This is a genomic window from Saccharopolyspora shandongensis (assembly GCF_900106995.1).
GTDB classification, from domain to species: domain Bacteria; phylum Actinomycetota; class Actinomycetes; order Mycobacteriales; family Pseudonocardiaceae; genus Saccharopolyspora; species Saccharopolyspora shandongensis.
On record NZ_FNOK01000030.1, the window covers coordinates 57672 to 109351 of the forward strand.

24 protein-coding genes and 1 pseudogene (1 of these 25 only partly in view) are annotated in these 51680 nt (G+C 69.9%); 15 read left to right on the top strand and 10 right to left on the bottom strand.

All coding sequences use genetic code 11. The annotated features are described in order from the left end of the window. The 4 genes from BLW84_RS27360 to BLW84_RS27375 all read left to right on the top strand — a co-directional run. On the top strand, window positions 1–25448 hold the 3' portion of the coding sequence (locus BLW84_RS27360; RefSeq protein WP_143061119.1) for a WXG100-like domain-containing protein. 18640 nt of this gene lie to the left of the window's left edge; only the last 25448 of its 44088 coding nucleotides appear in the window; the start codon falls outside the window, past its left edge; its stop codon occupies window positions 25446–25448. A gap of 52 nt (window positions 25449–25500) precedes the next feature. After that, window positions 25501–26106, top strand: a complete 606-nt coding sequence (locus BLW84_RS27365) for a type VII secretion system-associated protein (protein ID WP_093270826.1) — start codon at window positions 25501–25503, stop codon at window positions 26104–26106. A 104-nt stretch (window positions 26107–26210) separates the two neighbouring features. Continuing rightward, a complete protein-coding gene (locus BLW84_RS27370; RefSeq protein WP_093270828.1) occupies window positions 26211–26642 on the top strand; it encodes a DUF6924 domain-containing protein in 432 nt (143 codons plus the stop codon). A gap of 42 nt (window positions 26643–26684) precedes the next feature. Next, window positions 26685–27140: a nuclear transport factor 2 family protein gene (locus BLW84_RS27375; RefSeq protein ID WP_093270831.1), complete on the top strand. Its 456-nt coding sequence runs from the start codon at window positions 26685–26687 to the stop codon at window positions 27138–27140. Between the two features lie 63 nt (window positions 27141–27203). Here BLW84_RS27375 and BLW84_RS27380 read toward each other — a convergent pair whose 3' ends face one another. Next, a complete protein-coding gene (locus tag BLW84_RS27380) occupies window positions 27204–28166 on the bottom strand; it encodes an alpha/beta hydrolase (protein WP_093270833.1) in 963 nt (320 codons plus the stop codon). Between the two features lie 476 nt (window positions 28167–28642). Between BLW84_RS27380 and abc-f the strand changes: the two genes are divergently transcribed. Together abc-f and BLW84_RS27390 are read left to right on the top strand one after the other, a co-directional pair. Beyond that, window positions 28643–30283: a ribosomal protection-like ABC-F family protein gene (gene abc-f / locus BLW84_RS27385; protein ID WP_093270836.1), complete on the top strand. Its 1641-nt coding sequence runs from the start codon at window positions 28643–28645 to the stop codon at window positions 30281–30283. A gap of 14 nt (window positions 30284–30297) precedes the next feature. Further along, on the top strand, window positions 30298–31923 hold the full coding sequence (locus BLW84_RS27390; RefSeq protein ID WP_093270838.1) for an ABC-F family ATP-binding cassette domain-containing protein: 1626 nt from the start codon (window positions 30298–30300) through the stop codon (window positions 31921–31923). Window positions 31924–31996: 73 nt separating this feature from the next. Here the strand turns inward: BLW84_RS27390 and BLW84_RS27395 are convergent, their stop codons facing one another. Both BLW84_RS27395 and rpmF read right to left on the bottom strand, forming a co-directional pair. Next, the gene (locus tag BLW84_RS27395) at window positions 31997–33040 is read right to left on the bottom strand and encodes a radical SAM protein (protein WP_218157489.1); all 1044 of its coding nucleotides are present in this window, start codon (window positions 33038–33040) and stop codon (window positions 31997–31999) included. Between the two features lie 29 nt (window positions 33041–33069). After that, window positions 33070–33255, bottom strand: a complete 186-nt coding sequence (gene rpmF / locus BLW84_RS27400; protein ID WP_093270844.1) for a 50S ribosomal protein L32 — start codon at window positions 33253–33255, stop codon at window positions 33070–33072. A 714-nt stretch (window positions 33256–33969) separates the two neighbouring features. Here rpmF and BLW84_RS27405 point away from each other — a divergent pair. The 5 genes and pseudogenes from BLW84_RS27405 to BLW84_RS49330 form a co-directional block, all read left to right on the top strand. Next, a complete protein-coding gene (locus BLW84_RS27405; RefSeq protein ID WP_177226716.1) occupies window positions 33970–34944 on the top strand; it encodes a TauD/TfdA family dioxygenase in 975 nt (324 codons plus the stop codon). An 86-nt stretch (window positions 34945–35030) separates the two neighbouring features. Then, window positions 35031–35873: a DMT family transporter gene (locus BLW84_RS27410; protein ID WP_245761414.1), complete on the top strand. Its 843-nt coding sequence runs from the start codon at window positions 35031–35033 to the stop codon at window positions 35871–35873. A gap of 443 nt (window positions 35874–36316) precedes the next feature. Further along, complete coding sequence (locus BLW84_RS27415) at window positions 36317–36784, top strand: DUF4232 domain-containing protein (protein ID WP_245761415.1); 468 nt, start codon at window positions 36317–36319, stop codon at window positions 36782–36784. Window positions 36785–37119: 335 nt separating this feature from the next. Next, window positions 37120–38145, top strand: coding sequence for a methyltransferase (locus tag BLW84_RS27420; protein WP_218157490.1), 1026 nt, complete (start codon window positions 37120–37122; stop codon window positions 38143–38145). A 97-nt stretch (window positions 38146–38242) separates the two neighbouring features. Next, window positions 38243–38506, top strand: a pseudogene (locus tag BLW84_RS49330) (IS30 family transposase); the annotation flags it as partial. A 125-nt stretch (window positions 38507–38631) separates the two neighbouring features. On the opposite strand, the gene BLW84_RS49335 reads toward BLW84_RS49330, so the two are convergent. Both BLW84_RS49335 and BLW84_RS27435 read right to left on the bottom strand, forming a co-directional pair. Next, the gene (locus tag BLW84_RS49335; RefSeq protein ID WP_245761416.1) at window positions 38632–39540 is read right to left on the bottom strand and encodes a C39 family peptidase; all 909 of its coding nucleotides are present in this window, start codon (window positions 39538–39540) and stop codon (window positions 38632–38634) included. Between the two features lie 498 nt (window positions 39541–40038). After that, window positions 40039–41433, bottom strand: a complete 1395-nt coding sequence (locus BLW84_RS27435) for an FAD-dependent monooxygenase (protein WP_093270858.1) — start codon at window positions 41431–41433, stop codon at window positions 40039–40041. Window positions 41434–41552: 119 nt separating this feature from the next. Between BLW84_RS27435 and BLW84_RS27440 the strand changes: the two genes are divergently transcribed. Further along, a complete protein-coding gene (locus tag BLW84_RS27440) occupies window positions 41553–42158 on the top strand; it encodes a TetR/AcrR family transcriptional regulator C-terminal domain-containing protein (RefSeq protein ID WP_093270861.1) in 606 nt (201 codons plus the stop codon). Between the two features lie 234 nt (window positions 42159–42392). Here BLW84_RS27440 and BLW84_RS27445 read toward each other — a convergent pair whose 3' ends face one another. Further along, on the bottom strand, window positions 42393–43889 hold the full coding sequence (locus tag BLW84_RS27445) for an MFS transporter (protein ID WP_093270863.1): 1497 nt from the start codon (window positions 43887–43889) through the stop codon (window positions 42393–42395). Between the two features lie 116 nt (window positions 43890–44005). On the opposite strand from BLW84_RS27445, the gene BLW84_RS27450 reads away from it, so the two are divergent. Next, a complete protein-coding gene (locus tag BLW84_RS27450) occupies window positions 44006–44938 on the top strand; it encodes a LysR family transcriptional regulator (RefSeq protein ID WP_177226717.1) in 933 nt (310 codons plus the stop codon). Between the two features lie 162 nt (window positions 44939–45100). Here BLW84_RS27450 and BLW84_RS27455 read toward each other — a convergent pair whose 3' ends face one another. After that, a complete protein-coding gene (locus tag BLW84_RS27455) occupies window positions 45101–46051 on the bottom strand; it encodes a phosphotransferase (RefSeq protein WP_093270866.1) in 951 nt (316 codons plus the stop codon). Window positions 46052–46190: 139 nt separating this feature from the next. Between BLW84_RS27455 and BLW84_RS27460 the strand changes: the two genes are divergently transcribed. Continuing rightward, window positions 46191–46907, top strand: coding sequence for a YoaK family protein (locus tag BLW84_RS27460; RefSeq protein WP_143061120.1), 717 nt, complete (start codon window positions 46191–46193; stop codon window positions 46905–46907). 139 nt (window positions 46908–47046) lie between these two features. Continuing rightward, window positions 47047–47634, top strand: a complete 588-nt coding sequence (locus BLW84_RS27465) for a hypothetical protein (protein ID WP_093270871.1) — start codon at window positions 47047–47049, stop codon at window positions 47632–47634. Between the two features lie 144 nt (window positions 47635–47778). Here BLW84_RS27465 and BLW84_RS27470 read toward each other — a convergent pair whose 3' ends face one another. The 3 genes from BLW84_RS27470 to BLW84_RS27475 all read right to left on the bottom strand — a co-directional run bounded on the left by BLW84_RS27470 (window position 47779) and on the right by BLW84_RS27475 (window position 51571). Then, window positions 47779–49788 carry a transglycosylase domain-containing protein gene (locus BLW84_RS27470; RefSeq protein WP_093270874.1) on the bottom strand — a complete coding sequence of 670 codons (2010 nt, stop codon included), beginning with the start codon at window positions 49786–49788 and terminating at the stop codon, window positions 47779–47781. Between the two features lie 389 nt (window positions 49789–50177). Next, on the bottom strand, window positions 50178–50339 hold the full coding sequence (locus BLW84_RS47730) for a hypothetical protein (RefSeq protein ID WP_177226718.1): 162 nt from the start codon (window positions 50337–50339) through the stop codon (window positions 50178–50180). Next, complete coding sequence (locus BLW84_RS27475; protein WP_245761417.1) at window positions 50336–51571, bottom strand: S1 family peptidase; 1236 nt, start codon at window positions 51569–51571, stop codon at window positions 50336–50338. The genes BLW84_RS47730 and BLW84_RS27475 overlap by 4 nt, the downstream gene beginning before the upstream one ends. Window positions 51572–51680 lie beyond the last annotated feature (109 nt).

Consider the following 51680-nt stretch of genomic DNA (forward strand, 5'->3'; position numbering starts at 1 on the left):
GGTTGACCCAGGCGCAGGTCGACGCGCTGGCGGATAGCCCGCACGAGGCGCAGAGCCCGGCGCCCGTCGAAGGCCGGGAGCTGCCTCCGCCGCCATCGCTGGTGGGCAACGGCGTTTCGCTCGGCATCGGTGCGGTCGACGGGAACCTCGACATCAGCGAAGTCCTGCCGCTGCTGCGGGAGCAGGTCGTCGCTGCGCTGGGCCCGGAAGCCGCGGACGAGCTGCTCCCGCGCTCGCCGCTGACCAGCGCCCACGACAACACCAGGGTCGCCGACGAGCAGTTGTCCAATGTGGACAGGATGTTCGCCGCGGTGATGAACGGCGGCTCGTCGACGCCGCTGCGCCTGGAGTTCCGCTTCCGCGGCCGCACCTACGTCCTCAGCATCGAAGGCGGCTGGGCCGAGCCGCCCGCCGGTGGCCGGGTCGAGATCGTCCGCAAGCTCGCGGCCCGCGACATCGTGTCGATCGAGGAGGCCGGGCAGGAGCAGTCCGGCCAGAACATCCTCGACGTCACCGGGGTGCTCCGCGGTCAGGGCGAGTTCAAGCAGGCGGACTCGTCGCCGAGTTCCGGCGTGCTGGCCCCGGGAGCATCGGTCGGATACGTCCACGTGTCGCAGGACCACTCCGAGACGTCGGTGCAGAACCACTCCGCCGGTTCCTACGGCGCGATCCGCGGCCCGGTCGGCGTCTTCGACGGAAATGTCCAGGTCACCGTCAAGATCGTCCGCAAGCTCGGCTTCGACGCCGAGCAGCTGACCGACGTCCACGGCGAGGAGATCGCGAAGGTCGTAGTCGCGCGGCCGGTCGCGGTCCGCAAGATCGCGGAGGAGACCTTCCTGCCGCCCGGCAGCACCGAATCCCTTGGCGCCGAGCACGGCATCCGGGCGCTGCCCGCCGCGGCCGGGAATCCCGACGACCTCGCGAAGTGGCGGCAGGACGCGGAACGCAGCCTCTCGCTGCCCGGCTCGGGCGACTTCTCGATCGAGCACTACTTCGGCATGGTCAAGACGCTCCGCGCGGCGGCGAAGCTAGCGCTGGTCGACTCCGGGGTGAGCATCGACACCCGGATCGCGCTCGCGGTGGACAACGCCATCACCCCGGCCACGGTGAAGGCGGGCCTGCCCACCATGCGGTCGGGGCGCTTCAGCTTCCCGGTCGCCGGTCTCGACCGGATCGTCGAGCTGCACGCCCGCCTCCGGCCCGACCCGAAGCTGGCGTCCGCCAGCGGCCGGGTCGAGATGGACGGCTTCCTCGGGGAAGGCGAGAGCGACGCGGTCGGCCTCAGCGCCGGCAGTGCCTACTCGTCCAGCGTGTTCGCCCGCGGCGGAGGCGCAAGCGAGCACCCGCAGGACGCGGCGCAGGAACCCTTCGGTTCGGTGCAGATGGTCGGCGTGGCGGAGCGGTCGGGCCCGTCGACCCGGCCGGATCTGGTGCTCAACGCCTCGGCGACCACCGAGAACACCGCCGGCCGCGACCCCAAGGCCACGCACCGCGTGACGCACCCCGAACTGACCAGCCGCGGCCTGCTGGCCGACGTCGAATTCCGCGCCGTGGCGAAGAAACCGGGTGGCGGATCGGAGACCGGCGTCGCCGAGCTGGCCGTCGACAACGCCTACCTGGTCCGCATGCGGGACGCGGCGGCCGAACAGCTGGCCGGGAAACTCCCGTCGGCGCTGGCGAAATCGGTCGCCGACCTCGCCCGCGCGAGCAAGGCGTGGGCGGACGCGGTCGGCGCCGTCGAATCGGCGCTCGCCACGGGCGCGGACGTCGCACAGCTGCGAGCTGCGGCGAGCGAGGCGGAAACCGCTTGGTGGGCGGCGAAGGCGAAGTACCACGAGGACCTCGTGGCCGCCCAGGAGCTGGAGCGGCACTCCGCACTCGACCTCGCGAGAGCCCAGCAGTCCGCGGAAGCGGAGGAGCGCTTCCAGGGCGTCACCGGCGCGATCCGCCCCATCGCCCCGCCGCCGTTCCTGGCCGGCTTGGACCACCGCGACCTCGCGCCGGACCGGCAGGTGGCCTTCTTCGAGGCCCTCGACCTCGGTCGGCCCGCGCCAGACACCGTCGAGCCTGCTTCGCGGCCGGACACCGTCGTCACCACTGTGGATCGCGAGCTGGTGAAGGCCGTCCACGTGCCGATGCTGGGCGGGCCGGTCGTCGACGAGACGACGTGGGAGAACCTGGAGATCACCGCGCGCACCGCGCGCGAGCAGGGCTGGACGCCGGTGCTGCTGACCGACGTTCCCCGCGAGTTGTTCGCGGCGGCCAGGACGGTCTCCACCGGGCTGGACGCGGTCCGCGCCATGGACCGGCGCGCGCACGAGCTGGGTTTCGTCGTGGTGAACGTCGACGAGATCTTCAGCAGCGAGTCGCCGATGACGGCCCAGGACGCGTTCTCGGCGGCGCTGGACAACGAGATCGACGCCGGCCGCGATCTGGCGCGCTCGATCCTCATCACCGAGGTGCTGAGGCGCTTCGGCGGCGTGGTGGCGCCCGGCGAATACGCGATCCGGGACCTGTCGTCGCTGGCCACGGCGGTGGACGCGGCCAGGGGCTTTAAGATCGCCGCACCTGCGGCGGACACGGCGCCGGTGGTGATCGCCGCGTCGCAGGGCAACCCGATCGCCGACTTCCTGGAGCGGGAACTCGTCCGTGCCGCCCGCACCGGTCGTGCGCAGACGGCGATGGAATCGGCCGTTGCCGCCGCGACGCGACTCGGCGACCTCGCGGTGGCCGACGGCGCCGAACACCGCGCGGCACCGCAGGAACCCGACCGCGTACCTACCGGGGAAGACCTGGACACCCTCGTCGGCGAGGTCGTGGAGACCTTCGCGCGTGGCTTGCGGGCACGCGGCGATCTGGACTTCGCGGGTGTGAGTCGGTTGTTGGGCGACCACCCGCGCGGTGCGGTCGTCCTGGAGGCCGCGGTGGCCACCGTGGCGCGCAAGGCGGCGTGGCGGGACGCCATCCGCACGGTCACCTTGCCCGTTCCCGCCGACGGCGATGGCGCGGCGAAGGTGTCGGCCGAGGCGGAGAAGTGGCTAGCGATCCTCCCGGAGGCGCGGCTGACCGACCGGGGCCTGGTCGCGGGGGCGCGCTTCCACCCGGATCCCTCGCACGGCGACCTTGACTCCAGCGCGCTCGATGCCGGGCCGACGCTGCGCGACCGGGCGGCGGAGCTGGCCGTGTTGGTCCAGCACGCGCCCGAGGACCGGACCACGAGCCCGCGTTCCACCGGCCCGATCCCGGAGTCCGACGCCGAGGGCACGCTTGATCTGGCGTTGCACATCCGCGCCGCGCTGCGCGAGGACATCGACCGAGCAGGCGAACTCCGGCTGGACAAGGTCGTGTCGCTGGCGAACCGTCATGCCGAGCCCGGCCTCGTGCTGCGTGCCGCGGTCGCGGCCATCGCCGCTGACACCGACTTGGCCGAACGCGTCCGGGCCGTGGCGATCCTGCCGGTGGCGAACAGCCCTGTCATCGAACTGCTGGACATGCTGGTCTTCGCCGGGGGCAGGCCGGGCGACGTCTGGTTCGATGCCACGCTTGTGCCCGCCCCGGAACAGCACGCGCAGTTCCCCGGTTCGCGTCGCTCCGTGGCGCACGACTTCGAGCCGGGCACGACCGCCCCGGCGGATCTGGATCGGCTGAACACGCAGGCCGAGCAGATCGCGGACGCGATCCTCGCCCGGCACCGGGCCGGGCTGGCCATGCCGGTGGTCGTGGTCGAGGGCGGCGGTCCGGAGTTGGGGCACGCCCGACGTGAGTCCGCGGCGGCGGTGCTCGCCCTCGCGATCGACCACAACTTGGCGGCGGCGCAGGCGAATCTCGACCCGAGCGCGCGCATCGGCCGCGGCCAGGTCGGGTTCGGCATCGAGATCTCGGCAGTCGCGGACCCGGGCGAGCAGGTGATCGTCACCGTCGACGGTTCCCGGGCGCCTGAACCGGCGCCCCCGCCGGCCGTCGAGCGGCCTCGTCGGGTCAGGTTCGCCGACGAGGCCGAGCAGCACCCGGCGCCCGTCCCGGAACCGCCGGAGACGCCTTCGATCGGCGCGGAGCTGGTCGTCGAGTTCACCGACGACGGTGATCTCGTCGATTCGCCCGCAGTGGACGAGTTCTTCGCGCACCTGGTGACCTCCGGCGCCACGGACCTGGTGGTCCGCGGCGGCGGTGACCAGGGTGCGGCGCGCCGCCAAGCCGTGGCCACCGCACTGACGGCGGTGCTGGACCAGCGCCCGGGCTCGTCGCCCGGCAGGCCGAGCGTGACGATCGATCCGGCGGTGGTCGAAGGCCCGGTCACCGTGCTGGCCATGCCGCCGACCGGCCGCGAGATCATCCTCCGGCGAGACGCGGCGCCGCCGAGCACGGATGGTTCACCCGACGTGGTTCTGTCCGAGTACCTGGCCGCGCACGCCCGGCTCCGGACGGCTCGCGGCCTCGGGCGCGACCTGGTGTCTCTGGTCGTCGCGGCCCCCGAACCCGGCGCCCGGCCCGGCACGGCACTGTCCATTGAGGACGACTCTGAGGACGTCGACATCCGCGCCGCATTGGCGGACTTCGAGCGTGCCGAACGCGATCTCCACGAGTCGGGCTACAGCTCCGCAAGCAGCAGCGGAGCGTTCTCCTCCAATGGGGTCGTGCCGGACATCTCCGGCGGCAGCGGCATCGCGAGCGATGGCAGGCCGGGGCACTGGCCCGAGGACATCGGCGACACCCAGGCGTGGCTGGCGATCGCGGAGCGCCTGCACGACGTGCCGGCGCCCGAGCAGGCGGCGGAGCGGGCCGGGCGGATCGTCGCGACCTACCACGGCGAGCGCGAGATCGACTACGACAATCCCACCGAACACGACCTGGTGTACGCCCACATCGTCAACCTCGTCGCGCACCAGCTCACCCTCGACGCGGATTCGGCAAGCCCGGAGCGCCACGCCATTCAGCTGGCGATCTACCTGCGCGGGGCGTTCGGCCCGCTGAATGTCAACCGCGACGAGTCGGGCCCGGCCCAGTACGCCGCACCGGAGCAGGAGGTCCTCCCGGCACTCGACGCGGAAGGACGGCTCAGCTATTTCGCCACCGGCCAGCTCCGGAGGCGGCCGCTGCTGGACCGCAGCGGGCGCCCTCTCGGCGTCGGGTTCTCGGGTGACGCCGACACCTCGGTCGCCAGCCTCCAGCACTACCTGGAGGGCCCCCACCGGCCGTTCTACTGGATGAACGTCTTCGGTATCGGTGCCTCCGATACGTTGCCCGGGCCCGAGGACACCCTGTCCGTGCCGGCGCCGCAGCTGAAGCTGCACGGGTGGGGCGAGTCCTTCACCGTCGCCACCCATGGCAACAGGCCGGAAGTCCGGTTCGGTCTCGCGGAGGTCGTGGTCGGCGAGGGGAACGAGTCGGTCGACCAGCGGCATGTCGGTGTTCGAGGTGCCGTACTGGCCAACGCGGTTCTGTCGACGCCCGAGTTCCGGGCGGTCGCCGGGCTCAGCAGGCTGAGCACGATCAACCTGCTCGTCTGCAACGCGGCTCGCGACCGCGATTCGGGTGTGGCGGCCGACTTCTACAAGGTGATGCGTTCGCACTTCCCCAAGATCGTCGTCAACGCGGCAACGCATCCGATCGGCGCGTGGGAGTACAGCGACGGCACCCGCACGGTGGTCGTGTCGGAGGGCGGCACGGTGATCACGTTCGGCGGCTCCTCGCCGGGGCAGCAGCCGACCTTGCAGGACGTCCTGCAGAAGATGGGGACCTGGCGGTCCAAGAACGAGGACGTGCGCAAGCATTACGCTGCCGAGCTCCCGCTGTTCAACGTGGTGGATCGCGCCGTGAAGATGTACGACGCGCTGCTGGTGGACCTGCGCGACAACGGCGTGCTCAACCTGCTTCGCGTGCAAGAGCAGGCGACAACGGAGGCCGCGGCGTCGGGGAACAACAGCCTGGTGTGGGTCGCCGCGATGGTGTCCCTGCGGCGCACGGCCGCTCTGCGACCCCCGCACACCCTGGTGTTCGGCCGGGTGGATCCGGAGACCGGCCGAGCCGTGTCGGTCGCGATTCCCAAGAGCGCGGCGCGCTTCCTGAAAGTCGGGTCTTCGAGCCGCCGCCCGGACGGGCACCTCGTCGCCGACGTCCAGTGGGAGCTCAAGGGCATCGCCACCGAGCGCGACCGCACCCCGACACTCGACGCCGTCCTGAGTGACCTGCAGGGTTGGGGCGCTCTGCACGAGGACATGCGGAAGCTCTACGCGGCCGAGCTTCCGCTGCACAGCGTGGTGGACCGCGCGTTCACGACCTACCACGCCTTGCTCCCCGGCCTGCGTGAAAACGGCGTGCTGAACCTGGTCGACATGCGTGACCTGGCGGCAGGTGGGGCTGCTGCGGGGCACACGGACTTGGTTTGGGCCGCCGTGCTCACGGCTTTGCGAGGCACGTCTGGCGTGCAGCCGTTGAGCGCCGTGGTCGCCGGCCGGGTGGAACCGGATACCGGGCTCTACGCCCAGGTGGAGGTGCCGGGCGGGGCGGCGGAGCTGCTGGAGATCGGCACCGCCGAACTGGGTGCGAACGGCTACGGCCTCGCTGCCGCAAGTTGGGCGAGCAGGACGGAATCCGCCGTCGCATCGGGACAGGCGGTCCCGGTCCGGGCGGAATCGCTTGCTGCGCCGGGGACTGGCGGACGGAACTCGTCCAAGTTGGCGGAGAGTTCCGCCGCATTCGATTCGGTCCGTCGGCCATCCTCGGGACTCCTGGACGAAGCGCTGGTCCTGCTGCGTGACGAGGAGGTGGTGCCGAACCTAGCCAAGCAGCGCGACGGATTCCCCGTGACGGCCGACGAAGCGTGGGCGAACTACAAGAACGCCTACGCCGCGCTGCGCGATTCGTACGGCTTGTCCGTCGACAACGCGGATCCGGGATTCGACGGTGCCGCATCGGGCTGGACGGGGCAGTCGGTGGTTCTCGACTTCCGCCGGTCGGACGCCGAGGCCCGCAGGTGGGGCTTCGATCCGGCGAACCCGGCCGACGTGGCGGAGCACCTGGCCGCCGTGGCGCGCGAAGCAGGCATCGAGCCCGAACCGGTCCATGAGGAAGTGCTGAGCGCTGCTCAGGCCGCGCTCGACGCGAACGAGGTCCGGCGCGAGCGGGAGAGCGAGGCCGAGCGGGCCTTGGAAGCTCTGGAGGCGGACCGAGCTCCTCTCGACGAGGTGCTTCGGAGTGCGGAAGCGGACCTGGAACGGGCACGCGCTGCCAGGGCGACCGCCGCAGATTCGCTGACCGACGCGGAGAACGACCACCAGGACCGGATGGCGGCGCTGGCGGACGCCGAGGCGGACATCGACCGCCGCTTCAAGGAAACGGCCGACCTCGATCCGGCCACGCTGGACGACCTGGCCCGCGAGCTGGACCGGGTCCGGGCCGAGCGGAGCGAATCGGCCACCCGGCTCGCCGCGGCGCGTGCGGAGGTGGCCGAAGCCGACGCGCACGTCGACCGCTTGCGCGCCCAGGCGGACCAGGCGGCCCGGGATCTCGTTCCGTTCCAGGAGCGGATCGCCGACCTGGCGGCGGAAGCCGAGGACGCCCGCGCCGCGTGGCGGAGTGCGGAGCTGGATCTGCAGCGGCAGGCCTCCAACCGCACCAATCAATCCGATGTGGACTTCGATGTGCCGCCGAATGTCACCGAGGTGCGGTCGCCGTCCGGGGTCGTCGTGTCGCCCGAGCAGGTCGAGGCGCTGCGCGAGGCCTACAAGTGGGAGCGGGCCGCCTTCGACGATCTGCCGTCCGAGCAGCGTGCCGCCCTGATCACCGAAGCCGCGGACGAGGTCGCGCACGTCGTGCAGCTGCCGAAGTTCGACGAGACGGCGTACACGCCCGCGGACCGGAACTACCAGGCGCTGTACGGGCTGGTCGTGCGGTCGGTCGCGGCGAAGTCGCTGGCCCTGCGGGAGGGCGAGCCGGAATCCGCGACGCCGATGGCCGAGATCGCCGGGGAAATCGCGCGTCCGCTGGGCATTCGCCGGACCCGAGGGGGTCTGCCGCCCGGCCGGGGCAGGCGGCCCGACGCCGCGCCGCCGCCGGGCATCGCTCCCGTAGAGGTCGTCTTCGCCTCAGGTGTGATGAAGCTGCGCGAGCAGCCGGCGGACCTCCAGCGGGTACAGGAGCTCGCGCGCGAGGTTGCCCAGGCGGCCATCCGCGCGGCAGGTGCCGGTCGGCCCCTTCCCCGGATCACCATCACCGGGCATTTCGCACCCACTCCCGGCAACTCCGCCGCCGAAGCTATGCTCTCCCGCTTCAAGGACGTGGAGAAGGCGTTCCGCAAGGAACTCGAACGGGCGATCGGAGACCGGTCGCGGCACGGCGTTTCGGCCAAGGACATCGCCATCCGGGACCACGCGAGCCAGTCCGGGACCGGCGCAGCCGACCCCCGCCGGACGGTGCGCATAGACGTCGACGAACTCCCGGACGCGGTTCCGTCGACGAGCGCCTACCGGCCCTGGAGCGGCGAAGCCTGGACCCGGGCCCAGATCGTCTACTCGGAGCGCGCCGCGGAGTTCGAGCGCAGGCTGGCCCGCTTCCTCGCCGGCCTCGACAGCGTGAACCGGGAAGTGGGCAGGCTCGTGCAGCTGGTGTGGGACGACATGCCACCCCGGCGGCGACACCTCCTGGCCCGAGGCCGAAAGCACTACGCCGGTGCGGTCCCACTCACGGTCGAGCACGTCGAAGCCGTGGTCCGCAACGGCAACATCCGGGAACGGATGTGGTTGCTGATGAGGCGCACCCGGCTGGTCAACGAGCTCGGTGACTCGGCGCCCAGTGTTCCGAACCATCGGCAGGAGCACGAGCAGCTCCACCGAAACGACCGGTACGCCGAGCTCGTCAGGATCCTGGACGACCGAACCCTGAGTCCCCGGGTGCGCGACACCGCACTCCGGGAGCTCGACGGGATCACCGGCGAAAGGCCCCGGGCGAACGAGGTCTTCCCACCGCTGAGCGAGGCCGAACGGTCCGTCGGGGTGCACTCCGACGGCACGGTCAACTGGCATTCGGCGCGCCTGGCGGAGCCGGTCATGGTGGGCAACGTCGACGACGACATCAGCCTGCACCGCCTCGGCCAGCGCTCTGGCGCACTGGTGTGGACCGGGACCTCGGGCACCGCGCACCGGATGGCGCGGATCGTCGAGCAGGTGGCGGCGCGCGCGAACGTCTCCGTCGACTTCGGCCTGCTCCGCCTGGCGGCGTTGGCCACGTTCATCCCTGCGGGAGCGCACTCGTTCCACGAGGTCATGCGCGGATTCGGCTTCGCGAGGCCGGAACTGGAATACCACGACAACTGGGGCCGGTATCGCACCCTGCACCCGCTGACCGAGGACTTCCTGCGCCGCAACGTCGCGGTGGGCGGCAAGTTCCCCGACGAGTACGCGGTGGAGGTGCTCGACTGGGCCCAGATGCGGGACACCACCTCGCGGCCCGCGGTCACCTGGCTCTCCGGGACCGACGACCTCGGTGGCGAGCACCGCTTCACCGCGGAACAGGTCCGCTCGATGGAGTTCCAAGCCGCAGACGGATCGACCCTGGGAGTGTCCTTCGGCGGCCGGAGATCGGCGGGTACCGCGGTGGACTGGGCCGCCTCCGAAGGGCTGCACCGCACCCTGCGGCTCGCCCCCGGCGCCACCCCCACCCGCCCGGGCCGGTGGGCCGACATCGCGTCGCCCTGGACGTACGGGTCGCTGGCGGACACGCGTCCGTTCGTCGTCGACCTCCGAGGCTACGACGGGCACGTGTCGATCCCCGGGCGGCACGAGGACATCCGAATCGCGATTTCGCCGGGCACGCTCGCCTCGGCCGTCCTCGGTTCCGGCACGTTCCGGCGGGCGCTCGCGGACACCGGTGCGCCGCTGGGGTCGCTCGTCCTGCTCGTCGACGAAGGCATGGGCGGAACGGATTCGTCGAGTCCCGCGGCTGCATTCGCGAGAGCCGGGCGTCGAGCGGGCTACGAGCTGTCGGTGTGGGTGCCGACCACCGGTGTGGCATTGTCGAGCCAGCGGTCGCCGTTGGGATTCCTGCCGCCGGCCGCGGTTATCCGCGCCGGTGGCGAGTGGATGCACACCGGCCGCCGCGCCGACATCTACCAGGTGTTGGCGGAACTGGCCGACCCCGGCACCGTGGAGCTGCCCGAACACCTCCGCCCGGTGGTGCGAAGCGTCCGCGACGCGGTCGACGTCCTGTGGACGTCGGTGCGGGATACCGGGAACCTCGACCTGACGTCCATCTCCTGGGGGCCAGGGGAGTCCGCGCGGGCCGCGAGCTTCCGCTGGATCGCGCTGATCGAACACCTGAGCGCCGACCCCGAGTTCCGCCGCGCCGTCCGGTGGATGACCGACATGGGCCGCGACGAAGACGGGAACTGGCGGGTGGTGCGGTTGCCCGATGCGGCTCGCGTCCGCATCGTCGTCGAGGGCAAGGGGTTCTGGCGGCGAGGCGACCGCGACGAGGTCATGTCGGTGACGCGCCCGGTGCGGCTGCTCGAACCGAAGGAACCCGAGACGACGCAGGTGAACTTCGCCGGGTTCATCGCGCAGCCGGTCAACGCGACCTTCCAGCACGAGCAGGCAACCGGGTACGCAGTCCGCCCCTCGCAGGAGCTGAGCGCCCTCGCCGGATGGCTGCTCGAAGCGACGATCGAACTCGGCGTGGACGGATACCACCCACCCGCGGCCTCGATCACGGCTTACGGCTACGCGGCGACGCCCGCGGAGCGCACCGGTGAGTGGTGGGCCGGTCTGGTCCAGGACCGCCTGCGCGAACTCATCGCGGCGAACGCCGGGCGGTTCGAGATGGACGGCAACCTCCCGACCATCAACATCTGGCAGATGGTGCCCACCTCCGGAATCACCGGCGAGCAGGTCACCTCGACGCAGGCATGGGCCACCGTCACGGCGTCAGTCGCCCCGCAACCCCCGCGCGAACAGCTGTCGGAGGGCTCGTACCCCGCCGTCGATCCGAGGCTGACGAGGCAGTGGGAGCGCACGTTCCAGCGCGCCAGGCGAGCCGTCGACGCGCTGCCGCAGCACATGCGCGACCACGTCCTGCGCTCGGCGGCGGAAATCATGGCGCCCCGCCACCAGGCCCCGCCCGTGGCGCGGACGGAGTTGTCGCCCAACGAGGCGGCCTACCGCTGGCTCTACGACCAGATGCTCTACGTGGTGGCCGATCAGGTGTGGCTCTCGGTCGCGCACGGGCAGCACCCCCGGCAGGGACGGGCAGGCGCGGTCTCCGAGGAGTTGCGCGGGATCTTCCGCACGCAGCGGACGCGCGGGGCCCCCGGCGCCGGGCGCAGGTCCGAAGCGGTCCCGGGGTCGCCGGACGCGGGGCCGTCGACCGCGCACCGATCGACCGCCGCGGCCGACTGGGACCTGGCCCGGATCCGGTACTCGGAGGCGGCGCAGGTCTACGAGCAGCGGCTCGCCGCCCACTTGGCGACGTTGCCCGCGGTCAACGCCGAACTGGGCAAGATCGCCGACCTGATCTGGACGACTACGCCCAAGCGTGACCGCGCTTGGCTGCTGGGCGGCTCACCGGTGCTGCCCGGCAGCGTTCCCCAGACGATCGAGCACCTGCGTGCCGTGGTCGAGGGCGGAAACGTCCGGGAGCGCGTGCTCCTGCTGTTCAACCGGGCGCAGGCGAGCGGCTACTTCGGCGAGTCGGCAGTGCGGCTTCCCGGCCGTGCCATCGAAGACGCACAGCGCCCCGTCGACATCGGCTACCACGAGTACCTGAACGTCCTGGAAGATCCGGAGCTCGACCCCGAGGCCAGGGCGCAGCGGCTGGCGCGCGTGGACCGCGCCTTCCTCGACAGCCGGATCCACCCCGACGAAATCGAGCCGCCGCTCAGCGCCGCCGAAAGGTCCCTCGCGCTGGGGCCCGACGGATATCTGAACTGGCGGATCGGCTTCCTGCTGAAACCGATCCGCATGGAGGAGGCCCTGCAGCAGACCGGTCAGCGCACCGGCGCGCTGGTGTGGACGGGCACGTCGGGAACCGCGGACTTCATCGTGCAGGTCGTCGCGCAGATCGCGGCCAAGGCGGGCGTGCCGGTCGACTTCGGGTTGCTGCGGCTGGCCCTGCTGGCTGTGCTCATCCAGACCGGCAGCCACACGTTCCACGAGGTCATGCGCGGCGCCATGTTCGCCCGGCCGGAGCTGGAGTACCACGACGACTGGCGCAGGTACCGCTCGCTGGCCCCGCTCACCGAGCAGGAACTGCGCGAGCGCGTGGCGGTGGACGGCAAGTTCCCGGACGAGCACCTGCTGGAATCCCTGGACCTCCCCGACGCGCCCGACGCCGGCCCGAGCGAGCCGCCGGTCGGCGACATGGGCAGGCACCTGTCCGGCACGGACGAGAACGGCGCAGTGGTCGGCTTCCCGGCGCACGACGTCGTCTCCGCCGAGCTGGCGGGCGTGGACGGCTCGACCCGCGGCATGACCTTCGGCGGCGCGCCCGAGATCCGGCAGGCCACCGACTGGATCTCCTCGACAGGTGCGGACCGCACGATCGTCCTCCCCGCGGACTCGGTCCCCGACCGAGGTTCCGGCTCGCGGAGCGAACCGTCACCCTGGACCTACGCCGGATTCGATCCGATCAGGACGTTCGTGGTCGACCTGCGCGGCGTGAACGGCAGCGTCGAGGTCCACACCGGCGCGGGCGCGCGGCGCATCCGGCTCGGCCTCGAATCGATGCCCTTGGCGGTCCTCGGTTCCGCGGTCTTCCAGCGCGCGCGGACCGAGTCGGCCGACGCGATCAAGGCGGTCGTCCTGCTCCTCGAACCAGGTGGCCCGGACTCTGCGACCGTGGCTGCGGTGTTCGCCGAGGGATTCCGGCGGGCCGGCACGCCCCTGACGGTGTACGTCCCGTCGACCGGTGTGGCATTGTCCGGGCCCAACCTGCCGTTCGGGAACCTGCCGCCCGCCGCGGTCGTCGTGGACGGTGGTTCCTGGGTGTCTGCGGGAGAACCGACCGATCTGGACGCCGTGCTGTCCGCATTGGCATCGCAGGAGGCCGCCGGCGACCTCGGCAACGTCATCCGAAGCACCAGGGAGATGGTCAACGGACTGACCTCGCGACTGGGCCGCAACGGAGGCGCGCTCGACATCGCGGCGGTGGACCACTTCAACGCGCCGGCGGAGGACCGCTCCGCCAGGCTGGCCTGGACCGCGACGCTGACGCACTTGGCGGCGAGGCCGGACGTGGTCGCCGCCGTCGGCGCGGTGATCGACCGCTCGCAGCAGGACGGCCGCTGGATTCCCGTCCGCCTGCCGGAGGCCGCCGAGGCCCGGCTGGAGTTCACCGGCAAGGGCAACTGGAAGGCGTCCTCCAACGGTTCCCAACCGGGCGCGTCTCGGCCGGCGCGGTTGTTGCCGCCGGGCGAGCACCGGCCCGCCGGGATTCCGGTCGGTTACGCCAAATCCCCGACGACCGTCCGCTTCCTGGGAACCGATGTGCGCGAGTCGCGGGAGCTGCTCAACCTGGCTACCTGGATAGCGCAGGCCGCGCTGGAACTCGCCGCCGACGGCCACGCACGGCTGCGGGTCGAGATAGAGGGAACCGGGCACGGCTCGGTGGGCCGTCGGCAGAAGTCGGGCGTGGAGACCGGGATGAAGCGCGCCACCGCCGTTCGCGACTACCTGCGGGAGCAGATCGCGGACGAACTCGTGACGTTCGGGCCTCCGGCCGGGACGGTGCATCACCCTGTCGACCTGCGCCTGCTGCTGCCGGCCGACGCGCTTTCCGGGCGGTACGTGGCGGATGCCGACGAACCGGTGGGGGCGACGGTCTCCGTCCGGGTGGTCGGCGCGGACGATCCCACCGTGCTTCCCAGCCGATCCACAGTGGACTACCCGGCCGTCGATCCGGCGGTGGAAGAGCGCTGGGCGTACTCCTTCGCGCTGGCCAGGGCCGCGGTGGACGCCGAGCCCGACAGGCAGGACCTGATCGGGCTGGCGGGCCGGATCGTGGCGGAGCGGCACCAGGCGCCGCCGCACTTCGTGGCGACGGCCCCCGCGTACCACCGCGTGCTCACGGGGATCACCTACCTCGTGGCGAACCGGCTGCGCCTCGACGCGCAACGCCCGGCCGCCGAACGGCTGGGCAACGCCCGCGCGGTATCCGAGGAACTGCGCGCCGCCTTCGGCTCGCGCCGAGTCAGCGGCGCGACCGGCGGCGCCCGCATCGACGACGTCGCGGAGTCGGGTACCGCCTTGTCGGCTCCGAACCAGGTTCACCCGGGCGGCCTCCCGCCCGCCGGGGAGCACTCGCTGTCGGCGGCCGTGGCCTCGCGGCCCGCCGCCCACGCCTTCGTCGGAGACATCGACAGGTTCCGGATGGCCGCGCCGCTCAACGAGATCCGCGCGGATGGCCCGCGAGGCCCGGTGCGCGTCGACGTGCGCCGGATGGAGGTCCAGCCCGGCTCATGGGTCCGGGAGTTCGGTCTCAGGCTGTCGGTGGAGTTCGAGCGCGGCATCGAACGAGCCGACCAGGTTGCGTTCTGGCGTGATCTCACATCGGGCATCGAGGACCTGTTCAACCGCCGGACCCGGTTGCCGGTCAGCGGAGACCAGGTGCGGGTGCAACTGATCCGCATGGGCGCGCCATCCGGTGCGCACGCGCACGTGACCGTCGGCCCGGCGGGCTCTGCCGAGCTCACGGGCCGCACCACCTGGCGGCTCGGCGAGAGCAAGTACGTGCTCGCCCAGCACATCGCGGATCTGCTGGGCGCCTTCGACGGCACCGGGACCGAACCGTGGTCGGGCACGGTGCTGACGTCGCAGCAGGCCGCCGCGTTGGAGGACCTCGAAGTCGCGGGCGGGCTGGCGAGCCTGCCGCTGACCGAGGTGCCAGCCGACGACCGGGAGTGGGTTTCGGGGCAGGATCTCGCTCGAAACTACCGCTGGTTCACCGACGCCCACGTGGCTCGCATGCTCCTCTCACGTCGTGGCAAGCTCGCCGGAGCGCTGTTCACCCCGGTGCCCGCGGCCGCCGAGTGGATCACACTGCGCCAGCGTTCGACCGCGTTCTTCCTGCAGGAGTCCGCATCCCGGCGGGAAATGCCCGCCCGGCTCGCGGGCCTCGACGATGACTCCACGTTGGTCTTCGTGCTCCACGGCAGCCACAACACGGGCAGCCTGGAGGTCGATGGCATCGGTGCCGTCGACGTCCGGGCGCCGGCCTTCGTCGACACGCTCATCGCCAGCGGGATGCTGGGAGGTCTCGCGGACGGCGGCCTGGTGGTGCTGGCCTCCTGCTCCACCGCCGGGGACCGGATGGGCGGATTCGCCCACGACGTCGCGATGCTCCTCCACGACAGGAATCTCAAGGTCCGGGTGGCGGGCGGTACCCAGATCATGGTTTCCCGGTCGGCACGGCCGGGGCTGCTCGACGGCAAGACGCCGTCGCTCGTCGTCGCCGAGGGCGGGCATCTGAACGTCTACGGGGCCACGACCGCCGCAGACGACCGGCCGGTCGTGACCGAGTTGGTGGCGGCGCTGAACCTGGGCTGGGCATACGCGGCGTCGGATCCGGCCCCGGCGGGCCAAGTCGTCCAGCTCGCCAGCCGGAACGCGACCCTGGATCTACTGCGCTCTACTGTGGACGGACTGTCTCGTCGGCTGCACGAGGGTAGGGGAAATCTCGACGTCGAGTCCCTTGCCGAGGACTTGGTGGGTCGGCACGAGCGGCCGGATGTGCTGGTCGCGGCGGCGCTGGTGTACCTGGTGACGCACCGGTTGGACTTCCCCCCGTTCCGGTCGGTGACGGGCCAGGCGTCGCGGGGGCAACGCAGCCTGTGGCAGCAGGTGCCGCTGTCCGAGCTCGCTCCGCCGCCTTCCCCGGCCGGTGGCGAGGACGAGTTCGTGCACGACGGCTCCACCGTGCCCACGCACGTCGATCTCGACGAATCCGGTCAGCTCACCCCGGAATTCGAGAGTGTGCTGGACCTCCGCGCCGGCACGCTGGCGGAGCTGGTGGTGCGTCTGGTGGGTGCGGGCCGTCCGCTGCCCGCCGTGGGTGTCACCGGATTCTCCTGGACCGCGTCGAAGGTGCTCGCGGACGTCGAGGCGGCGAAGCTCGATGGCGAGGTGCGCGCGCATCAGGTGCGGGGTCTGCTCATGCAGAAGATCGCGGACCACCTGGAACGGCTGTCGCCGCGAGGAATCCGCCTGGTGGACGTGAACAAGCTCGTGCCCGGCACCCGGGTTTCCGGGCGGATGCCGACCGCTTCGAACCGGTCCATCTGGTCGATGCCCGGCGACCGCGGGGGCAGCGACTCGTTCAAACGACGGGTCACTATCACCATCGAGTTCCCACCTACTGTGGACGGACTGCGTCGTCGGCTGAACGAAAGCCGCGGGAATCTCGACCTCGCGTCGCTCAACCCGGAGTCGGGGACCGCCTTGTCTGCTCCGGACCAGGCTCATCCGGACGAGCGGGACGGCCTTGCGTCCGCCGCAGTTGCTGCGCGACCTGCCGTTCGTGCCAAGGTCGACGTCATCGACATGTTCCGGACGGCCGCCCCGCTCAACCGGGTGCGCACGGACGGTCCCCGGGGCCCGGTGCGCCTGGACGTGCGACGGATGGAGGTGCGGCCCGCAGCCTGGGTCCGGGAGTTCACCCTCCGGTTGTCCGCGGAATTCGACGCGGAGATCTCCCGAGAGAAGCAGGGAGGGTTCTGGAGCAGACTCGCTTCAGGCGTCGAGGACATGTTCAACAAGCGGACCCGGTTGCCCGAGAGCGGGGATCAGGTTCGGGTGCAACTGATTCCCGTCGAGAAGCGCGATGATGCGCACGCCCACGTGTCCATCCGGCCGGATGGCGCCGCCGGGCCCGCAGGCCGCACCACTTGGCGGCTCGACGAGAGAAGGCACGTGCTCGCGCAACACGTCGCCGATCTGCTGGGCGCGTTCGACGACACCGCTGCCGAGCCGTGGTCGGGTGATTCGCTGACGTCGCAGCAGGTTGCGGCGTTGGAGGACCTCGAAGTCGCGGGTGGGCTGAAGGGCCTGCGGCTGGACGACGTGCAGATCGACGACGACCAGACCTGGGTTTCGGGGCGGGACTCCGTTCGCTCTCTCCGCCAGTTCGCAGTCGACCAGGTGGCTCGCACGACCGTGCTGCGTGACGGCAAGCTCGTCGGGGCGCTTTTCACGCAGGTGCCGTGGACGCGCGAGTGGATCTCGCTGCGGCAGCGTTCGACCGCGTTGTTCCTGCGGGAATCGGCATCCCGGCGGGAAATGCAGGCCCGGCTCGCCGGCCTGGACGACGATTCCACCTTGGTCTTCGCGTTCCACGGCACCCCCGACGCCGGCAGCATCGAGGTCGACGGCATCGGGAAGGTCCACGTCGAGGCCCAGGCGTTCGCCGACACGCTCGTGGCCAGCGGGATGCTGCGAGACCTCGCGGACGGCGCACTGGTGGTACTGGTCTCCTGCTCGACCGCCGGGCACCGGATGGGCGGCTTCGCCCACGACGTCGCGATGCTCCTCCACGCCAGGAATCTCAAGGCCCGGGTGGTGGGCAGCACCCGGGTTATGGAGCTCTGGCCGCCACGGCCGGGGCTGCTCGACGGCAGCACGCCGTCGCTCGTCGTAGCCGATGGCGGGCATCTGAACGTCTACGGCGACACGACCGCCGCGGATGACCGGCTGGTCGTGACCGAGCTGGTAGCGGCGCTGAACATGGGGTGGGAGTACGCGGCGTCGGATCCGGCTCCGGCGGGTCAAGTTGTCCGGCTCACCAACCGGCACGCGACCCTGGACCTACTACGCTCCACTGTGGACGGGCTGCGTCGTCGACTGCACGAGAGTCGCGGGAATCTCGACCTCGCGTCGCTCAACGAGGAGCTGTCGGGGCGGCACGAACGGCCCGATGTGCTGGTTGCGGCGGCGCTGGTGTACCTGGTGACCCACCGGTTGGACTTCCCCCCGTTCCGGTCGGTGACGGGCCAGGTGCCCTCGCGTGGTCTGTGGCAGCGGCTGCCGCTGTCCGAGCTCGCGCCCCCGCCCTCACCGGCCAACGACGAGGACGAGTTCGTGCACGACGGCTCCACCGTGCCCGCGCACGTCTACTTCGACGAGTCCGGTCAGCTCACCCCGGACTCCGAGAGCGTGCTGGACCTCCGCGCCAGCACGCTGGCCGACCTGGTGATGCGCTTGGTGGGCGCCGGCCGCCCGCTGCCCGCCGCGGGAGTCACCGGATTCTCCTGGACTGCTTCGAAGGTGCCTGCGGACGTCGAGATGGCGAAGCTCGACGGCGAGGTGCGCGCGCACCAGGTCCGGGGTCTGCTCATGCAGAAGATCGCGGACCACCTGGAGGCCCTGCCGCCGCGAGGAATCCGCCTGGTCGACGTGAACAAGCTCGTGCCGGGCACCCTGGTTTCCGGGGAGCTGGAGGCCGCGCCCGGCCGCCCCGGGCGGGAACGACGGGTCACGATCACCATCGAGTTCCCACCCGCAGGACCGGAAACGCTGTCCGCGGATAGCGCCGGTCCCACGACCTTCGCCGATGTTCCAGCGGATGAGCTGCTCGTGGCCGACGAGGCGACTGAGTCCGTGGCGGAGACCGGCGCCACCACGATCCCGGAGGTGGCGGTCACGCTCGTCGGCACCGCCGACGGCCGGCACCACGAGTTCCGGGTGAGTGACGTGCGGCTCCGGCAGGTCACCGGCGATGACCGGCGCATCGGCGGAGTCACCTTCGGCGACGAGACGTCCGCCGCGCAGCTGGCGGCGTGGCTCGACTCGGGCGGCCTGGACCGGACGATCGTGGTCGGCCGGGTCGAGGGCGGGCTGGCGCCGAAGCTCGACGTGCCATCGCCCTGGACCTACTCGATGGCGACCGGTTCGCGCGCGTTCGTGGTGGACCTGCGCGGGTGGGACGGCGAGCTCCCGGTGGAGATCGACGGCCGGATCGAATCCGTCGAGGTCGACGTGCAGACGCTCGCACGGGCGGTCGTCAAATCGTCCGCGCTCGCCCGGGCGAGCGCGGAGCCCGGCGCCCCGCTCAGGGCGATCGTCCTCCTGCTCGACGGAGGTTCGTCCGAGGCGGCGGCGCTGTTCGCGGATGCCGCCGCGGATGAGAGCCTGCGGGCAACGATCTACGCGGCATCCGCCAAGTTTGAGCCGTCCACGGGGGCACCGGGCTCTGCGCTTCCACCCGCGGCCGTCATCACGGACAACAACTGGCAGTTCTTCGGCGCGGTGTCCGATCTGGAAGCGGTGGCGATGGCGCTCGCCCGCCCGCAGACCGGCGACACCCGGCCCGACCTGGCCCGGGTGATCGGCATCGCCCGCACCATCGCCACGCGGTCGCGGAAGCTGGTGGTCGGTTCCGGCGTGCTGGACCTCGCGAAGATCGACCAGGAACTCGATCGCACAGAGCCGCGACCGAGCGAGGCCGAAACGGAACTGGCCTACTCGGCGGCCCTCCTGTACCTGTCGGCGCAAACCGGCTTCCGCTCGGTCGTGCGGGCCGTTACCGACCGGTGGCGGCACGCCGACTCCGGCTGGATCGAGGTGCCGCTGTCCGGCATGGCGAGATCGCTGCTGAAGATCACCGGCAAGGGCGAGTGGACGGACCGGCTGACCCGCACGGCCCGCCTGCTCCCCTGGGGAGCGCAGGGTGTGACCAGGATCGACCTAGCGGCCTTCGCCCATCCCACTGTGACGCTCTCGCTCGACGCCGGGCAGACCGCCGTCGAAGAACTGGTCCGCTGGGTGGCCGAGACCGCCCACGAGCTGGGCGGGACGGCGCACCCGGTGGTGACGGTCGTCGGCTACAACTCGGACGCGGACAGCGGCAAGCGCAGCGCCGAGGAGACCGCCGAGCGCCTGCGCACCCTGCTGAACGCGAACCTGTCGGCTCTCGGGGATACCGCGCCGGTCTCGGCGCAGCGGATCGTGCCTGAGGCTGACATCTCCGGCCAGGTCGCGGGAGACGGCGAGCGCGGAGTCGTGGTCACCGTGCGCGTCGAGGACCGGAGCCTAGCCGCCCTCGAAAGAGGTTTCGGTGCGGTGGTGCGCCCCCGGGCGGGCGTCGAGGTGGTGACCGACGCCGAGATCGACGTGGTCCGGGCGCACGCACCGGTCAACGAGATCCGCGAGCCCTCGCCCAGCACCGGGAACCCGAGCCACCACCGGGTGCGCCGGATCGAGGTCCGACCGGGGGTCTGGGTGCGGGAATTCTCCCTCCGGCTCTTCATGGACGTCGCACCGGGCGCCACGTGGAACGACGTGCGGCGGTTCTGGTCCACTCTGCTGGCGACCGTCGCCGAGCACTTCAACCAGGGCCTCGAACTACCCGCCAGCGGTGATCAGTTGCGGTTGAAGGTCGTGCGGGCGGATGACGCCGGTGCCGCGGACTTCCGCGTGCCGCTGGAAGCACCCGGATCGACCGCGCCGCCGAAGCGCGATCGCTGGCGTGCCAACGACAGCCCACCCGTGCTGACCCAGCGCCTCCTGGACCTGCTCGGCGTCTCCAGGGCACCGGCCGGTAGCCCGACCACCGTCGATCCGACCTGGTCGAACCTGCTTGAACTGGACCTCCAGCATCGCCGGGGTGCGCTGCGGAGCCTGGCGAACCGGGACATCCCGGCCGACTCGGGCGCGCACTTCTTGAACGCCAGAGACTACGCCGAACGTGATCGGAAGGTCACCGCTGAGCAGCTCGTGGTGAAGCCGCTGGAGTACCGCGGGCAGGTCGCGGGCGCGAGTTTCACCGGGCAGGTCAGGAGTAGTCCGAAGGGGATCGCTTGGGTGGGCAGCAGGGAGCGTGCCAATGCCGTGTTCCTGATGGAATTCGGCCAGACCGGGCGATATCTGCCGGTCCGGCTGCCCGGGCTGGACTCCACCGACGCGCGAATCCTGATGTGGCACTCCACTTCTCGCGAAGGAGCCTTCTACGCCGACGGCATCGGAGACGTCGTGATCGATGGCGCGACCAGCGCGCAGGTCGCGAGGTCCGTCGACGCCGTCCGAAGCCAACCGGCGGGCGGGCTGGTCCTGCTGATCGCATGTTCGGCGGGGGCGCTTCCAGGCGTGGGCGGGTTCGCCCACGACTTCGAGGCGGCATTCGACCCGGGCAGCGGGCGCCGGGTGGTGGCGGGCTCCGATCTGGTGGCCGTCGCCTGGGGCATGGGCCTGATCCGCGACGAGGCCCCGCTGGTGTTCGTCGCAGACGGTGGCCACTTCACCACGTTCGGCACGACCACCGCCGAGGACGACGACGCGGTGGTCGTCGAGCTCGTCTCGGCGTTGCTGTCGGACTGGCAGTACGCACCGAGCGGTAACCGCGAGGTGGGCGCGAAGATCACGCTGCACGACCGAGCGGCCACAGTGGACCTGATGCGCGGCATCGTCGGCGGCCTGCGCGATTCGGTGCCGGAACGAGGCGGCGACCTGGACCTGGTCGCCCTGCACGCCGAGGCGGCGGGTCACGACCGGCCCGACCTGGTGGCCGCCGCGGTGCTGGCATACGTGGCCTCGAATCCCACGGCCTTGCCGGAAGTGCACTCGGTCACGGATCGCAAGCTCGGGCCCGACAACACGTGGTCGCGATTGCGCCTGAGCGAACTCGCTCGATCCCGCTACACCGTGACCGGACCCTCGACGTGGGACTACGGCACGGGAGAACACCGGCGACCGGTCGAACTGGTGCCGCTGGACACGTCGATGCCCCTGCGCTCGCCGGGCATCGACCAGATGGACCAGATCGAACCGGTCGGCATCCGTTTCGAGACATCGACCGAGCGGATCAAGAACCCGTCCGACCTGCAACGACTCGCACGCGAACTGGCGGAGACCGCCGTAGACGACGACGCGGACGGCGTCACACCACCGATAGTCCGGGTCACCGGGCTCGTGCACGCGTCGCAGGCCGAAGCGTCACCGGAGTCCGCGAGCCGCACGGGCCTGCGGTTGGCGCAGCTGGTGGCGAGCGACCTGCGTCGGCTGCTGGCGTCCGGGCTCGAAGAACTGACCCCGGAAGGAACACGGCCGATCGAGGCGAACCGCATCGTGGACGAGGAGCACATGACCGGGCAGGTGCTGCCGGGATCGACCGGCCGCGGGGAGGCCGTCCAGGTCGTCGTCAGCATCGTGCCGCAGCCGATGCCGCCCACGCCGGGCCGGGCTCACGAGCTGCCCCGAGTGGTCACCTCGGCCCATGTGAACGCCCAGCAGCTCTCCGACGCGCCCGGCGACGACCGAGGTGACCTGCCGCGCGAGGGCGCGGGAGAGCGGCGTCCGAGGGAAGAAGAACCCGGCGATGAGCAGGGGCAGCCGGCCCGCAAGAAGACCCGCAACAGGTGGAGTTCGGCGGAGTACGCCGCAGCGGTCCGCAGCCTGGGCGAGTGGACGCCGGCGTTCCCCGGCGAGAACCGGCCGCTGCCGACGAAGAGGCGCAAGATCGACGTGGGAGGCCGGTTGGTGCCGATCGGCCAGCACCTGCACAACCTCCGGAAGGACCCGGAGCACAACCCGGACCTGCAGGTGCGGCCTGAGCTGTGGGAAGCGTTGCAGGAGCGCGGTTTCGGCTGGTTGCTGGTCAACAAGCAGCCGGTCGAAACCCCTCCTCCCCGGATCGGCCGGAGCGCGAAGGATTACACCGCGGCGCTTCGGGCACTGGGCCCGTGGGCTCCGGCTTTCCCAGGGGAGAATCGTCCGTTGCCGGACTCGGACCTGCACGTCGAGGTGGAGGACAGGCTGGTTCCGCTCGGTGAGTACCTGTACGACCTCGCGGGCGATCCGGACATCAAGGTGCCGCCCGGACTGCGACGCGTCTTGCAGGAGAGCGGTTTCGGCTGGTTGCTGCCTGAGCGGCGTCCCGCCCCGCCGCCGGTTGCGCACAACAGGTGGAGTTCGGCGGAGTACGCCGCGGCGGTCCGCGGCCTGGGCGAGTGGACACCGTCGTCGCCCGGCGAAATGCGACCACTTCCCAAGGAAAGCACCGAGATCGAGGTGGCGGGCAGGCTCGTGCCGATCGGTCGCCACCTGTTCCGCCTGCGCGCGGACCCCGCCGCGCGGGTGGGCCCCGAGTTGTGGGCGGCGTTGCTGGAAAGTGGTTTCGGGTGGCTGTTGTACAATCGGCGCCCCGCGGATGCGCCCGCGGTACGAAGCATCTGGAGTTGGAAGGATTACGCTGCGGCGCTTCGCGCGCTCGGTGAGTGGACTCCGGCGTTCCCCGGGGAGAATCGTTCACTACCGGAATGGGGCCTGGCCGTTGAGGTGGGGGACAGGCTGGTTCCGCTCGGTGAGCGCCTGTACGACATCGTGGGCGATCCGCGGTTGACGGTGCCCAGGGAGTTCCGAAACCTGTTGCGGGAAAGCGGGTATGGCTGGATCCTGGACATCAGGTCTCGAACCGCGGGGCCGACCGCTCACAACAGGTGGAGTTCGGCGGAGTACGCCGCGGCGGTCCGCGGGCTGGGCGAGTGGACTCCGGCGTTCCCCGGCGAGAATCGCAAGCTGCCCGAGCGGGATGCCGAGGTCGAGCTGGAGGGCGGGCTGCTACCCATCGGGGAGCACATGAACTCGCTCCGCAAGAACCCGCGCCTGCGGGTCGGCCCCGAAGAGCGGGAAGCGCTGCAAGAGCGGGGATACGGCTGGTTGCTGGCCGGTCGGCTCCCGTCCGGCGCCCGCGGCGAAGCGCCGCTGGAGATCGTGCCACCAGCCATCCGCGATGGGGAGAGCCCCGGAGAAAGTGTCGCCGCTGCGGCCCTCCTCCAACTGGGCACACGCTCCCTCCAGGGAGCGGCGGACAAACGTCGCCTCCCCAAGAAGGACGCCACGATCGAGGTGGGTGACACGGTCGTACCAGTGGGGCAGATCCTGCACGATCTCCGCGATGATCCGAGCCTGCGGGTGGGGCCTGTGCTCCGCGAAGCGCTGCGGCGGACCGGTTTCGGCGCGCTGCTCAACGGTCGCGAATCGGCCGAACTCCCGTTGCCGCAGGCGGAAAGCCTGGTGCGGAACGGACTGCTGGCCGTCGACGTCCCCGCCGACGGGAACTGCCTACCGCACGCACTGGCCATCGCGGCGGGCTTGACCGACGAAGCGGGCTGGCCCCGCCCGGCGTCATCGATCCGCCGACAGGTCGCGCAGGCGTTGCGGGACGACCTGCAAGCGCCGCCGCAAAGCCGCCTGCTCTGGACCGAGGGGCTCGACGCCGACGTGCAGAACCTGCCCATCGGCAACACGAGTTCCCAGCCCGGACTCCCGGGTCCGACGGACGAGCAGCGCGAACGGTTCATCCAGCTGATCGCCGCCGAAGGCTCGTACCGCAACATCGCGGGCGACCACTTCCCGGCGCTCGCGGCCCGGCTGTTCGGGATCGACCTCCGCGTCCACAACCACGACGGCAGCATCACCAGGCTGGCGTTCTCCGACGACGCGCGGCCGGTCCACCTCGTCCGGCTGGACGAACAGCACCACGGCGTCGACCACTGGATGGGCACCTTGTCCGTGGCAGAGGCGGACGACCAGGCGCCGGTGCAGCAGGAGGTCCAGATCGGGGAACGCCAGGACCTGAAGCGGGGAGTGCGAATGCGGGCCTGGCAGGTGCTCCTGCCCGACGATCCGCGCGGCGTTCGACCCGCGCTCACCCGGTGGCGATCCCGATTCGCGCCCATCATCGACGCCCTCGCCGCCTTGCCCGCACCGCTGCCAATGATGAAGACGCGGGAAAGGGGGCGCGTGGAGGTGACCGGGTACGGTCCGCTGGGTGCCGTGCACGCCGACGCCGTGGCCAACTCGCTCAGGGTCTGGGCAACTGGCTCTACCCGTCCGCAATTCACGTCCCGAAGCGAGCAGTGGCTGCAGGACGGGCCGACCGGGGTCAGCCCGCGCAGGTGGAACCTGCACCGCGTCCAGGTCGTGCTCCGGATTCCCGCCCCGATGTTCCAACCCAGCGGGGATGCTCCGAGCGGAGCCGTTCAGGCGGAACAGACTGCGGCGTCCCCGGCGTCCCCGGCGTCCCCGGCGTCCCCGGCGTCCCCGGCGTTGCCGGACGGGCAGCACTTGCCATCCTCCGGCCCCGTGACAGCGGCGCAGGACAATTGGTTGGACCGGCTTCTTCAGGGCGATCATGCACCCGGTGAGGACGATCTGTTCGGGGACGATCTGGCTGATGAAGACGATCTGTTCGGCGACAACCTGCTTGACGACGATCTGGCTGCGGAGACGGCAGGGGAGAGGCAAGAGCAACAGGACGACGACGTGGTGGCGAGCTGGTTGGCGGAGCTGTCGCGGGCTGCGGACGTCTGGGACGCCGCAGGGTGGGATCCAGAGGCATGGGCGGCCGAGATCCAGCACGATCTCGAACGACTGCAAGCCCAGGGCGACACCCAGTCGCTCGAGGCGATGGATTTGTTGCTGCAGGACCTGTTCCGCGATCCTGACGAGCCACCGCCCTGGCAGGCACCGCAATAGAAGGCGTGCGGGACGTCAATCCCGCAATGGACTACGACGAGAAGAGCTCGACATGACGACACCGGAAAACGACGGCCGGCCCGCCGAGGACCAGTGGGTGTTCCTGATCGACCCCGCATGGCAGGCGCAGTTCGCCGAGAACGCCCGGGAGGGCGACGCGACGGAGGAGGTGTCCGACGGCCCAGCGGAGCAGGAGGTGGAAGTTCAGGGACCGCCGCTCGAAGCGGTCGTCGGGGGGTGGCTGGTGACCGCGGACGGCACTGTCGGGAGGTTCCGCGCGAACCCCGACTACGTGCCGTCCCAGCCGGGATCGCCGACCGACCCGGTGGACGCGACGCTCCAGCTCCTGGTGCGCGGCGAGATCGACTCGGATGCGTTGTTCGCCGTGCTGAAGGAAAGCGTGTTCGACGTGGCGCTCGACGCGGCCGGGCGGCCCATCATCGCGCCGTCGCCGGACGACGTGCCGTCGCTGCTGGTGTCCACCGCTCCCGCGCAGCGGCACCGGGTGCACGCCGACGACTGGCGCGCCGAGGTCACCGCGGTGGAGCTCAGCGACCTGCTCCAGGAGTATCAGGTGGACGTGCTGTTCAACCCCGGCGGGCCCGCATCGGTCCGGCTGGTCGGTGACATGTTCACCGAGTACGTCACGGCGGAATGACGCACCGTATATGCGTCGTATGCGGATCGCCGCCCGCCGTCGACGAATCGTCCATCCGCCCTGGATAGCGTGGGTCCGAGAGAGCCGAATCCCGAAGGAAACCGATGAAGCCCTTCCCGACCTGGGACGAGAACTCCGACATGCTGCTGGTCCGCACCGACTTCAGCGACGACGCCGTGTGGCGGTCCGTGCTGAGCCGGATGCAGGGGCCGACGCCGGAGGACGAGGACGAGTTCACCGCCGAGTACCTGATCGTCGACGACCCCGCCTACGCCGGGCTCGCGAAGGAGCAGATCTACGAGCTGACCGACCCCGAGCGCGGGGCGCTCTTCGTGGTCGACAAGACCACCATCACCGATCCCGAGCATCCGGTGTGGATCGTCAGCGTCAGCGACGAGAACGAGCGCATCGACTTCCGGTGCCTGCCCGAGGAGGCCATCGGCATCGAGAACAACCTGTCGATGGCGAACATGGATCTGGAGGAGTTCCATGAGGCCGCCGATTCCGACGGGGTCTTCCGCGGTTTCGAGGACTGAACCCAGCCAGCTGCTCGAACTCGTCCCACGTGGAGGCAGACCATGTCCACATCCACCCGCATGCCCGCCGATCCGGCGTCTAGCTACCGCGCCATCGAGAACCTGATCGCGCGCTACGCGGAGCTCGTGGACGACGGCGATTTCGCCGGGCTCGGCCGCCTGCTGGCCGACGCCACCTTCATGGGCGGCCGCGCGGAGGTGCGCGGCCGCGAAGCGATCGAGAAGATGCTCCAGGACACCGTGATCGTCTACGACGACGGCACGCCGAGGACACAGCACGTCGTGTCCAACATCGCGATCGAGCTCGACGAGCAGGCGGACACGGCGGTCGCGCGCTCGTACGTGACCGTGTTGCAGGCACTTCCCGATCTGCCGCTGCAACCCATCGCGGCCGGCCGGTACCACGATCGGTTCGAGCGCCGTGACGGGCGATGGCGGTTCGCGGAGCGGCGGGTCCGCATCCGCTTCGTCGGCGATGTGAGCCGTCATCTGCGCTAGGCCGCCGCGCGGCGGTAGTTCCTCCCCGCGCGGCGGTCCGGCCGGGCTGCTCGCCACGATCCGCTAATGGCGGAGCAGGCGCTCCAGCCAGGATTCGCGGGCCGCGATGCAGGCCCGGGCCAGCGCGGATTCCGGTGCTATGTCGTGGAATCCGTGAAAGGCTCCGCCCCAGACGTGGAGTTCCGCATCGCCTCCGGCTGCCCAGATCGCGCTCGCGAAGGCGACGTCCTCGTCCCGGAACACCTCGGCCGAGCCGGCATCGATGAACGTCGGCGGAAGCCCGCTGAGATCGGTGGCCCTGGCCGCCGCCGCGTACGGCGAGACGTCGGCGGTTCCCCGCCGCTCGCCCAGGACCGCGGTCCACGCCGTCAGGTTGCTCGTCCGGTCCCAGACGCCGATCCCGTCGTACTGGTGCGACGACGCGGTCTCGTTCCGGTCGTCGATCATCGGGCACTGCAACAGCTGCCCGAGGAGCTTCGGCCCGCCGCGGTCGCGAGCCAGCAGCGTGGTGCCGGCAGCGAGGCCGCCTCCGGCGCTGCCGCCGAAGATCACCAGGCGATCACGGTCGAAGAGAAGATCATCCGAATTGTCCGCCATCCACTGCAGGCCCGCGTAGCAGTCCTCGACGGGAATCGGGTCGGGGTGCTCCGGAGCCAGCCGGTACTCGACCGTGACGGCCACGGCGTCGTACTTCAGCGCCCAATCGATGAGCGGGTGCACGGAGGAGAACCGGTCTCCCATGACCATGCCGCCGCCGTGGATGTGGTAGATCCCGGGCCCGCGGCTGCAGTGGTCCTCGCGGGAGATGACGGAGACCTCGATCTCCGCCCCGCCGTAGCCGGGGATCGTGCGGCTGACGCATTTGACGGGGCGGTCGCCGATCTGCTCGTCGATGCTGGGGAAGTGGAGCGTGCGGAAGTGCTCCAACCGGTCCGGCGTCATGCCGACCGGAACGTGGCCTTCGAGGGCGGGTAACAGTGCGGCCAGTTCTGGATCGAACGGCTGCCGAGGTTCTTCGGGCGTCATGGATTGCTCCTGGAAGTCAGCGCATCCTTCACCGCACGCCGAGACCGGTGCGCGCGGCGGTGAACCCGCGCAGCATGCGACCGCGCCGAATAGGCGCAGCGGAACGCTCGGGGGCGAAGGTGCGTTCGGTGGTAGGGGCGTCGCTGGCCGTCAGCGGCTCGGCGACCGGAGTCTGTCCACCTCGATGAGCATGCGCGGAAAGCTAACACGGCTCCCCGGCGAAGCCGCGGCCGCTGCCCAAAAGTGTCGCCTGGCTTATCGCCGCACGACCCGCGCGGGACGCTGCTGCTAATCTCGGGGCGAAGTCATCGTGAAGGAGACTCGACGTGGTGGGTGAAGACGACATCTCCGGGTGATCCCCGGACTCGCAGGCTCTCGGCACGCTGCTGACAGCGACGCCGCAGGGCCATGCCGTCGTCCATTCCTCTTCTGCGGGGCCAAGTTCTGCCCGCACTCACCCAACTGAGGTCTCACCCATGTCCGACAATCGCATCGTCGTGTCCGGCCTGTCCTTCTCCTGGCCCGACGACTCCCCCGTCTTCGCCGGGCTTTCCTTCACCGTTCCCGGCGGCCGCACCGGTTTCGTCGCCCCGAACGGGGCTGGGAAGTCGACCCTGCTCAAGCTCATCGCCGGGCGGCTGCGGCCCGAAGCCGGCAGCACCACCGTCGACGGCGTGCTCGGCTACCTCCCGCAAGACCTGCCGCTGACCGGCGAGCGGACCGTGGCCGACGTCCTGGAGATCACCGCGGTCCTGCGGGCCCTGACGGCGGTCGAGTCGGGCGATGTCGACGAGCAGCACTTCACCACCATCGGCAACGACTGGGACGTCGAAGAGCGCACCCGCGCCCAGCTGGATCGCCTCGGCCTCGGCGAGATCGGGCTCGACCGCCGCCTGGCCACCCTCAGCGGTGGGCAGATCGTCTCCCTGGGGCTCGCGGCGCAGCTGCTCAAGCGCCCGGACGTGCTGCTGCTCGACGAACCGACCAACAACCTCGACCTCGACGCGCGCCGCAAGCTCTACGACGTGCTCGACGACTGGCACGGCTGCCTCCTCGTGGTCAGCCACGACCGCGCGCTGCTCGACCGGATGGACCGCATCGCCGAGCTGGAGAGCGGGGAAGTCAACTTCTACGGCGGGAACTTCACCGACTACGAGCAGGCCGTCCAGGCCGCGCGCGACGTCGCGGAGAAGAACATCCGCAACGCCGAGCAGGAGGTCAAGCGCGAGAAGCGCGAGATGCAGCAGGCGCGCGAGCGCGCCGCCCGCCGGGCGAGCAATGCCCAGCGAAACCTCGGAAACGCGGGGCTGCCGAAGATCTTCGCCGGCACGATGAAGCGCAACGCGCAGGAGTCGGCGGCCAAGGCCGACGGCACGCACGCCGCGCGCCTGAGCGCGGCCAAGGACCGGCTGGACCAGGCCGAGCGAACGCTGCGGGAAGAGCAGAAGATCAGCCTGGAGCTCCCGCAGACCGCGGTTCCCGCGGGCCGGACCCTGTTCCTGGGCGAACGGCTGCGGGTGGGGCACGACGACCGGGCGCTGTTCGCCGGGGACGGGATCGACCTGGCGATTCGCGGCCCGGAGCGGATCGCCCTGACCGGCCCCAACGGCGCCGGGAAGTCCACCCTGTTGCGGATCATCAACGGTGATCTGGAACCCGGCAGCGGCGACGTCAGGCGGGCCGACGGCCGGATCGCCTACCTGTCGCAGCGCCTGGACCTGCTCGACGACGATCGCACCATCGCCGAGAACCTGACGGCGTTCGCGCCGGCGATGCCGCCCTCGCAGCGGATGAACCTGTTGGCCCGCTTCCTCTTCCGCGACTCGCGCGTGCACCTGCCGGTCGGGGTCCTCTCCGGCGGGGAGCGCCTGCGCGCCACGCTGGCCTGCATCCTGTTCGCCGAGCCCGCGCCCCAGCTGCTGTTGCTGGACGAGCCCACGAACAACCTCGATCTGGTCAGCGCCGGTCAGCTGGAGAGCGCGCTCAACGCCTTCCGCGGCGCGTTCGTCGTCGTCAGCCACGACGAGCGCTTCCTGGGCGAGATCCGGGTGGACCGGTGGCTCCGGCTCGAATCCGGTCGGCTGCTGGAAACGGCCGCGCCCGCCGCGACCCGGTGAGCCGGGCCACGGCAATGGTCGAAGCAGCTCTGATCGCGCACGACGTCGTGCGCGTGCTCGGTGACCGGCGGGTGCTCGACGGCGTCTCGCTCACGGCGGCTCCGGGCCGCCGCATCGGGTTGATCGGTGAGAACGGCGTCGGGAAGTCCACGTTGTTGCGCGTGCTCGCCGGGGTCGACCGGCCCGACCGCGGCAGCGTGCAGCGTCCGCCGGATCTCGGTTACCTCCGCCAGGAGATGCCGTTCGCTCGAGAGTCCACAGTGGCCGGTGTGCTCGACGACGCGCTGGCCGACGCCCGCGAAGATCTCGCCGAGATCGACCGGCTTTCCGGGCTTCTCGCGGCCGCGCCGGATGACGACGATCTGCTCGCCGAGTACGCGGAGAGCCTGGAACGGGCGCAGCGCCACGAGGCGTGGGATGCCGACCGAAGGGCGGAGATGGTGCTCACCGGGCTGGGCCTCGGCTCCGTCGCGCACGACCGCACCCTCGCCTCCCTCTCCGGCGGCCAGCGCGGGCGGCTGGCGCTGGCCGCGCTGGTGGTCCGCAGGCCGTCCGCGCTGTTGCTCGACGAACCGACGAACCACCTCGACGATGACGCGGCCGCATTCCTGGAGGAGCAACTGCGCAGCCTGCCGGGAACGGTTGTGCTGGCCAGTCACGACAGGGCGTTCCTCGATGCGGTCTGCACGGATCTGATCGACCTCGACCCGGCGGTGGACGGCCCGGTCCGCTACGGCGGCGGCTACAGCGATTACCTGGCGCAGCGGCGGGCCGATCGGGAACGCTGGCAGCGGCGCTACGTCGAGGAGCAGGAGGAGATCGCCGCCCTGCGCGACTCGCTCGGCGTGACCACCCACCAGGTCGCGCCGAACCGCGCCAAGCGCGACAACGAGAAGATGGGCTACGGGCACCGAGCCGGACGGGTGCAGAACCAGATAGCGCGCCGCGTGCGCAACGCGGCACGCAGGCTCGAAGAGCTGGAACGTCAACAGGTTCCTGCGCCGCCGCAGCCTCTGCGGTTCTGCCCGGACTCCCTCGCGGAGCACACCGAAGGAGAATTCCTGGTGTCGTTGCGCAACGTTCACGTGCTCGGAAGGCTTTCGGTCGGACGCCTGGACGTTTCGGCCACCGAACGGCTGCTCGTGACCGGGCCTAACGGTGCGGGGAAGTCGACCCTGCTGCTCGTGCTGGGCGGCCGGCTCGATCCGGACGGCGTGCGGCGGCAGCCCGGTCTTCGCGTCGGCTTGCTGGGCCAGGACACCGAGTTCGACCGGCCGGGGCGCACCGCGCGGGTCACGTACGAATCGGCGGTCGGCGCTGCCCGTGCGGAAACCGTCCCGCTCGGCTCGCTGGGCTTGCTGCCGGAACGGGACCTGGACAAACCCGTCGGGGAGCTGTCGGTGGGGCAGCGTCGGCGGCTCGCCCTGGCCCTGCTGGTGGCGCGCCCTCCACACCTGCTCCTGCTCGACGAGCCCACCAACCACCTGTCTCCCAGCCTGTGCGACGAGCTGGAGGACGCTTTGGGCCCCGGGCCGGGCGCGATCGTGCTCGCCAGCCACGATCGCTGGATGCGCTCACGATGGCGTGGCGCCGAGGTCAGTGTCGATAGTGGACGAATCGTGAATGCCGCGACGAGATAGACGAAATTAGTGCCGAGACGGCCCGCTGCCTTCACCGGCAGCGGGCCGTCTCGGTGATGCCGTCATCTTCCTCTCAGGTGCCCGCAGTCGGAGCGAGTGCGAGGTACTTGGCGTGGAGCTGGCCGCAGGCGGCGTCGATGTCGGCGCCGAGCTGGCGGCGCCTGGTGGCGTTCACCCCGCGGGCGATGAGCCCGTTCACGAACTCGTCGACGCGCCTGGGCGAAGGCGCGCGATAGCCCGGAACCGCGCCCGCCGCCGCGTTGTAGCGGATGACGCTGACGTGGAACAGCTCCGGCCGAGATCGCCGACGCACCAGCTCGGCAACCGCCGCGAGGTGGTCGTCGCCGTCGTTGACACCGGCGATCAGCAGGTAGGCGAGGTAGACCTTCCGCCTGCTCGCAGCGGCGTGCCGATCGAGGATGTCGAGGTTCCGCGCGAGCGGGAACCGCTCCTCCAGCGGGATGATCCGTGCGCGCTGCTGGGGGAACGGCGAGTGCACGGACAACGTGATCGTCACCTGGGGGTGCTGCTCGACCAGCCGGGCGAGGTTCGGCGCCACACCGACGGTCGACACGGTCAGCCGCCGCGGGGACATCCCGGCGTAGCCGGGGTCGGTGAGGAGGGTGAGCGCGTCGAACAGGTGCGGGTTCGCGAGTGCTTCGCCCATTCCCATGAACGCGACGCTCGTCGGCCGGGGAAGACCGGTGCGCGTCCAGTGCGGGTGCATGACCTGGGAGGCGATCTCGTCCGCGCTCAGGTTGCGGACGAGACCCACGGCGCCGGTCGCGCAGAACGTGCAGCCCAGACCACAACCGGCCTGGGAGGAGACGCACATGGAATCCCACCCGGCCCGGTAGTGCGAGACGACGGTCTCGATCCGCGCCCCGGTGTCAGAGGCGAACAGAACCTTCTCGACCTGCTCGCCGTGCTGCACTTCCAGCGGTGTGAGCGTGTGAATCCGAGGGCCGAACCGTTCGGCCAGCTCGGCGCGCAGCGCCGCCGGGAGAACGTGCACGTCCGCGAACGTCTCGGCTGTCGTGTTCTGCCAGGCGTCGATCAGCTGCCGGAACCGGAACGTCGGGGCTCCCGTCTCGGCGAGGTGGTCGCGGATCCGCATCCAGCGGCTCCTCGGGGCGAGGACGGCGCTCATCGGTCACCGTCCAATGCGGACAATGCCTCACGGCCGCGGTAGAAGCCGCAGTGCGCGCACATCCGATGCGGTGGCGTGGGCTTTCCGCAGGCGGGATTCGTGCAGGGGGCGAGTGCCGGGGCGCTGGTCTTCCACTGCGCGCGGCGATGACGGGTGCGGGAACGGGACGTGCGGTGCTGCATGTGCCGGCCTTTCGGGAGGATGCGGATCAGCGGAGCTGACGGCGCAACCGACCAGCGGCCAGGCGGCGATGCGGTGGCGGTGTCGATACCGGCGCGAGGAACCCGGCAATACCGGGCGGAATCGGCGAGATCGACATTGCGCGTTCGCAAGCACGGACACGTGACCGAGGTCGGTGCGGCGCGAACGTGCCGGTGAAGGTTCGCGCAGGGAGGTCAAAGCCTCGAACAGGCGGATCTACAGCCCTGCGCTGGGAAAGGTCATCCACGAACCCGGGAGCCATGCTTCCGCGGGCGGGTGAAGGCCACCGGCAGTTCGGTGGCTAGATTCTGTCGACCTCGATCACGCCGGACATGCTAGCACCGCGGAACTTCGTGCTGTGCAGCGACGTCCGGGTCGACGGCCGGAAGAAGCACTGATACGGCCGGGGAAGGCAGTGTCAGGCTTACACGCCGCGGTAGCTGACCGGGCTGTCCTCGGTGGGGACGGCGTAGCGGCCGAGCCGTTCGCGGGGGCCCGGCGGTGCGGCACTGACCTCCGGCAGAAGGTCCAGAACCAGACCAACTCTGCATGCCTTGCCCAAATGTGCAAGGGCCAATCAAAAAATGACTCTAGTAGAGCAACCGATGCTAGCCTCAACGAGCTGTAGTTCTGCAACTTCACGTCAAAAACAAGGAAGTAGTGTGCTAGACGCACAAGACTTGGCTGAGGTTCGTGTGGTCGACGAACAACAAAAGAAACTTCTGCGTCGGACAGTCTCCCTGCTGGTCGATGAAGGTGTAACTGCCGACACATTGCACTTGTACAGTCACCGGATTCCGCGCGCACTCGTTGCCGCGTTAGGGCGCCTAACCTGTGTTCCGCAGTCGGATTCCGGTTACTGCATCCTCAAGGGGATCTTATCGGAATTCACCGACGCCCCCGGGCTGACGCCGCAATCATGGGACACCATTGATCCTGATCAGACGCGGGGCCTGGACGTTGCATTCGCAATCGTCGCTAGCGTGGCGGGTCGCATATTCGGCTGGAAATCGCAACAGGACGGGCGGCTCGTCCACAACATCGTCCCCAGCGAAGCGTTTGCGGACATGCAGGTCGGTGCGAGCAGTACCGTCAGGCTGGAATGGCACACCGAGGATTCCTACCACCCCGATCGGCCAGAACTGCTGATGCTGGCCTGCGTGCGCAACCCCGATGAGGTCGGGACCGATGTGGCCAGTGTCCGGCGGGCGGACCTGTCGGAGGACGACATCGCACTGCTCAGCACGAGGCCGGTCCTCCTCTACCCCGATGACAGCTACGCCGGGAGTTGGTCGAACGACAGTCAGGACGCGGCGCGGATGCTGACCCTGTGGGAGACCCGGCACGGTCTGTGCATGCGGTACGACCCGCCCTACACGAAGCTGCCCGGCGGACAACCGGAGCTTCGAGCCGCCTGGGAACGGCTGGGCGAGGCGCTGGACCGCTGCGCCACGACGGTCATGGCCGAACCAGGCGACGTCATCGTGGTGAACAACGACGTCGCCGCGCACGCCCGACGACCGTTCAAGGCACGGTACGACGGCACGGACCGCTGGCTGAAGCGAATCCTCGTGCGTGGCACGTGGCAACGTCCGGAGGCCGAGCGCAGCGAGCCGGGATACGCCCAGGTCCAGGTGGGACCGTACCCGTCGTTGCACGCCGGCCGATGAGTGTGAGCACTGCAGGGGCTGAGCGCGAGCGGTCGGTCACAGTCGCTCGTTCCGCTACCCGCCGAGGCAGGCTGAACCTGCTTGCGTTGGTTTCGCTGATCGCGGTCACCGTTGTCTGGGGTGGGACATTCGTCGTCGTCAAGGACGTCACGCGGCAAGCATCGCCAATGGACTTCCTGGCCGTGCGGTTCCTGATCGCGACCGCGGTGCTGGCGGCGTTGCGTCCCCGCCGGGGGCTGAAGCTGAGCCGGAGACAGCTGGGACATGGTGTTCTGCTGGGGTTGGCGCTCGGTGTCGCCTACATCGGGCAGACGTATGGCCAGCAGCACACATCGGCGTCCATGTCGGGGTTCATCACCGGGCTGTCCGTGGTGTTCACCCCCGTGATCGCCGGGTTGTTCCTGCGCTACCGGATCGGGCCGGCGACCTGGTGTGCGGTGGTGATTGCCACGGCAGGTCTGGGGGTCATGTCGCTGCGGGGATTTGCGATCGGTCCGGGTGAAAGTCTCACGTTGCTTTGCGCGCTTTTCTTTGCCCTACATATTGTTGCGCTCAGCGAATGGTCCACAGCACGTGACGCACACGCGCTCACCGTGGTGCAGTTAGGCGTGGTCGGCGTACTCTGTCTGGCACTGGGCGCCCCGGACGGCATCACCGTCCCGATGGACTGGGGCTTCTGGATCCCCGTCATTGGGCTGGCCGTGGTGGCGACGGCAGCCGCATATCTGATGCAAACCTGGGCACAGGCTCGATTGCCGGCCTCGGTCGCCGCCATCATCCTGACTCTGGAACCGGTCTTCGCAGGCGTATTTGGCGTCCTGGTGGATCACGATGAACTGACGGGACGCATCATCATCGGCGGGGCGCTGGTCGTCGGCGCCATGTACCTGGCCGAATTCCGTTCCGGCGCAACGAGTTCAAAGGCTTGAAATCGTAAAGCGAGGCAAAGGAAGGAAGTACATTTCCAGACTGGTCCGCGCTGTCCGAGCGCCTACGATCGCCAACGACGATCGGCGACGCCTTCCCGGTCCGGTATCCCCATCCTGTGTGAGTGTTTTGGGGCTATGGCGACCAAAAGTGCTCACGCGGGTCGTTGCACCATTGGGCACGGATTGAGCAACGTCGCAACCCCACCGGTCGCCGCTCGTCTTACGCATGACACTGAATGCAAGGGAAGGATGGAACGATGATTCGAGCCAGGTTCTTGGCGGTTACGGCGGCGGCGTTGACCGTCGGGTTGGCTGCGTGCAGTCCTGGGGGCTCGAATGCGCAGGCTCCAGTAGGCGGCAGCCAGGTTCCGCCCGCGAACGGGGCTTCCGCTGGAACGACGGGTTCCACGGCGACCACGGCTTCGGGCGGGGGCTCGGCGGCCGTGCGGCCAGCACTGGAGCCCGACGGCGGGCTCTGCAAGGCCGCGGACCTCCAGTTGTCGTTCGGCAAGGGCGACGGCGCGGCGGGAACCGTCTACCGGCCGCTGATCTTCACCAACACCAGCGACCGCCGGTGCGTGATTCAGGGCTTTCCCGGCGTGTCCTACGTCGGTGGCAACGACGGGCACCAGATTGGTGCGCCCGCCTTCCGGGACGGCTCGAAGGGGCGGGCGATCACGCTCCAACCCGGCGACCAGGCCTCCGCGGTGATCGGCTACGTGAACATCGATAACTACGATGCCGAGGTCTGCCGCCCGGAACCGGCCAAGGGCCTGCGGATCTACCCACCGCAGGAGACAGCATCGATGTACATCCCGTTCGACAACCCCGAAACCGCCTGCTCGAACGACAAGCTGCCCGGAAACCAGCTCACCGTGCAGACCATCAAGGCGGGCACCGGACAGCAGTGACCCCTTGGTACTGCAACGGCACTTGTGTGATCCATAGTGGATGATGGTGGGCGGGGTTGTTGATCTTGTGCGACACCCCCATCCGCCCCGCCACGTCTGGTCCTGGTCACGGTGGCGCCGACGACGCCAACACCAAGCCCGCCGCAGCCACTACCAGCGACGTGGCTACTCCCCATAAGTGCCGTTGCAGTATTAGGTCGCTCTCACAGATTGAACTTGAACGCTCTGGCGGTGTTCTCGGACGCACCGTCAGCGTTCGGAATAACTCGTCTTGAGAAGGCGGCCGTGTACCAACGCGTGCCGTTTGGTCCACTACATGCAATTGGAGCTCAAACTTGCAAATTCTACCGACACCGGCTCAGGCGCAGGACTACGAGCGAATGATGGCCATGGTGACGGGGTACTGGGTCACGCAGACGGTCCGTGCCGCAGCCCTGTACCAGCTGGCAGATCACCTCGCGGCGGGGACTGACACACCTGATGCGATCGCTCAGGCGGAAGGCACTGACCTTGGCGCGACTCGGCGTCTCATGCGGGCCTGTGCCTCGCTCGGCCTGATGACGAGTCCAGATGGTGGCACACACTACAGCGGCACTTCTCTGCTCAGTACCTTGAGCAAGGATGACCCGAACTCGTTGCGCGGGTTCGCCATTTCCCAGGCATCCCCGGGTCATTGGCTGCCGTGGGGAAGGTTCCCGGACGCTGTACGCACTGGCCGGCATCAGACCAAAGCGGCTCATGGGGATGAGATCTTCGACTACTTTGCCAAGCACCTCGACGAGGCGGCGCTCTTCACCGAGTCCATGGGCAACCTCTCGCGAGCTGCGGCCGAGGACATCGCGGCGGTGCTCGACACGAAGGGCGTCACGCTCGCTCTTGACCTCGGGGGCGCAAACGGTCAGCTCGTCCGGGCGATGCTGAAGGTGAACCCCGACCTTCACGGAGGGGTCTTCGATCTACCCCATATCGTTCCCGACGCTGCGGCGGCCGCTGAGGCCGATGGACTCAAAGAACGGTTCACAACGGTCAGTGGCGACTTCTTCGAGGAGGTCCCACCGGCTGACCTGTACGTCCTGAAATACATCATGCACGACTGGGACGACGACGCTTGCGTGCGCATTCTGAAGAACTGCCGAGCCTCGCTCGAGGAGGGAGGCAGGGTTGTTGTCGTGGACCTCCTCATTCCTGAGGTTGGCATCCCCGCGATCGCGCCAATGATGGACATGAACATGCTTTCCATGACCGGCGGTAAGGAACGTGAGACCGCCGAATTCGACGCGTTGTTTGCCGCTGCCGGGCTGCGGCGCACCAAAATCACCCCAGCGGGCGCCTTTGCCGTGATCGAAACAGTGGCGGTCTGATCGGTCCCAGGGGCCCGAGGGAAGTTGCTTTTCCCCGCGACGATGATGTATGCGTGGTGGAGTGGAGCGCCTAAAATGCGCGATCGGCAACAAGGGCGAGTTGGTCACGAACGAGGAACTGAGACGGTACGTGCAGGACCTACTCGCTGGCACTGCCACCACCTCGGATGGCACACCGGTACCCGGACCTGCCGTGAAGTGGAAAGGCCGCCGTCACGGGCGTCGAAAGGATCGGCGCTGGAGCACAGCATCGAGCCCACAACAGATCGCCAACCGGCTCCCGCTCGACTTCCCTGACGACGAGTCGATGCGGATCTCACACGAGGCGATCTACCAAGCCGCAGTTGTCCATCGCGGCGCGTCGGGGACCGCGACCGGCTGAGCCGGTCGCCGCGGGACCCGCGGTGAACGCCTGGCCCAGCACATGATGAAGGCCCGCCGGGGAGCGGCGGGCCTTCATCGACTTTCGGTGATGGGTGCTGTCCGTCAGGCGGCGTAGCCCTTGGGCTGGATCAGCGAAGCGATCTGGTCGAGGCTCAGCCAGTAGTCCTCGATCCCGCTGAACCGCGCCGGGTCGGAGATGTGCACCGTCTTGTCCGCCGCGTTGTAGCCGACGATCGCCACGTAGTGGTAGATCGTCTGGCTCGACGGGTAGCCGGGCGGCTGGTTGCCGGGCGCCGCGACGATGTTGGCCACCATCGCCTTGCCACCGGCGACGTTGCGGACGGTGTCCGACCACAGCTGCTCGGTCATCTCCGGCGTCAGCGGGCGGTCGCTCCAGTCCCTGGCGACGTACTGGGTGCCGGTTCCAGCGAGGTGCTTGTTGAGCCCGTCGACGACCTGGCCGATGGTGTCCGTGCCGTTCTCGGTGGTGCCGAGTTCGGCGGCCATCTCGCCTTGGTCCGGCAGCGCGTCGGTCTTGCTGGACAGCGCGATGCGGGCCGCCGTGGGGCCGCACCAGTAGCTGGTCTGCTGCGCCTGGTAGTCGACGTCGACGGACTTGGTGACCGGCAGCGGGGCGGGCGCCGGAGCACCCTGGTCCGCCGGGGCGGCCGGAGCCGGGGGAGCGGCGGGGGCCTCCGGGGCCGGAGGGGCCGCCGGGGCGGGGGAAACGGTCGGGGCGGCGGGGGCCGGGGCGACGGCCGGGGCCAGCGGGGCTTCGTTGTCGACGGCCCGGATCTGCACGGGGTGCGGGGCGGCCTGCTCTGGGCCCGCGCCGGCCAGCAGCGGCTGACCGACCATCACGAGCGCGCCACCGGCGACGACCACCGGGAGCACCTTGCCGGACACCTTGCCGATGCGGGCGCCATCGCCCGCCTTCGGGCCGAACTTGTCAACGAGTGCGCGGACTGCGGCCTTCGGGGTGCGGCCGCCCGCGTTGCCATGCTTCTGCACGTGCGCCTTTCCGGGTCGGGGAAGATCCGGGCACCACCGCCGGGGTGCGGTGGCCTCTCGGGGCGAGGCGTCGTGACCGGACCGTGATGTACAGCCACGAGCAACGTAACTAAGGGTCACCGATACTTCAACGTGTCCCCTGATCGGGTTGGTGTTTGACTCGAGATCGACTCCGCTCCGTAATGGTTGGCGCTGATCGGTCGATAACTTCCCGATGCGGCCTGGCAATTCCCGGAAGCGGCCGCCCCGGGATTCCGCTCGATCAACGCCGCAGGCGGCATTTGCACTGGTGAGGAGCGCGGGAATCCGCCGCGTGGAGAGGATCAACGCGCCGGTCCCCGGCTCGTCCGGGGCCGAGATCGACTTCTCGCGGGCCGACCCGCGAAGGCCGGCCCAAAATGCGGTCGTGAGCCTGGGCACAGGGACCGCGATCGCCGGTCGGGTCCGCAAGCGGCGGCATGCGGTCGCCAAGAAGCGATCTCGCCGGCCGCGCCGGGCTCACCACGGGCTGGGCCTGGGTGCGGCCGGGTCCTCGGTGGCCCAGGCCACGTGGCCGTCCGGCCGGATCAGCGCCGCGCGGACCGACGCCCAGTCTGGGCGGCTCCCGGCGAGTTCGTCGCGGCCGTCGGCGAAGTCGAGCTCGACGTGACGCCCGGACCGCAGTCGTTCGAGCAGGCAAGGTCCGTCGCGGAACCGCAGGTTCGGCGCGCGCAGTCCGGTCAGCGGATGTGCGGCCGGATCCGCGGGTGGATAGCGCACCGACAGGCCCGAGAGTCGTTCCGCCAGGCCGCGAGCGAACCCCGGCTGCTCGGCGATCATCTTCGACAGCAGTGCGCGCAGCTGCTGGCCGTCCGGCGAGAACGCGGCGAACAGCGCGGTCTGCGCCTGGGTACTCTCCAGCAGGTCGACGCCGACCGGGTGCCGCTCGTCGTGGTAGGTGTCGAGCAGATCGGCGGGGGCCTTCCCGGCCATCACGGCGGCGAGTTTCCAGCCGAGGTTCATCGCGTCCTGCACGCCGACGTTGAGCCCGACGCCCCCGGCGGGCATGTGCTGGTGCGCGGCATCGCCGGCCAGCAGCACCCGGCCCGCGCGGTAGCGTTCCGCCTGCCGGCTGGCGTTGGTGTAGCGGGACAGCCAGACCGGTGCGCGCAGGCCGAAGTCGGTGCCCGCGATCGCGACGGCCCTGGCCCGCACCTCGTCGAGGGTCGGTTCGCCCGGCCAGTCGGACCGCACGTCTTCCGGGGCGCAGCCGATCATCCGGTGCAGCCCGCCGGGCAGCGGCAGGATCATCAGTCCGCCGTGGTCGGTCGCCCGGCTGTAGCCCCCTTCCGGGGGCGCGTCGAGCACCACGTCGGCTAGCCAGCCGACCAGGCTGTAAGTGGTGCCGGGGAAGGCGATGCCCGCCGACTGCCGCACGGTGCTGCGGGTGCCGTCGCAGCCCACCACGTGCTCGGCGCGGAGCGCGTACGCGCCGTCCGGGCCCTCGGCCGCCACCTCGACCGCGTCGCCGGTGTCGGTGACTCCGGTGACGCGGTGCCCGCGCAGGATCCTCGCGCCGGCCGCCAGCGCGTGCTCCTCGAACAACTCCTCGGTCCGAGCCTGCGGGATCGCGAGCGTGTACTGGAAATCCGTGTCGAGCAGCCGGAAGTCGAGCCGGTCGTCGAGCATTCCGAAGTGCCCGGTGGGAATCGGGATGCCCTCGCTCAGGAACCGTTCGTGCAGGCCGCGCGAGGCGAGCAGCTCGATGGTGCGGGGATGGATCGTGAGCGCCTTCGAGCGCGGGTCAGGGGCCGGCCGCGGTTCGAGCACGGTGACGCCGATCCCGGCCAGTCGCAGTTCCGCTGCGAGCCGGAGACCGACCGGGCCGGCCCCGGCTATGACGACCTCTTCCATGGAACCTCCTCTTGGTCGGTGACCAAGATTACCCCGCAGTTGATCAATGACCAAGGGAATGTTGTTCGCTGAACAAGACGGGGGCGGTGGTCGTCGCGCTGTCCAGTTAGGATCGCGAGATGAGTTCCCAGCGGCAGCACGAGATCACCCAGGCGGCACTGGAACTGCTGGACGAGAAGGGTGCGGACGCGGTGAGCCTGCGCGCGGTCGCCGACCGGCTCGGCGTGCGGCTCAACACCGTGTCCTGGCACGTCGGGTCGAAGGCCGGGCTGCGGGCCCTGATGGCGGATGCGATCGCGGGTGAGGTGTCGTTGACGCGGCTGCCCAAGGCGTGGGAGCCGCGAGTGCGCGAGCTGGCGCGCCGGTACCGCGTAGCGCTGCTGCGGCACCGCGACGGGGCCGCGGTCGTCGCGGGCACGTTCGTGGCCAAGCCGAACACCCTGGGCGTGGCCGATGCGCTGGTCGCGGCCCTGCTCGACGCGGGGTGCGGCGAGGCCGACGCCGCGTGGACCGCATGGGCGATCGTGTACCTCACGCTGGGCCTGGTGGCGGAGGAGCAGAACGCGCCGGACGCCGGTGGCGAGCTCGCCGGCGCCGTCACCGCCGGCGCCTACCCGGCGCTCGCGCGCACCCTCGCGCATGTCGACGGCGGCAACTTCGTCGAACGACACCGGTTCGGCCTGGACCTGATCCTCGACGGACTGCGTGCACGCGCGAATCCATGACACAGCAAGGAGTTTGCTGGTGCTGCCTATGAATCACAGCAGCTCCACGGCGGTCATGAACTTCAGGACGTCGTCGTTCAACGGCCGCAGGCCGTTGCGTTGCGTGCCGCGGTTGCAGGCGGCTTCGAAGACCGCCGCGCGCGCGGAACGCTGACGCGAAGCCGACTTGTGTTGCCGTGCAGGGGAATCGGCCGGATGGGAGGAAGTGGCGGTGACGTGGTGGGGTTTCTGGTTTCAGTGCACGGCGGTGGTGTCGGAGGTGCTCTCCGGCTCTGGGACGTGTCCGGTGGCTTCGCCCCGGCTGGTCAGCAGCGGGACGAGCGCCAACGCCAGCAGCGCCAGGACCGGCTGCGCGACCAGGGCGGCGATGAACGCCTGGCTGTAGGCCGCCGGCGCGGTGTCGGGGCCGAGGACGGTGAAGAACACCAGCCCGATCACGGTGACCCCGAACGCCATGCCGACTTGCATGATCGTCTGGATGATGCCGGAGGCCGCGCCCGCGTCCTCCTCCGGGACGTCCACCAGCACCGCCGCCACCAGTGGGCTCATGCCCAGGCCCTGGCCGAGGCCGATCACCGCCATCGACGGTGCCAGCATCCAGCCGGTCATGTCGGCGCCCGCGCTGATCGCCGTGAACAGGATGGCGACGTTGCCGAGGACGTTGATGGCGTAGCCGAGGCTCAGCACGTGGTTGCCCAGCCTGGGCTGCAACTTCGGGGCGAGCAGCGAACCGATCACGAACGTCGCCGCCAGCGGGGTGAAGGTGAGGCCCGCGTACAGGGCGGTGTGGCCGAGGCCGGCCTGGAGTTGTAGCGGTAGCAGGAAGAACAGGCCGCTGTTGCCCGCGAAGAACAGGAGCGCGATCGCGTTTCCCGCGCTGAAGCTGCGGATCTTGTACAGCTGCGGCGGCACCAGCGGTGAGTTGTCGCGGCTGGCGACCCGCCGCTCCCACAGCAGGAAGACGACCAGCGCCGGGACGGCCAGGACCAGCAGTGTGGTGATCCACGACGGCCAGCCCAGTTCGCGGCCCTGGATCAGCGGGAAGATCAGCAGCACCAGCGTGACCGTCAGCAGGCCGACGCCCAGCGGATCCAGCCGCGCCTCGGCGGTGTCGGCGAGCTTCGGCAGGGTGGCGGCGGCGATCGCGATGGCGATCAGGCCGACCGGCACGTTGATCAGGAAGATCGGCCGCCAGGTCAGGCCGAACAGGTTCGCGCCGATCAGCACGCCGCCGATGAGCTGGCCCGCGATGGAGGCGAGCCCGATCGTCGCACCGAACACGCTGAACGCCTTGGCACGCGCGCGACCGGTGAACGCAAACTGCAGGATGGACAGCACCTGCGGGTAGAAGATGGCGGCGCCGAGCGCCTGCACGATGCGGAACACGATCAGCAGTGCGGGATCGGGCGCCAGCCCGCAGGCCAGCGATGCCAGCGTGAACAGGCCGCTGCCCAGGAGGAACATCTTGCGGTGCCCGAAGATGTCGCCGAGCCGGCCGCCGGTCACCAGCACCACGCCGTAGACCAGGATGTACCCGCCGATGATGAGCTGCACCTCGGCGAAGCTCGCGCCCAGTTCGTCGCGGATGGCCTGGGTGGCGACGTTGACGATGAAGTCGTTGAGCATGGACAGGAACGTGCCGGTCATCACCGCGACGAGCATCAGCCAATGCTGGGCGGAGAGCTTCCCGGCCGCTGCCGGCGCGGTGCCCGGGGACTTGGGCGGGGCCATGAACGTTCAACCTTTCGCATCAAGGACTTCGTTCGTGCTTTCGTGGTCGAGAATCGGCTCGAACGGGCGGGGGAACAACGCCGAACTGCGGTAGGTTCGCTAAGGCACGCTTAACGATGGAGGCGATCGAGGTGGAGTTCCGCGAGTTGGAAACCTTCCTGGTACTGGCCGAGGAACTGCACTTCGGGCGCACCGCCGAACGCCTCCACGTGTCTCCGCCGCGGGTCACCCAGAACCTCCAGTCCCTGGAACGCCGCATCGGGGGAAGGCTGTTCGACCGCACCAGCCGCCGCGTCGCGCTCACTCCGCTGGGCAAGCAGTTCTGGCAGGACGTCAAGGACGCCTACCGGCAGCTGGACCGCGCGGTCGAACAGGCTTCCGCCACCGCGCGCGGCATCGAGGGCGTCCTCCGGGTCGGCTTCCTCGGCTCCGGTGCGAATGAGTGGACCGCCAAACTGGTGACCGAGTTCCGCACCCAGCACCCCGGCTGCGAGCTGCGGATGACCGAGGTGCACTGCGCCGACCCGCTCGGCCCGCTGCGCATCGGCGACGTGGACGCGCTGATCACCAGGCTGCCCGTGGCGGAGCCGGACCTGACGGTGGGGCCGGTGCTGCTGTCGGAGCCGAGGATGCTCGCGATGCCGGTCGATCACCCGTTCGCCGGGCGTTCCTCGGTGTCGGTGGAGGACCTGGCCAGGGTGGAGGTCATCGATGTGGTGGGCCCGGCACCGGGCTACTGGTGGGAATTCCACGTCCCGACCACGACGCCGGGCGGCCAGCCGATCAACCGCCGCCAGGCCGTGCGCACCTTCCAGGAGCTGCTGACCGCGATCGCCAACGGGCAGGGCGTGTCACCTGTGGTCGAATCGGTGTCCCGGTACTACGCGCGTCCGGACATCGCGCTCGTGCCGCTGCGCGGCATGCCGGACTCCGAGGTCGCGCTGGTGTGGCGCACGGCGGGGGAGACGGCTCGGGTGCGGGCGTTCGCAGAAGCCGCCGAGCGCGTTGTGATCAGTCGCGACGACGAGAAGGCGCTCTGCTTGGCGTGACACGTGGACGGATTCCGATTCGACCTGGCCGGCGAACTCGCCCGCGGTGCGGTCGGGGCCGGTGCTGGAACAGCCGCGGGGGCTGCGGGAATCGAACCGTCCGAAGTGCTCCGCGAAACCAAGATCATCGCCGAGCCATAGCCGGAACAGCGCTCGCCGGTGTCAGCCGGTCATGCCGCCTGCGAACGGCATCGCCTGCCAGTGGGCGACGGCAGGCTTCAGGTACTCCTCCAACACGGGCAGTTGCGGCACGAGCGTGAGGGTGGCGATGACCCGCAGCATCCCCACGGCGTTCACGAACTTCAGGACTTCTTCGTTCAGCGTCCGCAGACCGTTGCGCTGCGCGCCGCGGTTGTAGGCGGCTTCGAAGTCGGGGCCGACCGCGGCCAGGTCCCACTCGACGGGGCCCAGCGTGACCAGCTCGAAGTCGGCGAAGAGATGCCCGTCCACCCCGGCGAAGATGTTCGCGGGCGGGGAGTCGCCGTGGATGGGCTGCAGGTCGACCCCGGGGAACACCCCTTCGAACGCCGCGCGCGAGCTGACGAGCGGTTCGAGGACCTGCCACTCCCGGCTTGCGCGATCGAGATCGGCCGGACCGATGAGGTCGGGTCGCTTTTCCAGCAGGGCAAGGCTTTCCGCGACGAACTGAGGTTCGGCCGAGGACAGGAACGACAACCGGCCCGGGTAGGCGCGCAGCGCGGCGTGCAGGTCGGCGGCGAGCTCAGAGTTCGCCACGTAGTCGGGCTCCCCGTCCCTGTCCTCCTCCACGAACTGCCAGAACGTCATCGAGAACCCGTCGCGCTGAACGGGTTCCCGGGGCACGAGGGGGCTGGGCGGGATCACGGGCGTTCCTCGGTCTGCGAGCCACCGCGTCACGTCCAGTTCCGCCTGCTGGCGGTGCGCCAGGGAGTCGAGCCCGGTGTTGTGCGGCAGCACGGTGGGAATCCGGGCCACGACCGGCGCGGGCGCGAGGTGGACGACGACCGAGAACAGGTCGTGGAGCACCCGGGAATCGGTCACGGTGAGTCCGAGATCGCGCCCTGCCCCGACGGCCGCGTCGACTGCGGCGGAGGTGCGGTGGGCGATGTGCTGCGGCGACGCGAACTCGGTCATGGGTCTGATTGTTCCATTTCGCACGGCCGCCAGGTGATGGCGGCTCCGCGAGCGGGAACCGGTCTGCCGCGGTACACAAGGGGACTGTTCGCGTTCCGGCCGACGGGTGGTGCGTCGTGAAGGTAGGTGTGGGCGTGCTGTGAGCGCTGTCCGGGGTGAGGGCGGCGATCCGCCGTTGGGGGCCATGGCGGTGCTGCTGGCCTTCGGCAGCGGTGCCGTGGACATCGCGAGCTTCACCCGGCTCGGCGACGTGTTCAGCAGCGTGATGACCGGCAACCTGGTGCTGCTCGGCATCGCGATCGCGCGGGCTTCCGCTCCGCTGGCAGTGCACGCCCTCGTCGCTATCGCGGGCTACATCGCGGGTGTGGCCGCGGGCAGTCGCATCGCGGGGGCGCCGAGGACGCGCGGTCGGCTCTGGCCGGTGCGGGTCACGGCGGTCCTGCTGGTCGAAGCGGTCGTGCTCGCCGGATTCGCCGCTGGTTGGGTCGCCACCGACGCGCGGCCGAGCGGGGCCTGGCAGCTCGCACTGCTGGTGCTGGCATCGGTCGGGATGGGGCTGCAGAGCGCGGCGATGCGCGGGTTGGGGAGCCGGGCGAAGGTGTCCACCACGTACCTGACCAGCACGCTGATCGGAGTGGTCGAAGGGTTCGCGACCGGCGACCGGGCGAAGGTGTTCGACGTGCGGGGAGCGGCACTCCTGCTGGCGGTGGTGGCCGGTGCCGCAGCGGGCGGGGCCCTGCTGCTGGTGGTGCCGCAGGCGCTGCCGCTGCTACCGCTGGCGGCCCTGGCGATCGTCATCGGCGCCGCGGCGTTCCACCACCGCGCGGTCCGGCGATCCGGCCGCGCGGAGAAGTGAGGCTGCTGTCCACAGTGGCCAGTCGCTTGGCCTGACGCGTTGCGTGGCCTGCGTCGACAGGGGCTCGGCTGTCGGAGACGGTGGTCATCCGTCCCTACCTGGCGCGTGAGCCTACCGCGTGCACGGCAGAATCCGGGGTGTGACGACGGAACGCCTTTTGGATCAGCAGGAACTCATCAACCGTGAAGCGCGCCAGGTGGCCGCCGAGCTCGACCTGATGGCCGTTCTCGGCGCGGTCGGTGAACCGGTGCAGGTCGGCAGCTCGGCGCTGCGGGTCATGGTGCGGCGGGACCTCGACGTCACCGTCGTCTGCCGGGAACTGGACCGGGACGCCCACCTGGCCGTCGCGCGCATCGGCGCGGAACTCGCGGTGCTGGAACGGGTCCGGGAGGTCCGGCTCCGCGACGACACCGGGATGTGGAACACCGACCCCCGCTACCCGGACGGTCTGTACCTGGGCGTGTCCTACCGAGCCCTGGACGGCGCGGACTGGACGCTGGACATCTGGTTCGTCGACCGCCCCGACCGGCAACCGGACCTCGAACACCTCCGAACCCTCGCCCCCCGGCTCGACGACGACCACCGAGCCCTGGTGCTGGCGATCAAGGAAGAACTGGCGAAGAGACCGGCCGAAGGCATCGCGAGCTACGAGGTGTACCGAGCGGTGCTGGACCACGGCGTGACCACCACGGCGGAATTCGACGACTGGCGCGCAGACCAGCGATGACACCGGTGTTGAGGTGGGCGGACAGCCCACCCGGACGCGCACACTATTCACCCGGCCCGCCAGGTGAATTTCCATTTGGGCAGATTCGCCCGACCTGCCACGGCGGGTCGGGCGAATAACGCCGACGTCAACGCGGCCTGGGTGCTATCGCGGTGTGGTCCCCAACATCGCCTCGCCCGGCGCCGGGAGCGGGTTGGGCTCGCTGTAGTTCCCGATGGGGTTGAACGGCATGAACTCCTGGGACGGCCTGGGCTCCAGGTACGCCTTCATGAACTGCTGCCAGACCCGGTTCCCCATCGTCGAGCTGCTGGACCCCGGAACCGGCTGCGGTTGGCCTTTCTCGTCACTGGCGCTGACCGACACCGCGACGGCGATCTGCGGCGTGAAACCCGCCGTCCAGGACGTCAGTGTCTTGTCCGGAGAACCGCCGAACTGGGCGATGCCGTTGTTCCCCGCGACCGGCCGCTCGGTGGCGAGCCCGCCGAGGGCCGGATCGTTGAGGAGCGCCGACGGGTACGACTGCCGCATGGATTCCGTGACGTTCCCGGCGATGTCCTTGCTCTCCTCGGGCTCGTCGGAGAAGGCGCTCTCCGGCTCGGTCGCGAAGTCGGCCAACTCGTCCCCGGTGTTGCTGTCCAACACCTTCTGCACGAAGTGCGGTTGCGACCGCATGCCGTCGGCCAGCGTCGCGTACCCGCGCGCGATGTCCACCGTGCTCACCGGGTAGTCGCCCATCGCGATGCGGATCCCCACCTCGCCGTCGCGCTCCTGCATCGACGGTTTCCCCCCGACGGTCGGGGAAATTCCCGCCTGCAGCGCGGCATCGCGCACCTTCTCGGGACCGAACTTCGTGGTCATGTTCAGGAAGGCCGTCTCTGCCGACCCCGACATCGCCGCACGGACGCTGCAGGTCGAGAGGTCGGGACAGGCTCCGGTGTTCCGGTACGTGGCGCCGTATATCTCCTGCGGAGACTGTCCATTGTAGACCTCACCGATGCCGTACCCTTCCATCAACCCCGCGGCCACGACGAACGGCTGGATCGTCGAGCCCGGCGGCTGCGCGGCCTTGGCCCAGTCGAAGCCCCCGATCTGGCGGTCACCGCTGTGGTAGGCGCGAACAGCACCGGTGCCGGGCTCGATCGCCACCAGCGCGGTCCGGAGGTTCTCCGGCTCATCCGCGGCCTCCGCAGCCATCGCGGACTCGGCCACGCGCTGCGCGTCTCGGTCGATGGTGGTGATGACAGTGTTTCCGTTCTGATGCAGGTTCTGGGCGCTGAACCCGGCTTGCTCCAGCTCTTGCAGCACCCGTTCGCGGACGTGGAACAGCGGACCGGACATCTCCTCCCCGCGCCACGCGAACCGCTCCCGGGTCTCCGGCATCCGCATCGCGGCCCGCTGCCCGGGGTCAACCATCCGGTTGGCCAGCATCTGGTCGGCCACGTAGGTCCAGCGCCAGTTCGCCTGATCCGCGTCAACCCGCGGGTCGTTCTCGCTCGGCTTCTGCACCATGCCCGCCAGCAGCGCCGCTTCGGACGCGTTCAGGTCGCGCGGCAGCTTGCCGAAGTAGGCGTTGGCGGCGGCGTGGACGCCCCAGGCGCCGCGTCCGTAGTACGCCGTGTTGAGGTACGCCTTGAAGATCTCGTCCTTGGGCTGTTCGTTGGTCATCTTGAACGCCAGCACGATCTCCTTGAACTTGCGGGCGTAGCTGTGCTCGTCGTCGCCGGTGGCGAGCTTGATGTACTGCTGCGTCAACGTAGAACCGCCCCCGGCGCTGCCCGTGAGCTGCGCGAACACCGCACGTACGATGCCGGTGAAGTCGAACCCGCCGTTGGTGTAGAAGGAGGCGTCCTCGGCGGCGAGGGTGGCCTGTCGCATCGGCCCGGAAACCTCCCCCAGGTCCTGGATCACGATCCGGTTCCCGCTCTCCGGCACGATCCGCATCATCTCGGAACCGTCGGTGTACTTGAGCACGATCGACTGCTGAGTCTCGGCGGCGACCTGCTGCGGATCCGGCACCTCCCAAGCCAGGTACCCGATGCCGAAAGCGCCCACCCCGGCGAGAACCAAGCCGCCGACGACGGCCAAGCAGATCCGCCGAACGCGCCGCCAGCGGCTGCCGACCTTGGGAAGAACCACGGTGGACTCGTCGTGCACGGTCCCCACCTTTCGGAGTCAAGGAGATAGCAATGCTCAAGACGTGACGAACCGGGAAAAAGCGGAAGAGTCGGCTCCCGCCGGGCGGTGCGGCGGTACTCAGGCTGGACGAGAAAACCCAGATCCAGGCGCTGAACCGCACCGGCCGGTGCTGCCGATCGCCCTCGATGCCAGCGAGAAGCGCACCTACGACTACGTTCGTCACGGCACCACATCGCCGCGATCGCCGCCGCACCTGCCGAGCTGGGCGGACAAGCTCACTCCGCATGTCATGCGGCATTTCTGCGCCAGTGAGCTCTACCTGCTGCGCCACTCGTCCTGGGGCGGCCCCGCCCCGGGACGAGTGGCGCCTGGTCACGCTCGGCGGCGTGCGGTGGCGCGCGGCCTGATCACCAGACGATTCCGATGGGGATCAGGCCCAGGCCGGCCGCGATCAGGCTTGCCGGCCCGAATCCGGTGGTGGCCGGCGACCGACGCTGATCGGCCACTGCCGCGACCGCGCCTGCGGTGGGGCCAGGCTCGCTGGTGGTCGGGTCGGCGGTGGTGGTCACGGCTGCGTCGTGCTGGTTGTGGTGGTGGACGGTGGGGGCGTGGCGGAGGTCGCGGGTGGTGTGGCGCCGGTCAACGCGCAGCCAGGGCGGTGCAGGTCCAACCGTGAGCCCTCGGCCAGGCAGGCGGTAATCTGATAGACCTGCTGGCCATAGCTGCGGCCCTTCACCGCGGTCACGGCTCCGTCCTGGCCGACCTCGCACGGGTTGTTGTTGGTGCACTGCTCGCCGTCGCGGTTGTGGGTGTTGTTGATGCCCATGACCGTGTTCTCGTCGGGGGCCAGCAGCGCCGTGCCGGAGTAACCGGGCTTGCTCACGCAGGTGTCGCTGGGGCCGTAGCGCACCGCGTCGTCTTGCTGGTAGCCGTCCTCCCGCAGGTGCGTCACCACGGCCTCCACCGTGCACTGTGGACGGCTGCTCTTGTAGGCCATGAATAGCTGGTCACCAATGCGCATCGGGGTGGTGGACAACTGGAAGACTTTCGCGCCCTCCGCGGCCAGTTGAGCGTAGGTCTTGTCCAGCCGGTACAGCGCGACGTCGGTGCCGGTCATCGTCGCGTACACCAGCCGGGTCGCGCGGGTGGTGGTCTGGGGGTAGCCGGCGGGGTCGGCGATGGTGACCGGGTCCTCCAGGTCGGCGGGCTGGTCCACCAGCGCTGTTCCCGGCGCGGGCCGCCCGCTCGGCACGCAGTGGCCGTTGGTCAGTGCCAGCGCCGGGTCTTCGGGGCGCGCGTTGGCGGCGCGCACCACCGACCCTTGGCACTCGCCCACCTTGGCCGCGCCTTCCACGTTCGGGACCGGGTCGAATGGAGGCACGTCGGTTCCGGTCACGATGCCGTTGATCCAGCCGGCGTTCTTCGCGACATCGGTGTACATGTCGGGAAAGTTGGCGCCCCTGTCGCCGGGACCGATGACCGTTCCGGCCAGTACCCATTCGTCGCCCACACGGACCAGGGCAGGTCCTCCGGAGTCCGTCGTCCCCGGCCCGACGGGAGGATCGGCGCGACCGACGCACAACGGCAAGGTGTGGCCGTCGTCGTCCCAGCACTGCTTGAGCGGGACGACCTCGGTGTCAGCTTCGCGCAGCTTGCTGGGAAAGCAATTGGGGTCGTTGAAGTCGCCGCAGGAGTCCGAAGCCGCGCCCCAGCCGAGGATGCGGACGGGCGTGCCGTCAGCGGGCGTGGTCTCGGCGAGCCGCACGGGCTGGGCTCGCACCGGGTTGCGCAGGTGCAGCACCGCGATGTCCTCGCCGGGGGGGTGTCCCTATGTGGTTGTCAAGCCGCAGCGGGCGCGGCGTCTGGATGGGGGTGCCGGTAGTAGGTCTTGTTGCGGAGCATGGCGAACA

Excerpts from the sequence above, each read along its gene's own strand:
- BLW84_RS27365 (WP_093270826.1), top strand. The coding sequence starts at position 25,501 with ATGACGACACCGGAAAACGACGGCCGGCCCGCCGAGGACCAGTGGGTG.
- BLW84_RS27370 (WP_093270828.1), top strand. The coding sequence starts at position 26,211 with ATGAAGCCCTTCCCGACCTGGGACGAGAACTCCGACATGCTGCTGGTC.
- BLW84_RS27375 (WP_093270831.1), top strand. The coding sequence starts at position 26,685 with ATGTCCACATCCACCCGCATGCCCGCCGATCCGGCGTCTAGCTACCGC.
- BLW84_RS27380 (WP_093270833.1), bottom strand. The coding sequence starts at position 28,166 with ATGACGCCCGAAGAACCTCGGCAGCCGTTCGATCCAGAACTGGCCGCA.
- abc-f (WP_093270836.1), top strand. The coding sequence starts at position 28,643 with ATGTCCGACAATCGCATCGTCGTGTCCGGCCTGTCCTTCTCCTGGCCC.
- BLW84_RS27390 (WP_093270838.1), top strand. The coding sequence starts at position 30,298 with ATGGTCGAAGCAGCTCTGATCGCGCACGACGTCGTGCGCGTGCTCGGT.
- BLW84_RS27395 (WP_218157489.1), bottom strand. The coding sequence starts at position 33,040 with ATGCGGATCCGCGACCACCTCGCCGAGACGGGAGCCCCGACGTTCCGG.
- rpmF (WP_093270844.1), bottom strand. The coding sequence starts at position 33,255 with ATGCAGCACCGCACGTCCCGTTCCCGCACCCGTCATCGCCGCGCGCAG.
- BLW84_RS27435 (WP_093270858.1), bottom strand. The coding sequence starts at position 41,433 with ATGGAAGAGGTCGTCATAGCCGGGGCCGGCCCGGTCGGTCTCCGGCTC.
- BLW84_RS27440 (WP_093270861.1), top strand. The coding sequence starts at position 41,553 with ATGAGTTCCCAGCGGCAGCACGAGATCACCCAGGCGGCACTGGAACTG.
- BLW84_RS27445 (WP_093270863.1), bottom strand. The coding sequence starts at position 43,889 with ATGGCCCCGCCCAAGTCCCCGGGCACCGCGCCGGCAGCGGCCGGGAAG.
- BLW84_RS27450 (WP_177226717.1), top strand. The coding sequence starts at position 44,006 with ATGGAGGCGATCGAGGTGGAGTTCCGCGAGTTGGAAACCTTCCTGGTA.
- BLW84_RS27455 (WP_093270866.1), bottom strand. The coding sequence starts at position 46,051 with ATGACCGAGTTCGCGTCGCCGCAGCACATCGCCCACCGCACCTCCGCC.